At 37.5% G+C, this 57,671-nt stretch carries 40 protein-coding genes (2 of these 40 running past the window's edge); 29 read left to right on the forward strand and 11 right to left on the reverse strand.

Translation table 11 applies throughout. The annotated features are described in order from the left end of the window. From VBZ51_RS16795 to VBZ51_RS16830, 8 genes are all read left to right on the forward strand, one after another. Positions 1-1,723, forward strand: partial view of a glycoside hydrolase family 2 protein gene (locus VBZ51_RS16795; RefSeq protein ID WP_416577668.1) — the 3' portion only. It extends 1,199 nt beyond the left edge of the window; 1,723 of the gene's 2,922 nt are visible here — the last part of the coding sequence; the start codon falls outside the window, past its left edge; the stop codon is at positions 1,721-1,723. A 47-nt stretch (positions 1,724-1,770) separates the two neighbouring features. Next, the gene (locus VBZ51_RS16800; RefSeq protein WP_416577669.1) at positions 1,771-3,015 is read left to right on the forward strand and encodes a family 16 glycosylhydrolase; all 1,245 of its coding nucleotides are present in this window, start codon (positions 1,771-1,773) and stop codon (positions 3,013-3,015) included. A gap of 170 nt (positions 3,016-3,185) precedes the next feature. Beyond that, positions 3,186-4,751, forward strand: a complete 1,566-nt coding sequence (locus VBZ51_RS16805; protein WP_416577670.1) for an alpha-L-fucosidase — start codon at positions 3,186-3,188, stop codon at positions 4,749-4,751. Between the two features lie 8 nt (positions 4,752-4,759). Continuing rightward, complete coding sequence (locus VBZ51_RS16810) at positions 4,760-6,547, forward strand: arylsulfatase (RefSeq protein ID WP_416577671.1); 1,788 nt, start codon at positions 4,760-4,762, stop codon at positions 6,545-6,547. 239 nt (positions 6,548-6,786) lie between these two features. Beyond that, on the forward strand, positions 6,787-7,989 hold the full coding sequence (locus VBZ51_RS16815) for a glycoside hydrolase family 117 protein (RefSeq protein ID WP_416577672.1): 1,203 nt from the start codon (positions 6,787-6,789) through the stop codon (positions 7,987-7,989). A 16-nt stretch (positions 7,990-8,005) separates the two neighbouring features. Further along, positions 8,006-8,215: a hypothetical protein gene (locus VBZ51_RS16820; RefSeq protein ID WP_416577673.1), complete on the forward strand. Its 210-nt coding sequence runs from the start codon at positions 8,006-8,008 to the stop codon at positions 8,213-8,215. 77 nt (positions 8,216-8,292) lie between these two features. Next, positions 8,293-9,336, forward strand: a complete 1,044-nt coding sequence (locus tag VBZ51_RS16825) for an aldose epimerase family protein (RefSeq protein WP_416577674.1) — start codon at positions 8,293-8,295, stop codon at positions 9,334-9,336. Positions 9,337-9,369: 33 nt separating this feature from the next. Further along, the gene (locus VBZ51_RS16830) at positions 9,370-10,374 is read left to right on the forward strand and encodes an L-rhamnose/proton symporter RhaT (RefSeq protein WP_416577675.1); all 1,005 of its coding nucleotides are present in this window, start codon (positions 9,370-9,372) and stop codon (positions 10,372-10,374) included. Between the two features lie 107 nt (positions 10,375-10,481). On the opposite strand, the gene VBZ51_RS16835 is transcribed toward VBZ51_RS16830, so the two are convergent. The 6 genes from VBZ51_RS16835 to VBZ51_RS16860 all read right to left on the reverse strand — a co-directional run bounded on the left by VBZ51_RS16835 (position 10,482) and on the right by VBZ51_RS16860 (position 23,207). Then, on the reverse strand, positions 10,482-13,817 hold the full coding sequence (locus tag VBZ51_RS16835) for a VCBS repeat-containing protein (RefSeq protein WP_416577676.1): 3,336 nt from the start codon (positions 13,815-13,817) through the stop codon (positions 10,482-10,484). A gap of 83 nt (positions 13,818-13,900) precedes the next feature. Further along, the gene (locus VBZ51_RS16840) at positions 13,901-15,442 is read right to left on the reverse strand and encodes a RagB/SusD family nutrient uptake outer membrane protein (protein WP_099193301.1); all 1,542 of its coding nucleotides are present in this window, start codon (positions 15,440-15,442) and stop codon (positions 13,901-13,903) included. 23 nt (positions 15,443-15,465) lie between these two features. Continuing rightward, positions 15,466-18,687, reverse strand: coding sequence for a SusC/RagA family TonB-linked outer membrane protein (locus tag VBZ51_RS16845; RefSeq protein ID WP_305521355.1), 3,222 nt, complete (start codon positions 18,685-18,687; stop codon positions 15,466-15,468). Between the two features lie 382 nt (positions 18,688-19,069). Further along, the gene (locus VBZ51_RS16850) at positions 19,070-20,923 is read right to left on the reverse strand and encodes a DUF5060 domain-containing protein (RefSeq protein ID WP_416577677.1); all 1,854 of its coding nucleotides are present in this window, start codon (positions 20,921-20,923) and stop codon (positions 19,070-19,072) included. A 22-nt stretch (positions 20,924-20,945) separates the two neighbouring features. After that, positions 20,946-22,199, reverse strand: a complete 1,254-nt coding sequence (locus VBZ51_RS16855) for a glycoside hydrolase family 117 protein (protein ID WP_416577678.1) — start codon at positions 22,197-22,199, stop codon at positions 20,946-20,948. Positions 22,200-22,334: 135 nt separating this feature from the next. Next, entirely contained in the window at positions 22,335-23,207 is an 873-nt protein-coding gene (locus VBZ51_RS16860) for a helix-turn-helix domain-containing protein (protein WP_416577679.1), read from the reverse strand. A 92-nt stretch (positions 23,208-23,299) separates the two neighbouring features. Between VBZ51_RS16860 and VBZ51_RS16865 the strand changes: the two genes are divergently transcribed. The 5 genes from VBZ51_RS16865 (at position 23,300) to VBZ51_RS16885 (ending at position 32,053) form a co-directional block, all read left to right on the forward strand. Beyond that, positions 23,300-24,637: a Gfo/Idh/MocA family protein gene (locus VBZ51_RS16865; RefSeq protein WP_416577680.1), complete on the forward strand. Its 1,338-nt coding sequence runs from the start codon at positions 23,300-23,302 to the stop codon at positions 24,635-24,637. Positions 24,638-24,743: 106 nt separating this feature from the next. After that, positions 24,744-27,992 (forward strand): DUF1553 domain-containing protein, encoded by a 3,249-nt coding sequence (locus VBZ51_RS16870; protein ID WP_416577681.1) that lies wholly within the window; start codon positions 24,744-24,746, stop codon positions 27,990-27,992. An 11-nt stretch (positions 27,993-28,003) separates the two neighbouring features. Next, a complete protein-coding gene (locus VBZ51_RS16875) occupies positions 28,004-29,506 on the forward strand; it encodes a DUF1501 domain-containing protein (protein ID WP_348429330.1) in 1,503 nt (500 codons plus the stop codon). Between the two features lie 10 nt (positions 29,507-29,516). Then, positions 29,517-30,647, forward strand: a complete 1,131-nt coding sequence (locus tag VBZ51_RS16880) for a twin-arginine translocation signal domain-containing protein (RefSeq protein WP_416577682.1) — start codon at positions 29,517-29,519, stop codon at positions 30,645-30,647. 8 nt (positions 30,648-30,655) lie between these two features. Beyond that, complete coding sequence (locus VBZ51_RS16885) at positions 30,656-32,053, forward strand: c-type cytochrome domain-containing protein (RefSeq protein ID WP_416577683.1); 1,398 nt, start codon at positions 30,656-30,658, stop codon at positions 32,051-32,053. Positions 32,054-32,055: 2 nt separating this feature from the next. On the opposite strand, the gene VBZ51_RS16890 is transcribed toward VBZ51_RS16885, so the two are convergent. Beyond that, positions 32,056-32,901 carry an AraC family transcriptional regulator gene (locus VBZ51_RS16890; RefSeq protein WP_416577684.1) on the reverse strand — a complete coding sequence of 282 codons (846 nt, stop codon included), beginning with the start codon at positions 32,899-32,901 and terminating at the stop codon, positions 32,056-32,058. A gap of 198 nt (positions 32,902-33,099) precedes the next feature. Between VBZ51_RS16890 and VBZ51_RS16895 the strand changes: the two genes are divergently transcribed. From VBZ51_RS16895 to VBZ51_RS16915, 5 genes are read left to right on the forward strand one after another with little or no spacing between them, the layout of a single operon-like run. After that, complete coding sequence (locus VBZ51_RS16895) at positions 33,100-34,257, forward strand: cytochrome P450 (RefSeq protein WP_416577685.1); 1,158 nt, start codon at positions 33,100-33,102, stop codon at positions 34,255-34,257. 1 nt (position 34,258) lies between these two features. Further along, on the forward strand, positions 34,259-34,567 hold the full coding sequence (locus VBZ51_RS16900) for a 2Fe-2S iron-sulfur cluster-binding protein (RefSeq protein ID WP_416577686.1): 309 nt from the start codon (positions 34,259-34,261) through the stop codon (positions 34,565-34,567). 7 nt (positions 34,568-34,574) lie between these two features. After that, a complete protein-coding gene (locus VBZ51_RS16905; RefSeq protein WP_416577687.1) occupies positions 34,575-35,843 on the forward strand; it encodes an NAD(P)/FAD-dependent oxidoreductase in 1,269 nt (422 codons plus the stop codon). Next, positions 35,833-36,951: a Zn-dependent alcohol dehydrogenase gene (locus VBZ51_RS16910; protein WP_416577688.1), complete on the forward strand. Its 1,119-nt coding sequence runs from the start codon at positions 35,833-35,835 to the stop codon at positions 36,949-36,951. The genes VBZ51_RS16905 and VBZ51_RS16910 overlap by 11 nt, the downstream gene beginning before the upstream one ends. A gap of 3 nt (positions 36,952-36,954) precedes the next feature. After that, positions 36,955-37,764, forward strand: a complete 810-nt coding sequence (locus VBZ51_RS16915) for an alpha/beta hydrolase (RefSeq protein WP_416577689.1) — start codon at positions 36,955-36,957, stop codon at positions 37,762-37,764. Here the strand turns inward: VBZ51_RS16915 and VBZ51_RS16920 are convergent. Genes VBZ51_RS16920 through VBZ51_RS16930 form a run of 3 tightly spaced genes read right to left on the reverse strand, consistent with a single transcriptional unit; the run spans position 37,747 to position 40,471 of the window. Beyond that, positions 37,747-39,024, reverse strand: coding sequence for a TRAP transporter large permease (locus tag VBZ51_RS16920; protein ID WP_416577690.1), 1,278 nt, complete (start codon positions 39,022-39,024; stop codon positions 37,747-37,749). The genes VBZ51_RS16915 and VBZ51_RS16920 overlap by 18 nt on opposite strands. Then, positions 39,021-39,488 (reverse strand): TRAP transporter small permease, encoded by a 468-nt coding sequence (locus VBZ51_RS16925; RefSeq protein ID WP_215997874.1) that lies wholly within the window; start codon positions 39,486-39,488, stop codon positions 39,021-39,023. The genes VBZ51_RS16920 and VBZ51_RS16925 overlap by 4 nt, the downstream gene beginning before the upstream one ends. Then, positions 39,488-40,471 (reverse strand): TRAP transporter substrate-binding protein, encoded by a 984-nt coding sequence (locus VBZ51_RS16930; protein ID WP_416577691.1) that lies wholly within the window; start codon positions 40,469-40,471, stop codon positions 39,488-39,490. Before VBZ51_RS16930 ends, VBZ51_RS16925 begins: the two co-directional genes overlap by 1 nt. Positions 40,472-40,762: 291 nt before the next feature. Here VBZ51_RS16930 and VBZ51_RS16935 point away from each other — a divergent pair, with 291 nt between their 5' ends. The 8 genes from VBZ51_RS16935 to VBZ51_RS16970 all read left to right on the forward strand — a co-directional run bounded on the left by VBZ51_RS16935 (position 40,763) and on the right by VBZ51_RS16970 (position 51,871). Continuing rightward, a complete protein-coding gene (locus tag VBZ51_RS16935) occupies positions 40,763-41,809 on the forward strand; it encodes a family 16 glycosylhydrolase (RefSeq protein WP_416577692.1) in 1,047 nt (348 codons plus the stop codon). A 309-nt stretch (positions 41,810-42,118) separates the two neighbouring features. After that, positions 42,119-43,765 carry a hypothetical protein gene (locus VBZ51_RS16940; protein ID WP_348429342.1) on the forward strand — a complete coding sequence of 549 codons (1,647 nt, stop codon included), beginning with the start codon at positions 42,119-42,121 and terminating at the stop codon, positions 43,763-43,765. A gap of 938 nt (positions 43,766-44,703) precedes the next feature. Then, positions 44,704-45,849, forward strand: a complete 1,146-nt coding sequence (locus tag VBZ51_RS16945; protein ID WP_416577693.1) for a glycoside hydrolase family 117 protein — start codon at positions 44,704-44,706, stop codon at positions 45,847-45,849. Position 45,850: 1 nt separating this feature from the next. Beyond that, positions 45,851-46,867, forward strand: coding sequence for a zinc-dependent alcohol dehydrogenase (locus VBZ51_RS16950; RefSeq protein ID WP_416577694.1), 1,017 nt, complete (start codon positions 45,851-45,853; stop codon positions 46,865-46,867). A gap of 25 nt (positions 46,868-46,892) precedes the next feature. Continuing rightward, positions 46,893-47,663, forward strand: a complete 771-nt coding sequence (locus VBZ51_RS16955; protein WP_416577695.1) for an SDR family oxidoreductase — start codon at positions 46,893-46,895, stop codon at positions 47,661-47,663. A gap of 19 nt (positions 47,664-47,682) precedes the next feature. Next, positions 47,683-49,137: an aldehyde dehydrogenase gene (gene aldA, locus VBZ51_RS16960; protein ID WP_416577696.1), complete on the forward strand. Its 1,455-nt coding sequence runs from the start codon at positions 47,683-47,685 to the stop codon at positions 49,135-49,137. Next, complete coding sequence (locus VBZ51_RS16965; RefSeq protein WP_416577697.1) at positions 49,137-50,228, forward strand: mandelate racemase/muconate lactonizing enzyme family protein; 1,092 nt, start codon at positions 49,137-49,139, stop codon at positions 50,226-50,228. The genes aldA and VBZ51_RS16965 overlap by 1 nt, the downstream gene beginning before the upstream one ends. Positions 50,229-50,296: 68 nt before the next feature. Continuing rightward, positions 50,297-51,871 (forward strand): sugar porter family MFS transporter, encoded by a 1,575-nt coding sequence (locus VBZ51_RS16970; protein WP_416577786.1) that lies wholly within the window; start codon positions 50,297-50,299, stop codon positions 51,869-51,871. A 21-nt stretch (positions 51,872-51,892) separates the two neighbouring features. On the opposite strand, the gene VBZ51_RS16975 is transcribed toward VBZ51_RS16970, so the two are convergent. Further along, positions 51,893-52,369, reverse strand: a complete 477-nt coding sequence (locus tag VBZ51_RS16975; RefSeq protein WP_291961932.1) for a nucleoside deaminase — start codon at positions 52,367-52,369, stop codon at positions 51,893-51,895. Positions 52,370-52,695: 326 nt separating this feature from the next. Between VBZ51_RS16975 and VBZ51_RS16980 the strand changes: the two genes are divergently transcribed. The 3 genes in view from VBZ51_RS16980 to VBZ51_RS16990 are tightly spaced (at most 35 nt apart) and all read left to right on the forward strand, a layout consistent with a single transcriptional unit that may run on beyond the window. After that, entirely contained in the window at positions 52,696-53,361 is a 666-nt protein-coding gene (locus tag VBZ51_RS16980; RefSeq protein ID WP_416577698.1) for a Crp/Fnr family transcriptional regulator, read from the forward strand. A 35-nt stretch (positions 53,362-53,396) separates the two neighbouring features. Further along, positions 53,397-56,903: a metallophosphatase gene (locus tag VBZ51_RS16985; protein WP_416577699.1), complete on the forward strand. Its 3,507-nt coding sequence runs from the start codon at positions 53,397-53,399 to the stop codon at positions 56,901-56,903. 17 nt (positions 56,904-56,920) lie between these two features. Continuing rightward, positions 56,921-57,671, forward strand: the 5' end (the start) of a protein-coding gene (locus VBZ51_RS16990; protein ID WP_416577700.1) for a glutamate synthase-related protein. It continues 863 nt past the right edge of the window; the window shows 751 of its 1,614 coding nt (coding positions 1-751); its start codon is at positions 56,921-56,923; its stop codon lies off the right edge, out of view.

The raw sequence follows: 57,671 nt of genomic DNA on the forward strand, positions 1-57,671 counted from the left end.
AGAAGCGCCGTCGTGGATATCGATGAGCACGGATAAGGAGTGGTGGAACAATTTTGAACAATCGGAACGCGCTATGATCCGCAATCATAGAAATCACCCTTCCGTAATAATTTGGGGAGGAGGGATCAACCACAGAGGGTACGTGCCTGTAGCACACAATACCGCTAAACAAGAAGATCCAACAAGGCTTACCGCCTCACAGGGTTCACGGTGGACAGGATGGCAAACATCTGGTCTAGCGGAAATCAATGCAAATATGCTTTACGGACCATTTATCTGGGACCGTGCAGAACCTATGTTCGCTATGGAAGGGCATCATGGACCAGAAGCCTTGGCACCGTTTAGAAAAGATTCCCTAATGACAGGATTAATATCTTGGACGGCCCATGCCTATTATACCTTTCATCCAACACACGATAAAGCTTCCAACAAAATAGACAGAACAAGAAGTGGCGGAATGACCATTTTTAGAAATCCGAGACCAGAGTTATATTGGTATAAGGCAGAGCTTGGAAAAGAACCCTTTGTATATATGCTGGAAGACTGGAAAAAAGGGCAGGATTCCATCACGGTCTATAGCAATGCAGAAAACGTAGAATTAAGTGTAAACGGTAAAACGGTAGCTACCCAAACCTCCTCAAAAGATACTATTTATGATGGTTTACACCATGCGCCCTTTATATTTAAAAATTTAAAATATGCCGATGGTGAGGTTAAGGCCAAAGCCATTTTTAAAGATGGAAAAACCAAAGAAGTAATTCAGAAAACTCCGGGAAAACCCTATGCCATAGAATTAATGGTAGATACCGTAGGTAGAAAGTTTACTGCAGATGGTGCTGATATTCTTATGGTCTACGCTACTGTGGTAGATAAGAACGGCACCGCAATTAAAGAGTACAATGGTAAGGTAACTTTTTCTGTAAGTAAGAATGCCATGGTGGTAGGTGATAATACGAATATCAATGCCAACCCTATGTTCACGGAGTATGGTATTGCACCAGCATTGATTAGAGCAGGTACTACGGCAGGAGAGGTCAAAATTACGGCAAGTGCCAAAGGTTTAAAATCTGCCAATGCAAACGTGCAATTAACAGCCTATGACCCAAATGTTTTGGCAACGAATGCAAGAGCTATTTATGATTTTAAGAAAGTTAAAATAGACATGGGTGCCCATGACCAGTTGGTTCAATTCGGATGGGATTTTTGGCATGGCAAGGACGAGGAAAAAAGTAACTATAAGCTACCCCTTTTCAATAACGCCGAAGTAAATCTGGCAACAAACAGCACTGATGGTGTTTTGCGCTGGTTGGGTGAAATGAACGTTATAGGTAAATACGGATTTGTTTATGGCGATGGTGTCCTTGGTATAGATGAAAATGGGTTAAGCATTAACTTCAAGGGACTACCAAAGGGAAAATACAAGTTGACCACGTACCACCATGCACCACAAAGTAATTCTGATGAAATGGATCCCAATAAGGATAAGTTGAAAGAAATACGAATTTTGAATATTCCCTACGAACGCAAATTAACCATATCGGCAGGGGAGAATACCAAAGAAGTTAAAGTCACGGAAGGAAAAATGATGCAGTTTCAAGAACCAGGTAAAAGTACGATCCTATTTAATGTTCAAGATGATGGTACTGCAAAAGTTAATATTCAAGGAACAGCAGGAAAAGGAATTTGGTTAAACGGAATAGAATTGCAAGAATGGAACAAATAATCAGTAGAAAGTCGGGAAATAGTATACAATGTATTATCACGTGTTGCATGCTCTTTCTATTTATAGGTGAAGTGCATGGGCAACGTTATAGTCCAGAAAATGTAGATGTACGGGTTGGTCCGCCAAAACCGCCACTAGGAAAAAGATGGGTCATGAACCCGGATTTTTCAGATGAATTTAATGGTACAGCGTTAGATAATACAAAATGGATGGATCATCACCCTACTTGGATAGGAAGAGAACCAGGATTATTCATGAAATCTCAAGTATCCGTTGGTGATGGTTACTTACAGCTGAAAGGCGAAATGATGAAAAAGGACACCACAATTAATGCCTATGGTAGCAACAGAACATTTTCAATTGCCGGTGCTGCGGTAGTTTCCAAGAAGAAAACACAGTTCGGGTATTTTGAAACAAGGGCAAAAGCCGCGGCAACTACCATGTCTACTACATTTTGGTTTTCTACCGTAGGTAGTTTTAAAGGACCTAACGGTTGTGATACATATGGCCTAGAATGGGATATTCATGAATCGGTTGGTAGATCAGGCGATTACAATGGTAGCTATTTTGCAAGTGGAATGCACTCCAACAGTCACTTTTGGTATACTGATTGCGAAGGCGAGCGACATGATCGCAGGGCTGCTCAGGTAAGATTTGAAGATAACGAGGTAACCTCAGAAAATTTTCATGTATATGGTGGTTGGTGGCGTAATGAAAGTTCCGCTAGTTACTATTATGACCATAGAGAGCCAAAACATCAAAAATTCTATGATAAGGTAAATGAAAAACCATTTGATCAACCCATGTACATGCGTTTGGTATCTGAAACCTATCCTTTTCCTTGGATAGAACTTCCAAACGAAAGAGAGTTGTCCGATCCAAGTAAAAATGTAGTCTATTATGATTGGGTCCGCGCGTATAAATTAGAGGATATTTCAAAGAAGATATCTCATAGCTCTTTAGAAAAGGAATTACTATTGTATGATGAAAGTGTCATTTTTGATACTACTGAAATTACCTTAGCGAAGGTGTCTAACTTGGAAATTCCGATTTCCTATAAAGCAAACGAACTACGGCAATTGGTTTTGGAAATCTATAATACGGCCGATGAAAAAATAGCTACGGATAAAGTACAATTGCTTGCTGGTTATGGTCATTTTCGTCATAATCTACAATTGGATAGTACTTTGCATATGCGCGGTGAATATAGGCTTCTAGTGAAGTTACAGCCTATAAATGAAGAAGATAAAACCATTTTGGATCGCAACAACCTAATTTTAAAATTCAAGTAGGTCAATAATCTACTTTCAAAACCATTTATAACCCTTAATGGGTCATTTGTAGTGTAGTTTTCGAGCAAATCGTACTATTCTTGTTCAGTCCCTTAATGTTTAATATGGGTACTTAGGCTCCAAATAGTAAAGACTTGAAAACACGTTTGATAAGATTTAAAATAGTACAAATGAAAAAATACATTGGTAAAAAAATAGGTGTGCTGGCTGTAATTGTTGGTATAAGTATACAGTCAAACCTTCATGCACAGACTGAACAATATGAAGAAAGTTGGGAATCATTAGCCAAAGTTAATGCTACGCCAGATTGGTTTTTAGATGCCAAATTGGGTATTTATGCACATTGGGGTCCGGTATCAAGTGCTTTTGTTGGAACCGAACCAAGCAAGCATTATGCAGGTTGGCATGGTATGATGATGTATAATGATGGTAAAATAGTTGAAACCAAAAACGGTAAACCCAGTAACAATTACCTCCATCATAAAAAGAAATACGGTAAACCAGCAAAAAAAGGATATATAGAAATCATAGAAGATTTTTCTCCAACAGCTTTTGACGCCAAGGAGTGGGCAGATTTATTTGCAAAATCGGGGGCAAGGTTTGCCGGTCCTGTGGCAATGCACCATGATAATTTTGCGATGTGGGATAGTAAGGTAACCCGATGGAATGCTATGAATTATGGAGGTATTGATCCGTCTGCAGCACTAAAAAAGGAGATAAATGAAAAAGGCATGCGATTTATAGGATCTTTTCACCATGCATTTACCTGGAAATATTTTGGTCCTGCACACGCACACGGTAACATTGATCCTAAAGATTATGATTTGTATACCAACCCGCACAGTTTGGATAATGACACTCCTGATGAAGCTTTTAGGACAGCATGGTGGGCCGCCTTAAAGGAATATATTGATAATTACCAACCGGATATTATTTGGTTCGATTGGTGGTTAGAGAATCTACCGGAAGAAGACCGACTTAAGTTTTTGGCTTACTACTATAACAAAGGTAAGGAGTGGGGTAAGGAAGTAGCCGTTTGTTATAAAGAAGCAACCTTTAACGAAGATGTTGCTATCAAGGATTATGAACGCGGTAGGCCAAATCAACCCAAACAGAATGCATGGCTAACAGATACTTCACCGGGAGCGTGGTTCTATAGGCCCAATGCCAAATTTAAAACAGCCAATGAGCTCATAGATATACTTGCGGATATTGTGGCAAAAAACGGATTAATGTTGTTGAACGTACCACCAAACCCAGATGGTAGCATTCCACCGGAAATGCAAAAATTATTGACAGATATGGGAGCTTGGTTAGAAATTAACGGCGAGGCAATTTATGATACACGACCATGGACCGTTTTTGGTGAAGGGCCCACTAGACTGCCAGAAGGTGGGCATAAAGTAGAGGAAAAGCTAAAAATAGAATACAATGAGAACGATATAAGATATACCAAGAAAGGCGATAAAGAATTTTTTGCCATTGTATTAGACGAGCCTAAAGGCAATGTAATTATGAAAACGTTGTCCACTGATATTGGAGCATTAAATTCAGCTATTCTAGAGGTGCAACTAATTGGTAGTACGGAGAAATTAAAATGGGAACGGAATGAGAAAGGTTTGGTCATTCAAAAACCATCCTCTTTTCCTACGGAATATGCCCATGCTTTTAAAATTACTTTAGAAGGTTACAAAGAGAATAATATTGGTGGAGATGTAGAGGCGCATATAGATTAATTTTTTCGATGATGAAATATTCGGTCTTTACTATCAAAAAGATGCTAATAGGTCTATACTGTATAGGTCTTGGCTGTATATTTTCCTTGCAATCACAGTCAAGGCCAAATGTTATTTTGGTACTAACCGATGACCAAGGTATTGGCGATTTGGGTGCGCATGGCAATAAGTGGTTAAAAACACCCGAAATTGATGCTTTTTATAATGATGCCGTAAGAATGACCAATTTTCATGTGTCTCCGTTATGCACGCCCACTAGAGCCGCAATAATGACCGGTAAGTATCCAATAAGCAATGGGGCGTGGGCAACATACAAAGGTAGAGATGCCCTTTCCAATCCGGTGACCATGGCAGATGTATTTAAGAAAAATGGCTACAAAACCGCTTTGTTCGGAAAATGGCATTTAGGGGACAATTATCCTAACCGACCAACAGATTCTGGTTTTGACACGGCTATTCATCATTTGGCAGGTGGTATTGGTGAATTGTCCGATTATTGGGGAAACGATTATTTTGATGATGTATACTATGTAAACAATGATCCTAAACAATTTAAAGGGTACTGTACCGATGTTTGGTTCAATGAGACCATAAACTTTATCAAGAACAATAAGGACCAACCATTTTTTGTGTATTTGCCATTGAATGCGCCGCATGATCCGTTAAATGTAGATGAAAAATATGCTGCCCCGTACAAACATTTAGAAGGTAAGGAAATAGTTAGTGCTAATCTTTATGGAATGATAGCCAATATTGACCATAATTTTGGCAAGCTGACCAAGTTTTTAATAGCGGAAAAATTAGAAAAGAATACGATTGTCATTTTTATGTCAGATAACGGTACACGCTATGGGTATCAAGAAGCTGATAATTTAGGCTACAATAAAGGCTATAGCGGAACAAAAGGTAGCAAACAAGAAGGCGGACATAGAGTTCCTTTTTTTATTCGATATCCTGAAGCAAGAATTAATGGAGGTAAAGACAATAATACGTTGGCGGCTCACATAGACCTTATACCAACGCTGGCAAGTTTATGTAAACTAGATACGCCCGATACATTGGGTTTAGAGGGAGTTGATTTTTCTCCCGTATTAAAAAATACAGATGCAATTTTAAAAGATCGAACGCTATTCCTGCATAATCGGCAAGACTGGAGACCGCCCAGGCAAGAATCTGACGGACTTGTTTTACGTAACGAATGGCGATTAATACAGGGTAAAGAGCTTTACAATGTAGTTGCTGACCCCAAGCAAAAGAAGAACATAGCAAAAGAACATCCAAAATTGGTCAAAGATTTACAAAGTGAGAATGCAACCTTTTATACATCGGCTTTGGGTAATCATGTAATTAATGAAATACCGGTAGCCATTATAGGCACGGAACATCAAAAAGAAATAAAATTAACTATTCAGCACGCCATTGGTGACGATAACGGTATTTGGAAAACCGAACATGTGGCTGCGGGTGTAAAAAATAAAAATAATACACACGCTATAGAGGTTGCAAAAGAGGGCATGTATACTATTTCATGCATGCGCTGGTCCAAAGAAGTACCGGGACCTATTCTAGGGGTGCCAAGTAAATTTCCTAAATCAAATTTTGAGTATGTGTCCATTTCTCCGGATAAGGTAAGATTACGGATAGCCAATCAAATTTTTGAAAAGACTATTAACCCAAATGACCAGTCAATAGATTTTAAGGTGTTCTTGGAAAAAGGTAAAACGTTTTTGGTAGCGGACTTTGTGTCTGGCTCTGATACTTACGGAGTCTATTACATCTATATCAATAAAATTTGATATGCTTTTTAAAGTAAGATAGAAGAGATAATTATCATAAACGGGTAGTGAATTACAATACATTAAGGCTGGGTATTGTATTGTTTAACTATTTGTTGTTGAATGTGTTAGTTGTTTGTTCAGTTAATGTCTAGTAACCAAATAATGGGCTTTAAGAAAGGTATTTTAAATTTCAACTTTAAAGAATACATAAAAATTACCCTAAAAAAATTAATTAAACCTAAATTTTTATTTCATAAATGAGAATAATTAAAGCATTACTAGGTATTTATGTTGTATTGGTATTTATAAGTTGCCAAGAGAAAGCTATAAAGTCAACTGAAAGTAATACGGACGAAGAAGATAATTCGACTATAACCCAAGAGCAAATTGACCACTTGGGTATAACCGATGTTGAGCATTTAAGTGCGGCTTCAAAAAGAGCATTAGCTTGGCCAACCGATTTAGGAAACGAGTGGTTTTTAGAATTTAATCAATTAGAACCATTAAAAGGCGATTTGGCATATGAAGAAGGGGTGATTAGAAGAGACCCAAGTGCCATGATCAAAGAAGATGGTAAATACTACGTTTGGTATTCTAAAGGCGTTGGGCCTACACAAGGTTTTGATGGCGATATAGAAAACGAAAAAGTATTTCCTTGGGATCGTTGTGATATCTGGTATGCAACTTCTACAGATGGTATTACTTGGAAAGAAGAGGGAATTGCCGTTGCAAGAGGAGAAAAGGGCGCCTATGATGATCGATCTGTTTTTACAGTAGAGATTATGAAGCATGAAGATATGTACTATCTAACCTATCAAACTGTAAAATCACCGTACAATAAAAGAGTTAAGAACCAGATAGGTTTGGCTTGGTCAACATCTCCCAATGGTCCTTGGATCAAGAGCAAAGAACCAATTTTGAGTCCTGCAGACAATGGTATTTGGGAAGGTGATGATCCTAATGATCGCTTTTCAGTAAAGAAAAAGGGAGACTTTGATAGCCATAAAGTTCATGATCCCTGTATTCTTCCTTTTAAGGGTAAGTTCTACCTGTATTATAAAGGTGAGCAAATGGGCGAGGAAATTACTTTTGGTGGCCGTCAAATAAGACACGGCGTTGCCATTGCCGATAATCCAAAAGGACCATATGTGAAATCTCCATATAACCCAATTAGTAATAGCGGACATGAAATTTGTGTATGGCCGTACAACGGAGGAATTGCATCCCTGATCACAACGGACGGACCCGAGAAAAATACCATTCAATGGGCGGAAGACGGCGTAAACTTCAACATCATGGCGTCAATTCCAAGTCCGCCGCACGCTATAGGTTTAAACAGAGCGGTAGATAGTGAAAAAGAACCTACAGAGGTTTTAAAGTGGGGGTTAACACATGTATATAATAGTAGGGACTATCAAAGTATAATGCGTTTTACCTCTCGTAAAAAAGAGAAATATTAGAATCTATGTACTTCATATGGTAGTAAAAATAAGCAACAATTTTGATGAAGAATTAGCATTTCATGGATACAAGCTCATTCTTTTGGTTTTGTGGATGATAGTGTACCCAGGTTACATGAAAGTTTCTGGAGCAACAAGTGAAGATATAGGCTTGCCCTTGCATCAAAGAACCATTGAAGATAAGTTTAAGCAACAGGATTATACTACTGCCATTTTTAGTATGTAACACAAGAGTAAGTCCGCAGAAAGAATGGATGCGTACAGTGCTCCAAAAATAAGAATGAATAAAGACTAACACAGTACATGAAAACAAGCGTAGAGCATTTTGGGACCATTGAGGATAATGACATACAGTTGGTTACGTTGACAAATGACCATGGGGTAGAAATAAAAATATCAAACTATGGCGCCACCATAACCTCCATTAAAGTACCGGATAAAGAAGGGAATATAGATGAAATCGTGTGCGGATTTGATGATTTAGATAGTTACTTTTCGCCGGCATATACCGGTAACGCCCCATACTTTGGAGGTACCGTAGGGAGATATTGTTCTCAAATTAAAGATTCAAAATTTACATTGGAAGGTGTTGATTATCAATTAAATAAAATAGTAGGTAACAATAATCTTCACGGAGGCAAAAAAGGGTTCGATAAGAAAATTTGGACCGTGGATACCTATGATGAAAACAAGGCATTGGTTACCATGAAATTGGAAAGTGTACATTTAGAAGAAGGCTTTCCTGGCAATGTGGTTGTCTGGGTAACTTTTACCATATCCAATACCAATGAACTACAGATAGATTATATAGCTACTACGGATCAGAGTACACCGTTCACCATAACTAATCATTCTTACTTTAATCTATCAGGATTTAAAGATGATGTTTTGCAGCACACAGTTAAAATAACATCGGATAAAAAACAAGTTTGGGACGATACGGGAGCAGCAACGGGCAATAATATATCAGTGCTAGGCAAGCCGGACGATTTAAGAACACCTAAGAAAATAGGTGAAGTTCATGACGCTATGGGAGACGGTTTTGAGCATTATTACCTGTTTGATGAAAAGGGTTTTGAGCTAGGTAAGGTAGCTGAAATTAAAGAGGAAAACAGCGGTAGAAGTTTGGAAGTATATACGACCGAGCCTGGTATGCTTTTTTACACTGGTAAGTATACTTCAGACGATTTAAATAGGGAGACAGGCTTGCAATATGGAAAATTTAGGGGATTGTGCCTAGAGACACACAGATACTCGAACGGACCAAATATTGACAATGCCCCTAAATCTATTCTAGATAAAGACGAAACCTACCAAAGTACGACCATTTTCAAATTTGGCTGGTAACCATAAAATTAACTAAACCAAAAATTAACTAAGATGATAGAAGGAGTATCGTTGGCAATTTTTGCCGGATTAATGCTAGGTCTTTATGCCCTGCCAGAAAAGTTTACCAAAGACTTTAAATATGAGAACACTTGGAGTTTGTTTTTTCTGCTCACAATGTTCGTTGTACCAATAATAGCCTCGTTAACGCTCATAAATGGGTTCGGTGAAATATTCGGTAATATGCCTATGGATATATGGGTAAAGATGGGACTTACCAGTTTCTTATGGGGAATAGGGGTAATGATGTGGAGCAAGGCAATTAATCACATAGGGCTTTCATTAGGCTTTTCCATTTTTATAGGAACCATAATTCTAGTGGGTTCATTATTACCTTTCATAGAAGACGGTTTACCGACAACCAATGTACTTACCTTTATTTTAATTGGAATTTTTATTGTGTTGGTCGGCGTTATCTTAAATGGTAGGGCAGGTATTTTAAGGGAAAAGGATGAAGCCGGTACCAGTGATAAAAAAGGTTCTATGGTTACCGGTATTATGATTGCCGTAGTTGGTGGGTTATTGGCAACCGGTTTCAGTTATGCAAACGCAGCAGGTAGACCTTATTTACATGAAGCAAGTATAGCTCAAGGAAATGCAGATTGGATAACTGCCGTAGCGGTAATGTTCCCTATATTTTTAAGTGGAGGTATTGTGATGACCGCATATTTCTTGTGGCAATTAAGTAAGAACAATGCTTGGGGCAATTTTAAGACGCCGGCATTTGGTAAAAACGTAGTATTAATTTTGGTCATGGCAGTTTTCCATTATGCCGCATCGGCATTATTTGCGTACGCCGCATTTAAATTGGGTAGCTCTGGTAATACCGTAGGTTATGCTATTTTCAATACATCATCTGTGGCCACGGCAATTGTTAGTGGTCTAATTACCAAAGAATGGATCAATGCCTCTTCAAAAGCGAAAAGTTTTCTATATGCAGGATTAGCATTGATGATTACGGGTATTGTGGTAGTTGCATATTCTAACGGAATAAACTAGCGAAGATTTTTGTTTTGAATAGCTAAAGTGCAAATTGTTTAAAAAGCGGGAGGTTGTACGTCTTCCGCTTTTTTAATTTTTATTCTTTTAAAGTTCAATTGTTTAGATCAATTTTTAAATAGCTGTATCTCGTCATCATTATTGCCTACTAGCAGTCCAGTTTTGCCATTATTGAGATTTATGGACTTTAATGCCTTTACATTTTTTGGGGCGAAAAATCCGCTTGTTAATCTATTTTGGGGTGTAAAGTGTCCCTCTTTTGTGCCCAAGAGTATCAACCCGACCGAAGCATCAGCTCGTGTGGTCTCAATTTCAGATTCAAATTTGTTTCCAGCCAAAGCAATATCCATTACTCCGTCAGCATTGAAATCCCCTGTAACAAAGCCGTTAATACTAGAAAATTGTGCTGGGTAGGGTAAAGGAGTGAGCTTGGCATTACCATCATTGAACTTAATGATTACCGAAGCAAATTCATAAGCATTAAGCTGTAGGGCATTATCAATACCTTCACCGATAATTTGTCTTAGGTTGGACTTGGAAAATTGAGTAAAGGTTTGAAATTTTCTATCTAATCCGGGGAGCTGTTCTGAGCTACACTGTAACCCCCTGATCGGTACTTGTCTGCCTTTGTAGTCTTTCGCCAGAAAAATATCATTGGTTCCGTTTTGATCAAAATCGCTCGCAAAAACTTTAAAAGGTTTTTTATCACTTGCAGTAAACTTATAATTGAGGCCTAGATTACCCAATAAAAGCTCGTTAGTGCCATCTTTATCGAGGTCTGCGGCAGAAATACAGTTGTACCAGCCGTTAGTTTTGCCTAAACCATAAGATGTAGTTTCATTTTGTAGTTTGCCATTGTTGGCTTTAAATATGGTTATGGGCATCCATTCACCAACAATAATCAGTTCTTTTGTATTGTCGCCATCAATATCTGCATATGTAGCATCGGTAACCATACCAATGTGTTCAAGTTCTGGAGCCATTTCTTTTGTAACATCGTTAAAGTTTCCATTATCGTTCAATAAAATTAGACTTTTGGGTGCTTTGGGATATTGACCGGGGACTAATCTGCCCCCTATAAAAAGGTCTAGGTCACCGTCATTGTCAATGTCAAAAGGTAGAACGCAACCACCACTTTCAGCACTGATCATCATTTCTCTTTTTTCGGTAAAAAGCCCCTTACCATTATTGAGGTAGAGTCGGTCTTTGAGTAGGGGAGAATTCTGGGAAAATTCATTTCCGCCGCTGACCACATAAAGATCCAGGTCTTGGTCATTATCTGCATCAAAAAATACGGCATCGACATCTTCATATTTGGCATCGTTCAACAAAATAGGATAGTCTTTTTTAACAAATGATCCACTAGCTGTTTGTTGGTAAAGAGCTCCTGGACTACCAGATGCACCGCCTACGTAAAAGTCCTCTAAACCATCGTTATTAATGTCGCCCACGGCAATGCCAGGACCTTCGGTAGATAGTTTATGTGGTAATAATACCTGAATTCTAAAATCGTCAAACTCGTTTTCTCGATGTTCGTAGACGGAAGAGAAAGAAGTGTTGGTTACATCTTTAAACAATGTTTGTTTTGTTATGGACTTATCAACAGGCTGTTTTGCTTCTTTATAATCGATAATGAGATTGCTACTAGAAGCAACATTTTGAATTAGATGTTCTTTACCGTCTGGCCAGACTATAGAGACGGAGTCTATTTTAGATATTTTTCCAAGCCCAAAATGTACTATTGGTTCTACTGAAGATAGATAGCCGCGCACCGTTTTAAATTCATGGAATTGTATGCTGTCATTAGTTTTTAAAGTGATTTTTGTACCTAAGCCATCTTTATTGGTCGCAGGGCCCTTTAATTTAATTTTTAGGAATTTGTTTTCAGTAGTATTGCTCAAATTTTCATAGAGAAATGCGGGGTCATCCACATTGTTGACGATCAAATCTAAATCACCATCATTGTCCAAATCTGCGGTAGCGGCACCGTTAGAAAAGCTTTGTTGGTCTAAGCCCCATGCCTTGCTCATGTTGGTAAATTTTAAATCGCCATTGTTCTTATAGAGGTAGTTAGAAATTTTGTTCTGTTTAAAAAGTGAAATTATATGCTGGGCATTCTCTTCCTTTGTTCGTTGTGATGCTTCTCTACTTTGCATGTATTGCCTAAATTTTATAGTAGCATCTTTATCCCATATATCTCTTTTAAATCCGTTTGTAATGAAAATATCTCGTAGTCCGTCATTATCAAAATCACTTGCCAGGCATGCCCAGCTCCAATCTGTTTTGGCAATACCGGAGTATTGAGAAACATCGCTAAAGAAACCGTCTCCACGGTTTTTTTGTAGCATGTTATGCATATACTGATAATGAAAACCATTGTTTTTCATACTATTGAATAGTTGAGTATTCATGTCTGCCATAGTAGTTTTGGAGCGTTCGTAATCTTCTGGCATCATTTCTAACTGTACAATATCTTCCCAGCCATCATTATCCAGATCCGCTATATCTACACCCATGGCGTAAAAGGGTATGTGGTTGAACCTAGACTTTAATTGCTCGCTAAAATTTCCTTTGCCTTGGTTCATATATAGGTAATCTCGTTCTAGATAATCATTGGCAACAAAGAGATCCACTTGTCCGTCTTTATCTACATCAGAAGTAACTAGTCCTAGTCCATAACCAAAATTGCCGTTAATACCCTTTTGCTGGCCTACTTCATCAAATTTCCCATTGTTGTTGATATAGAGTTTGTCTCTGTACAAATCATCTTCATTGGCCTTACCGGCTAAAACCTGCTGGTAATTGAGAAAAAAGTGTTCAGGTCTGTTGGTTAGATATAGATCTAAATCATTATCGTTATCCATATCAAAAAAGGAAGCCATTACAGAAAATCCTTCATCTGCCAATCCGTATTCAACTGCAGACTCATTAAAAGTGTTATCGCCTTGGTTGATATAAAGAAGGTTACTTCTTTCTTGCGGAGTATCTTGCCAGCCACCTCTACAGATGTAAATATCTGTATGTCCGTCAGCATTGACATCTGCCATGACTACGCCGTTATGCCAACCGTCTTGTTTGGTAAGATTTGCTTTTTCTGTAATATCTTCAAAAGTGAAATTTCCTTTGTTAAGGTATATTTTATCTGGAGCTTCATTGGCAGTGAAGTAAATGTCCGATAAACCGTCATTGTTAATATCCGCTACGGCAACACCTGCACCGTTGTATACATAGTTGAAAATGGCAAAAAAATTATCATAATTTTCGGCAATCGTATTTTTAAATTTGATTCCTGAATCTTCGGGCTGTACTAATTTAAACAGTGGTGTTTCTTTGGTATCCTTCATTTTTTGAGCCACTTCGTTATCTTCACAACTATGAAATAGAAAGCTGGTCGACAATACAATTATTACGGTTTTAGGGGCTAGAAAACGGTGAAGAAACATATACTGTGTTTTAGCATAAAAGCCTATTCAGAAATGGTGAATAGGCTTTTTGATTATTTGTTTAAGATATTAAAAATATATTACTAGTAACCAGGGTTTTGCACCAGATTAGGGTTGATATCCAACTCTGATTGAGGTATTGGCCAGCGTATTTCAAAATCTTGAAATTCAGGTCCTGGATCGCCGGCATTTGGTCCACCTTGTGTAATACCGGATATTGCTTCATGGTAAACACCAAAACGTATAAGGTCGTTTCGTCTCCATCCTTCAAAGCATAACTCTTTTCTACGCTCTTCTAAAAGTTCTGTTGCATTATCGTCTTGTGAACCTACAACCATATCTGGAACGGCATCTGCAGTCATTCTAGCTCTTGCCCTCAATCTGTTTACGGTAATGTCCAAATCTGCCTGAGTTAGTTTACCTTGCCCGTTTAAAGCCTCGGCGTACATTAATAGAACATCTGCGTACCTAATGTACGGGTTGTCAAATGGTGTATCGTTAGGATAGCTATTTGGTTTTTCGGCATGCCATTTCCATCCTCTCCAATTATTCATTGGTACCGTATGCGTTTCAGGATCAGAGAATCCTTCTTCTGGAGTAAAATCATTTGCATTGTGCTTTGCTATATTATTAAATAATCTTACATCTTCTCTGTCAAAAGAGGCTTCAAAGCTATGGTTGATAAAACAAGTACCCCAGCCTCCACCGTTGTTTACGTTACCGTTTGGACCATAAAAAGTACTTAATAGTCCACCTTCTCCACGTGCAGGACCATCCATGCCAATAGAATACACCATTTCTACACTTTGCTCGTTGCTAAGATTGAAAACCTCTCTGTAATTAGGTAAAAGATCATAAACACCGCTATCCATTACTTCTTTTAAAACAGTTTCGGCACTAGCCAATTTATCTGTTTGATTAAGGGGAAAGCCACTCATTTGTAAATAAACTTTACCTAATAAAGATTTAGCAGCGCCCTGAGTGGCACGACCGCCACCTTGTTCTTCCGGAAGTACACTTGCGGCTTGTTGCAAGTCTTGTATGATGAAGTTATAGGTTTCTTCCGGTGTAACTTGACTAACTTCTACAGACTCCAAATCTGTAGTTTCACTTGTTAATAACGGAATGTTTTCATACGTGGATACTAAAGAAAATAATACCATGGATCTTAAGAACTTAGCTTCGGCAACGAATTTAGTTTTAGATTCATTATCGATTTCATCTTCGTTCATTGCTTCAATTCGGTCAATTGTACTGTTGATTCTGTTCAATGCAACGTATAAATTCTCCCAAATAGATCGCACTACACCATTAGAAGGTGTTAATTGATGCTGATAGATAAATTTTCTATCACCGCCCCATGGCGGAACAACAACTTCGTCAGCAGCTATAGAGCCCCAATGAATGCCCCAGCCATCTTTACCATTTGCGCCAGATGAAACTATTGGTTGTACGGCATCGTACGCACCAATAAGATAGGTTTCCGCACCTTTGGCGTCTACCAAGAGAGCATCAGGAGTCAAGAAGTTACTGGGTGATTCAATTAAAATATCATCATCACAAGATGACACAAGCAGCAGTCCCGCCGCTAGAGTTAATATTCCGTAAAATTTAGTTTTTTTCATCTTTTAATTTTTTTGTTCTTTAATTAGAATCCTACGCTTAAACCTAATCTTATAGTTCTTGATCTTGGGTAAGAGTCTGCATCTAGACCTGGAGTAAGTTGATTGTTGCCAACACTTACGTCTGGATCGTATCCTGAGTATTTTGTGAAAACATGAAGGTTATCTACGGCGGCATATACCCTACAGCTTTTAAGGCCAATGTTTTTCTTTACTCTGGTAGGTAATTCATAACCTAAAGTAACATTGCTAATTCTGAAATACGATCCATCTTCAATAAATGACGAATAAGCAGTTCCATTAATACCGGCATCGCCATCTCCCCAAATAGAAGGGATATCTGTATCAGGGGTTTCTGGTGTCCAACGATTAGCAACTCTGCCATATTTATTTAAAAATGGAATAGCTTGGGCCGTACCTTTACTAAGGCTTTTTAAATAAACATCATTACCATAAGACCATTGGGTAATTACTGAAAGATCTAAGTTCTTGTATCTAAAGTTATTGGTAAAACCACCAAAGTGTTTTGGTAATGCATTACCAATGATTTTTCGGTCATCAGAATTTACAATGCCGTCTGCAGCGTCTGGTACACCGTCACCATCAGTATCAACGGTAAGTTGATCTACGAATTTTGGCATACCCGGTCTGTATTTCGTGTTATCTGGCTGACCTGAGGAAAGCACGGTACCATCTTTTAGCTCGTAAACCACATCATACCAAACAACACCTTGATCTGCAGCGTCTTGTCTAACTTTTGCGGCAGCTTCTTCATTTGATAATCCGTCAAAAGCGGCAAAATCACTATAGTTGTAAATACCATCGACTTCTAAACCATACATGGAACCTAAAGATTCTCCTACTTTTACAATGTAATCATCTTGTATTTGATTGTCACCAATAGAGTTTACCAAAAATTGATCAGCATCACCAAGGTCTAGGACCTGGTTGTCATTGAAACTGATGTTGAAGTTAGTTGTCCACCCAAAGTTTTCATTGTCAAAGTTTACTGTGTTCAGGGCAAATTCAAGACCCTTATTTTCTACTTTTCCTAAGTTTTTAAATACTGTTTTAAATCCGGTAGTTGATGGTAATGGAACTTCTAATAAAAGATCAGAAGTTTCTTTACGGTAATAATCTGCCTCTAAAGAAATTCTATCATTGAACATTCCAATAGAAAGTCCGGCATCAAACTGTTGTGTAGTTTCCCAAGTTAATTCTTCATTTGCCAGTTGTTGAATTGCGGCACCGGTAACCAATTGGTTTCCGTTCAAAATGGTACTTGCTACACCAGCTTGAGCAAAAGATCGGTATGAACCAATGGCGGTATTACCGGTTTCTCCAAAACTTGCCTTAATTCTAAAACGATTTAAGGTGTTGTTTTCTTTAAGAAAGTTTTCATTTGCAACGTTCCAGGCAGCACCTACCGAAGGAAAGAAACCATACTTTTTACCCTCTGCAAATCTAGATGAACCATCATATCTGGCACTGGCATTTAATGTGTATTTACCTTTGTAATCATATTGAACCCTAGCAAGATACGATTGTAGAGCTGTTTTGGTAAATCCAGATGAATTAGGTAAGGTCTCCGTGGCAGAACCCAAATTGTTTAGGTTTACGCCAGGGAGGTCAAAACCTGTTGCTGCTGAATTGTTGAATTCAAATGTATTCTGCTGCTCTTCATAAACCGCCGTAGCATTCAAAGAGTGGTCTCCATAAACCTTGCTGAAGTTTAAATTTTGCTCGGTTATTATACCAGTTCCCATGTTGTTGTTTACGAATGCTCTACCATTTGCTGTTCTACCCCAACTGATTTTCTCTGAAAAGTATGCGGTACCTTTAGTAGAGGATATATTACCTCTAACGGATGACTTAAAAGTAAGTCCATCTGCCAAGGTATATTGAATATACACACTACCGAAAGATTGAAAAGCGGTTCTATTATTACTGTTGAATTCTAGGGTAGCCAAAGGATTGGTAATATCACCATCTCTTACCGAGATTATTCTGCCGTTCTCATCATATTCGGCATCATCATATCTATTGATACCTTGTACTGGTGTAAATAAAATAGCACTAGTAATAATACCGTTTCTACCATTTCCATTTTCATTGGCTGCGTTAACTATTCCGCTATTTTTATTGATACCCAAATTAAGGTTCATACCGGCCTTAAGTTTATCGCTTATATTTTGATTAATGTTTAGGTTACCATTATACCTTTCAAAATCAGATGTTTTTACGATACCCTCTTGATTTAAGTAAGAGAACGAGGCTGAATATGTGTTCTTGTCACCACCTCCGCTCATAGATACTTTATAGCTCTTGGTAATCGCTGGTCTGGTAATTTCTTTTTGCCAATCTGTAACCAATACACGAGAATCGCTTAAATCCAATGGTGTACCATCATCATATCTAAAAGCTCTGGTGTAAGTATCTTCAGCATCTGGGTTCCATGGGAAATAATCGTTCCAGAAATCTACATATTCTTGACCGGTCATTAAATCCAATGGTCTAGCTAAGGTAGATACACCGGTAAACGTTTCAAAGTTTAAAGAAGCCCTGCCTTTTTTACCTTGTTTTGTCGTAATAATGATCACACCATTAGCACCTCTAGAACCGTAAATAGCTGTCGCTGAAGCATCTTTCAATACCTCAATAGATTCAATTGAGCTAGGGTCTATTGTTGATAGCGGACTTGTAGAGGAATTTCCGATACCTACAGCAGTACTGGCGGTGTTACCTTGTAAAGCAAAACCGTCTATCACATAAAGTGGGTCGTTACTGGCCGTAATAGAACTACCACCTCTAATTCTAATATTAAAACCAGATCCTGGTTCACCACCAGATTGTACCACCTGTACACCTGAAGCCCTTGCAGCAAGACCTCCTTCAAAGGAAACAGGTTTTACTTTATCAAGTTCATCCGCTTTTACAGAAACAATAGAACCGGTAAGGTCTTTTCGTTTAGAGCTACCATAACCAATGATAACAACCTCGTCCAAGGCAGATACATCGGTCGTCATAACAACATTTAAATTGGTTTTGCCATTAACGGCAACTTCTTTAGCCTTGTAACCTATATAGGTAAAGACTAGTACATCGTTTGATTGAGCTTTAATGGTATAGTTACCATCAAAATCAGTGGCAACCCCAGAAGTGGTTCCTTTGACAATAACGGACACACCAGGCAACGGACCCGATTCATCACTTACATTACCTTTAACATTCAAGTCTTGGGCATGCATAAATTGGACACTTATTATTGAGTATAATAATAAGAACCAAAATGTTTTTGAGTTAAGTTGTGTTACTCGCATAGTTTGTTAATTTTCAGTTACTGCAATATTTAAAAAAATGTTAAATTTTTACGATACATATGATTTAGAGAGCAGTACATATGGTTTTTGAAATAATAAATGGTAGTATTTTGGCGAATTGATAAAATTTGTGGTAAGCCATTAACCATCTGTGTTATCTGTGGTTGAATTGATTATGTGATATTTTAGGCCTATGCTAAGACTTTGAACAGCCTATTATGATCATTGGATGTAATTGTATGCTGTAGTGGAATGATTAACGAAATATGACAAGCAAGAATGCATAGGCACTTACTACAGCGCCTTAGTTCTAGGTTCGGGTTAACAGTATTACCCAATCTCCTTGACTTTTCTTTGGTGCACTGCCCAAATCTACCTTTTGACCGCCTTGCACTTTTTTTATTTTTGAAGAAATTAATTTTCCCCCAATTTTTGGGTTGTACCACATTACTTTATACGGGTAATTAGATTCACTTAAGTCAAGGATCGCCGTAATTGCGCTGTTGAGGTATACCACATAAGTATGGTTTTGTTTTGCCAAGCAGTATATGGTATTGTCGTTGTCCTTGTTGCCAACCAGTTCATTATGGTTGGTCATGTTCCAGTATTCAATATTGTTATTGGCAAAGAATTGTAAAGCATTATGGGCTTGATCCCAGAATAAATCACGTGAACGGTAATCTTCGCAGGTCAGGTCAGAATGTTCATGCTTGTATCCAAAATACCATTCGTTTCCCCAGCCCCCTGCCATAAGGGTTCCCCATAGTCCGTTTCTTCTGGCTAGATCATGATTTGGGTTTTCGGTATCAGGTAACAGGGCATGTTGAGCGTCCCCTGGCTCATCTACGGCAACTGCCCATTGCTTGCCCGCATTTTTTGAAGCGGACAGCCAATGCAGTACTTCTTTATGGATACTTGCAAAATCCGCTCTATGTGTTTGCACGGAAGGTCCGGTGATACCAGAGTCAAGTCCCAATAAATCGTCGAATTTTATGCCGTTATGTATTACCAAATGATGATTGTACGGATCGTGGTTTTTAAAGTAATGGGCCATTGCCAGGCGCTGCATAGTATCTTGTGGTGGGGTTGTAGGGTTTTTAACCCATTCACCATTTTCTTCGCATAGATTCCAGTTGAGGGCCAGGTGATGTCCAAAACGCGCAATTAATTCTCTGTAATATAATTTACTGTTGGCACCAACACCACCATTATCCAACAAGCCTTGGTTTTCTACTTCTAAGGTTTTAAAGTGTAAAAACAATCCCATTTTTTGGGCATGGCTAAATACTATTTCCCATTGGTCCAGTTTAGAAACATCCATACGGTCCCAAGTATTGTAATCAACGTACGGAAACACATTTTTGTCATCACCCTTAATATTGTTCGTTAAGAAAGAAAATGCATTAAGGCCTTTATTAGATAAATAATTAATTGCGCCAATTATTCCTTTGCCCTTATCATCTTTCCAAACAGGGTCATTGGTTTTCCAATCTTGAATATGTGGTGACCATGTTTTTATAAAGTTATCTCCATGGCCGTCATTATGAAAAGTACCGTCAAAATCTGTATATGCCAGAAAGTTCTCAGGTGCATCTGCACCTTGTTTTAAGAAGTATTCATTGGTTTCCGCAAATTTTAAATAACGTTCACCAACATATTGTAATCTACCCTTTGCCCTAAAGTCTTTTCCTTCTTTATCGGTTTTTGAGATGGTAAAACTGCCTTCATGACCATCCATAAATTCTGCGCTTACACCGGTATCTATTTTATCGCTTACAGCGCTCCAGTTTCCTTTTCTAAAATCAACTTTATAATTCCATTCTCCTATTTCATCTGGGGCAAAATGAACTTTCCATTTATTACCGGCTGTTGCAGAGGTCTCACCTGCATTTCCATCCGCAGCAAAATATCCTGGTACCAGATATGTTTTATTGGTGGTATTATGCGTAAAAAGAACGTTGAGCCTGTAATTTGTAAAAGGGTTGAAATCTGCATCTTCAGAAGACTGTGGTCCATCAAAAATTATAGTGACTTTATGCCATTTTTTAAGCTCTCCTTGTAGCTGGTAATCCATATTCTTAGGGCTTTCTTGAGCGTACAATTGGTTTGCAAAAAAGTAGCTTAAAAATAGGAGTACAGTAATAATGATATTAGAGCGTATCATGGCAACAGTATTGGTTTAAACTTTATTTTTCTTTAAGGGCTTTGTTTTGGGCCTCAATACGTTCTTGTTGCTTTTTGCTTAATCCGTATTCATAATAATCGCTTGGTTTGTAATGCCAAATATTTGAATGTGTTTTCATTTCTTGATCATCCACATCTAGGCTAAGGTCACAATCAAATCGCATTAAAATAGAATGTTGTTTGCCTTTTGCACCTGCGGTTATGGCATGCGATATTCCCCAAGTGATACCCTTGCCATAATCTGTATTGGTAAATGCATCAGGTACATACGGTCCGCCGGCAATTGGCATTAATGAATTGGTAATAGCGGCTATGGAGAAATTTACACCGTCAGGAGCATATTGTACGGTAAAATGTTCGTTACCGTCTTTGATGACTAAAGCGGCAATACCTTCTTTAAAAGGAAATAAAGTGGTTTCGTGACCTGAATTCAAAACCGGATTCAATGGGTTTTTTGTAAAAGGACCAAGTGGATTATCGGCTGTGGCTAACCCCTGCATACGTACTAATCTAGGGTCTCCATCAAAATCAGACTTATAATACAGATATATTTTATCGTTGTAAACAAGTGGGTATGGATCGTGAATGGAAAATTGGTCCCATTCTCCTTTACCACCATTGGGTATTACGATTTTGTTGTGGGCTGTCCAAGGTCCGTTAGGTGAATCGGCATATGACACGGCAACAGGGCAATCATCACCTCTTTTGCCACTGGCTTCCATAAAACCTTGATAATACAAATAGTACTTTCCTTTATAAACTAAAATATCTGTAGTTGAAACAGATCGCCATCCTACGTTAGGTTTTTCCGGTCTTTCTATGGCTACACCTTGTTCTTTCCAAGTTATGCCATCTTCGCTTGTGGCATACCAAATTTCGGCAAGGTCCCAATCGCTAGAAGGTATGGTGTCATTACTTTTGGCCGCACCTTGTGGAGGTGTACTGGTATGTCTATAAGTATACCAAACATAATATTTACCGTTATGAAATATAACTTTTGATGGATCTCTTCTTGATATTGTGCCATCGCCATTGCTATAATCCAACCCTTTTAATTCGGTGTATTTAAATTGGGAATATAGCTCGTTATCTTCTGGGCGTGGAGCTAAATATTGATCATAGTTACGTTGCATTGCCAAGCTTAGCGGTTGGTCAGGTTTCTCCTTAGGTAGATGAAACGGAAAAGCTTTTTGGGCATTCAAAGAACAACCTAAAAAGCCAGAACAAAGTAGTAAAGTAACGCGCTTAAAAGCCATAATTAAATAGTGTGTTTGATTATGTTTTCAAGATAATGCAAATACAACCCGTTTAAATGAAGCATAGAAGGCATTAGTGCAACAAGTGTTCAAAACACTACCACAAATGATTATTGAATGTTTAAAACAACATTGTTAGGGAGTTATAGCTTGGTTTTTTCGATATTTCCCTGGGGTAGTGCCGGTAATTTTTTTAAAGGTTCTGGAGAAGTAAGAGAAGTTTTCCATGCCTATTTTATGGGCTATTTCTTCTAAGGAATGGTTGGTGGTCCATAACAGTAATTGAGCACGTTCAATTCTTTTGGTCTGGATGTATTTTAAGGGTCTCATATTAAACTGTTGTAAAAACAACCTTGAAAAATGATCTGTACTCATATGGTACTTTTTTGCCAAATCCTGTACTTCTAGGCTTTGGTTTAAATGTTCGGCAATATAAACAAGGACATCATTTAATCTACCACTGGAAACATTGGCATTGGTTGCAGGTTCATTTTCAATAAAACGAGAAAGTAAAATGGTCAGTATACCTTGGGTCTCTAAATAACGTTGGGTGTTCATTTGGGCATTGTCCTTGTTAAATTGCAAAAGTTTTTGCGGTTTATGTGAGTAAGCTTTTGGGTCACTGTTTACAATTTTTCTTTTTGGGTACATCTGTGTTAGGCGTTCAAAGAATAAATGATCCCCTTCTTTTAGGGGAACTTCATATCTAAAAGACCGTAAATTGTATATAGAAAGTCCCGGTCTTATTTCTTCAAAGAAACTGATGTAAAACTGCTCATGATAATTTTCGCATTTGTACGTGTTGTATACATAGCTGGGTATAAGGTACATATGACCTTCTTTTAAAGTGTAGGTTCTGTTGTTGTGATAAATGGTTGCAGACCCCTTGGTAACATAGCATAATCGTGTAAACGGACTTATTACATTATCAAAGTTCCATGCCGTGTCAAGTTTGGCATAGCCGGTATGCAGTAAGCTTATTTTAAGGGATTGTAGTAGTTGAAGCATAAATAAAACATTTGTTGCACTTAAAAGAATATATGTACAGGTGTCATCAGAACAAGTGAATTAACTTTAGTCACAACTAATTCAACGTACTGATGAAAAAAGATAATAAACACTCTAAGGTGGTAAAAAAGTCGGAATTGAACAAAAATACTTTTCAAGTTTCAAGAAGAAGTTTTATTACAAAAACAGCTTTGGCCGCTGGGGCGGTTACAATTGTACCAAGACATGTGTTGGGAAAAGGATTTACTGCTCCCAGTGATAAAATTAACCTTGGTTTTATAGGATTGGGAAAACAATCTAGGGGGCTGGCAAAGAACTTTATAAAGCACAATGCCGAAATTATAGCTTGTTCAGATGTTTGGACTTCCAAAAACGATTGGTTTAAAAATCACGTAGCTCAAAATCAGTTGGAGATAAACAATTCTACCAGAAAAAATACCCTGACCTCTTATATCGACTATGTTGAATTACTTGAAAATTCAGCAATTGATTCCGTAGTCATTGCCTCGCCAGACCATTGGCATGCTAAACATGTAATGGATAGTTTAAAGGCGGATAAGGATGTCTATTGTGAAAAACCGCTCTCTCATAATATAAAGGAAGGAAGGGAAATGGTGAAAGCCGTAGAACAATCTGGTCGGGTGTTGCAAGTGGGCAGCATGCAGCGTTCCTGGGATAATTTTAGAAAAGCCTGTGAATTGGTTAGAAATGGTCATTTAGGTGAAATTAAGCGAGTTGAGGTAAATGTAGGAGACCCCGCAAAGGCTTATGATTTAATGGAGGAAGCTATGCCAAATGAAATAGATTGGAACCATTGGTGCGGTCCTGCACCTCTGTTGAAATACAATCATAGGTTGGCACCATCTAGTAATGGTGTTGATTTTTGGCCAGACTGGCGTTTGTTCCAAGAAACAGGTGGAGGTATACTTTCGGATTGGGGCGCGCATATGTTCGATATTGTTCAGTGGGCTTTGGGGATGGATGAATCTGGACCTGTAGAATTTGTACCGCCTACGGATCCTACTGCGGTAAGAGGTTTAAAAATGTATTATGCAAATGGCGTTGAGGTGGAGCACAAAGATTTTGGCAGGGGTTGGGGTGTTCGCTTCTTTGGTAGTGAAGGTCAAATGGATATTAGTAGAGGGTATTTTGAAACCACGCCAGCAAATTTGGTAGATACGGATTATGCTGCAATGAACATACAGTTAATTCATTCTGATAATCATTACGCCAATTGGTTAACTGCTATCAAAAATGGAGGAACACCAATTTGCAATGTAGAAACGGGACATAGAAGTGCCAGTATTTGTCACTTATCCAACATTGCTTATAAATTAAATAGACCGTTAGTGTGGAATCCTGAAAAAGAAAAATTTCACAAAGATTCCGAAGCGAATAAATTAAGGTCAAGAAAAGAACGAAAATTCTAAGATGAATTCTTACATGTCGGAAATGTACAATTATTAGCCTTTTTTGGGCATGGTGCAAAAGTAACTGTTCTTATAGATTTGACTTAACGGAAAACAACATATGTAAATGCGAATGTTAAAACGATTTTTTCTCATACCAATAGTGGGGTTGGTAGTCTCTTGTGGCGGACCAGAGTTGCCAGAGGAAGTAGCGCTTGAATATGAGGCACTACCGAAAACATTAGATTTTAATCAGCATGTAAAACCTATTCTTTCAGATAAATGTTACCTATGTCACGGACCGGATGCCGGTAATATAAAAGGTGGATTACAATTGCATTCCGCTGAGGCAGCATATTCGGAATTGTCTGAGAATCCCGGAAATTTTGCCATTGTACCCGGTAAGTTGGAAAAGAGTGAAATGTTTCATAGAATTATCACTACTGATCCCAATCTGATCATGCCTTCTCCAGATTCCCACTTATCCCTTACCAACAAGGAAAAAGCGATGTTGGTAAAATGGATAGAAGATGGTGCCGAGTATAAAGATCATTGGGCATTTATAAAACCGGAAAAGCATAAGGTGCCTAAAATTATAAATGAAGATTTGGTAGCCAATCCTATAGATAATTTTGTTTTGGCCCAACTAGAGCCTTTAGATTTAAAATTATCGGAAAAGGCGGATAAGGAAACCTTGCTAAGACGTGCATCTATAGATTTAACGGGTTTACAGCCAACTTTAGAGCAAATAGAAGAATTTGTAAATGATGAGTCGCCCAACGCCTTTGAAAAACAGGTAGACCGTATGTTGGCTTCAGAAAAATATGGAGAGCAACGCACGTTAGATTGGATGGATCTGGCACGATATGCAGATACACATGGGTATAGTGTAGATAGGTATAGGGATACGTCGCCTTGGCGAGATTGGGTAATCAAGTCATTCAATGAAAATATGCCATATGATCAGTTTATACTATGGCAGTTAGCAGGCGATATGTTGCCAAACGCAACACGTGAACAGAAACTGGCAACCACCTTTAATCGTTTACATCCGCAAAACATGGAGGGTGGTATCATTGATGAAGAATTTAGGGTTGAGTATGTTGCCGATCGCTCACATGTTGCCAGTCAGGGTTTTTTGGGTTTGACCATGGAATGTGCCAAATGTCATGACCATAAATACGATCCTATCTCTCAAAAGAACTATTTTGAAATGTTCAGCTTCTTTAACAATGTTGATGAAACAGGCCTCATTTCTTGGGATAATGCTACGCCCGTTCCTGCTATGATGATTCCTACGGAAGATCAAGAAAAGGTGCTGGCATATTTAGAGACTTTGGTTAATGAAAAAGAAGAAAAAGTGGTTAAAACTGTTCAGACCGAAGCAGAAAAAGCAGAAGAATGGCTAAAACAGGAAAAATATAAGAACATTTCAAATACGGAAAAACCTGGTGATTTAGTAGTCGCAATGGATTTTGATCAAGGAAAATTATTGAATACAATTGGTGGTAATGGTAAGAACAACATTCGTATGCGCCAAGAATTTGTAGATAATGAAAAACCGGTTTTCAAAGAAGGTAGTAGGGGCAAGGGGTTGCTAATGGATGGTGATACTTGGTTGGATTTAGATAAAATAGGTATTTACCAAAGAGCGGAGTCCTTTTCTATTGGAATAGAAGTGTTTGTGCCCAAAGACCTAGAAACCGGTGTTATTTTCCACAAAATGAATAGTCCAGAACTGCATAGTTTTAGAGGATATCACCTGAAGATAAAGGATAATAAGTTAGAAGCTTTATTGGCACATGTTTGGCCGGATAATGCATTGGTTGTAGAATCTGTAGAAGAAATTCCGAAGGTAAAATGGGTACAATTGACCCTTACTTATAATGGAACGAGTAAAGCAGATGGAGTTTCCATTTATATGGACGGAAAAAAACTGCAAACCAAAACCTTGTATGATAACCTATACAAAGACATCATCTTTCATGGATTGCAATTATATGAAAACAGCCCTATCATTGAACCGGGCTTGCGTATAGGTGCAGTGTGGCGAGGAAAAGGCATAGGTGGTGCCGTTGTAGATAACCTTATGGTTTTTGAAAAAGAATTGACACCTGTAGAAGTTTTGCAGATTTCCAATAAAGAGCAATTATCGACTTTAAAAGAGAAGTCTTATGCCAATTTAACGGCAGATGAAAAATCTAAATTAAAGGAATATTACATCTCGGTAAATTCTAGGTCATATAAGAAAGCTATAGAAGCTTTAGAAAAGGACCGTTTGGTACTTGCCGATAGTATGGATAATGTAAAACAGATAATGGTAATGAAAGAGAGCAAACAAAAAAGGCAGGCGTACCTTTTGGCTCGTGGGCAGTATGACCAACCTACCGATTCTGTTTTTCCAAATACACCAGAAGCGATATTTCCATTTTCTGATAAGTTCGAAAAAAATAGAATTGGTTTGGCCAAATGGATTACCGATAAAGATAATCCATTGACGGCCAGGGTTACGGTAAACCGGTATTGGCAGCATCTTTTTGGAACCGGAATTGTAAAAACTGCCGAAGATTTTGGAAATCAGGGTGAATTGCCATCGCATCCTAAATTATTGGATTGGCTGGCCATTGAGTTCATGGAATCTGGATGGGACGTAAAGGCCTTGCATAAACTTATGGTAATGTCCAACACGTACCAACAAAACAGTATTGCCTCTAGCGAGTTACTGGAGCTAGATGGTGAAAACAGATTGTTGGCCAGAGGACCTTCCAAAAGATTATCGGGAGAAATGCTCAGGGACAATGCACTTTACGCTTCTGGTTTATTGAACGAAAAAATTGGCGGTGAGAGCGTGTACCCATATCAACCACCCGGATTATGGCGTGTCACCGGAGATGAATATGCACAGGGACAAGGAGAAGAACTTTATAGAAGAAGTATATACACCATTTGGAAACGGGCGGTACCACACCCTACGATTTCAACTTTTGATGTCCCATCTCGTGATCTATGCACCACAAGAAGACAAGAAACCAATACCCCATTACAAGCGTTGGTGTTGCTGAACGACCCTACGTTTGTTGAGGCGGCCAGAGTACTCGGTAAAAAGATGATGGAATATGACAGCATTACACAGGGCATAGCCAAAACGTATAAAAAACTTACAGGAAGAACCATTAAGAAAGAAGAGTTGACCATATTAACGGAATTACAGCATACAGAATTTGAAAAGTTTAAGAACAACAAGGCAAAAGCACAAGGTTGGATAAGCATTGGTGAATATGCTATAGCGCCTACGGATGATATAGCTCTGGTAGCGGCCAATGCCGTTGTGGCATCAACGATTATGAATTCTGATGCATTTATTACTAAACGATAAAAAAGAATATTATGTGCGACCATCATGATACATTACGTTCAAATAATAGGGATTTTCAAGAGATTGAAAAACAATTGGACCGTAGGCATTTTTTAAAGAAAACTTCTTTAGGTATCGGTGCTATGGCATTGGGCAGTTTGCTCAGTGCAGATAAGGCATGGGGGGCAATTGGCAATCAAGGAGAAGCATTAAACAATTTCACGCAGAACAAGCTTGGTCTGCCCCATCATTTGCCCAAAGCAAAACGAATTATATACTTGTTTCAAAGTGGTGGTCCATCGCAATTAGATTTGTTCGATTATAAACCTGGGCTTGTAGATATGTTCGGTAAAGATTTGCCAGAATCCGTTATCGGCGGTCAACGACTTACAGGTATGAGTGGTAGCCAATCTACCTTACCCGTGGCACCGTCTATATTCAATTTTAAACAATATGGCGAATCACGTGCTTGGGTTAGTGAACTAATGCCACATACTGCTGAAATAGTCGACGATCTATGTTTTGTGAAATCTATGCAAACAGACCAAATAAATCATACCCCGGCCGTAACTTTTATGCAAACGGGTCATCAATTGCCAGGTAGGCCTTCAATAGGTTCGTGGTTGAGTTATGGTTTGGGATCTGATAATGAAAATTTACCGACCTTCATTACATTAATAAGTAAAAATGGTACAGGACAACCTTTAAAAGCCGGTTTGTGGGGCAATGGTTTCTTGCCCACAGAGCATCAAGGGGTGCAATTTCGTTCTGGTAAAGACCCGGTATTATACTTGAATAATCCTGATAATTATGACGGCAACGATCGCAAAAAAATGTTGGATTATCTAGGGAAATTAAACGCGATTCAACATGATGCTTATGGCGATAAAGAAATACAATCTCGTATGGCTCAATACGAAATGGCTTTTCGTATGCAAACTTCTATTCCCGAAGTTACCGATACAAAAGATGAGCCAGAGCATATTTTTGAAATGTACGGTAAGGACAGTAAAGATCCGGGCACATATGCGGCCAACTGCCTAATGGCGCGTAAGCTATTGGAGAAAGGGGTGAAATTTGTGCAATTGTACCACCAAGGTTGGGATCAACATATTGGTTGTCCAGGTGGGGTTAAGTTCAAGGCAAAACAAACCGATCAGGCCACAGCGGCTTTGATCAAAGATTTAAAGCAACGGGGCATGTTAGAAGATACCTTGGTGGTTTGGGGCGGCGAATTTGGTAGAACGGTGTACTCCCAAGGGCAATTGACCAAAGAGAATTACGGTAGAGACCACCATCCAAAAGCATTTACCATGTGGATGGCGGGAGCAGGCGTAAAACCGGGAATAACTTACGGGCAGACCGATGATTTTAGTTACAACGTAACCGAAAATCCGGTACATGTGCACGATTTTCACGCTACCTTATTGCACTTGTTCGGTGTTGATCATGAACGCTTGACCTTTAAACATCAAGGTAGACGATTTAGATTAACGGATGTACATGGCCATGTGGTCAAAGATATTTTAACCTAACAAACCAATTATGTCCACAAGACGAAATTTTATTAAAACTACTGGGTTGGCTAGCACAGCCATGGCAACTACATCTATGGCATTTGGCGCTACGGTTATTAGTTCTAAAAAGAATTCAGATCGTTTATTAAATGAAACGGAAACCATTTTGGGCCATGGTGATTACAAGTATAAACTCACTAAAAATTGGGCACAGATTAGCGCTACCAGAATTCCTTTGTTGAACTGCCATGAAATGGTGATGGATAGCAAAGGAAGGTTAATTATGGTAGGAGACCATCCTCAGAACAACATCTTGATTTTTGACAAATCAGGTAAATTACTGGATTATTGGGGCACCGCCTACCAAGGAGGTCATGGGTTGACCTTACATGACGAAGGAGGGGAAGATATGCTTTACATTACCGATTCTGGTTGGGCTTTAGGCAAAGGCAACCAAATGGTAAAACACAATGGTCGTGTAGCTAAAACTACCGTAGATGGTAGAGTGTTGTTTGATATTGGTCACCCTATGACTATTGGCGTGTATAAACCTTACGAGTCTTTTTGCCCAACGGAAACCGCCATAGGACCTAACGGTGATATTTATGTAGCCGATGGTTATGGGGAAAGTAGAATTATTCAATACGATAGTAATGGAAGATATATTCGCCATTGGGGCGGAATGGACAATCCGGATCCCAATTACAAACTGGTAAGTGCCCACGGGGTAGCTATAGACTATAGGGACAAAGACAACCCTATGGTAGTAGTAACTTCAAGGTCACAAGAGTGTTTTAAATATTACACCTTAGATGGTGTATATGTGAAAACTATAGAAATGCCCAATATGCAGGTATGCAGGGCGGTTTTTGATGACGATAATTTGTATGCGGGTGTTTGTTGGTCGCAACCCAAAGTAGGCAAGACCAACTGGAAAGACCATACCGGATTTGTGACCATAATGGAAGGAGATAAGGTAGTATCCAATCCTGGTGGTACTGAACCGGAATATAAAAAAGGGGTGTTGCAAAAAAGCTATCAATTGGAAGAAAGACCCATTTTACACGGTCATGATGTCTGTGTTGATGAAGATAAGAATTTATACATCTGTCAATGGAACGCCAATCATTCCGCTCCCTATAAATTAGAGCGAGTTTAATATCGATAATGAGTATGCAAGAAGTTTCAGATTTTGTTTTGTTTTTAGGAAGGTTTCATCCATTAGTGGTGCATTTACCTATCGGGTTTTTAATGTTTGCCTTGGTATTGGAACTTGCGGATAATTATACCAAAATGAAGCACCTAAACGCCGCTGTACCATTGGCACTTTTATTTGGGGCTATTTCTGGTGCCGTAGCCTGTATTTTGGGGTATATGTTATCCCAAAGTGGCGGTTATGATGAAGATATGCTGAACGGACATTTTTGGTTCGGTATCGGTACTACGGTAATTGCATTTTTTGCCTGGGCGGTAAAGTCGGGTAAGCTTAAAATTGCATTTTTACAAAAGGCAAAACCGAATCTGGCCTTATTAACAGTAATGGTTATATTATTAAGTTTAACAGGGCACTATGGCGGAAATTTAACCCATGGGGAAGATTATTTGGTGAAATATGCGCCATTCAGAGAAAAAGAGGAGCCTTTGCCCCAATTGGCAAAGTTTGAAGATGCAACTGTTTATCCTTATTTGGTCAAACCTATATTTGAAGCCAAATGCGTAAGCTGTCATAATGAATCCAAGAAAAAAGGAGGTCTTGCAATGCATTCTTTTGAAGCTTTAATGGTAGGTGGTGATGACGGATCAATTTTTACCCCTGGCGATGCTGAAGGGTCAGAATTGATACGAAGAATAAACCTGCCAGTAAACCATGAGGATGTTATGCCGCCAGAAGGTAAAACGCCATTAACGGATCAGGAAAGTGCCTTACTTAAATTTTGGATAGAACATGGGCAAGCCAATGAGTTGACCACGTTAGGTGAAACCGAGGTGCCAGAAGATGTTTTAGCTTATGCAGCATCTACCTTAGGATTTGCAGCTGCAGGCATGGCACATGGCTCAACTGATGTTTTACCAACAGCAAACCCTTTGAATATGGAAGTTGTACATTCCATTACCGAACAAGGTTTTAAGGTGAAAGAGCTTATAGATGGTTCCGGTTTGGTAGAGGTCACTCTAGAGGACGGACAGATCAATGCGGAGAATATCAACAAGTGGGAAGAAAATTTTAAATTGTTAGCTCCTCTGAAAGACCAAATACTGTGGGCAGATTTTGGCGGGAATGAACTTTCTGATGCCATTCTTGTTCAGATTACAAGTTTTACCAATCTTAGAAAATTAGTGTTAGACAATACGACAATTACAGATACATCCTTACAACCGCTTACAACTTTAAAAAACCTTGAATCGTTAAATATATATAAGACTAATGTGACCAACAATTTGTTACCTATGCTAGGTGAAATGGCGAACCTAAAAAAGGTTTACATCTGGCAAACACAGGTAAGTGCAGATGAAATTGAGCAATTTTCCAAGAATTCTAATTTAGAGGTTGTTTCTGGCGTATAATTTTAAGGTGCTTTGGTTGCATGCTGCTTTCTGTAAAGGTTAGGGGTGGTGTTATATTGAGTTTTGAATTTCTTAAAGAAGAAAGGCAGGGTTTCAAAACCACATTTATAGGCAATATCTGCAACGGTCATGTCAGTGTCAATCAGCATTTTGGCGGCTAAATTTATTCTATATTCATTAAGGTAAACAAAGAATGAACGCCCCATCATTTTTTTGAAAAATCGGGAAAATGCTTGTTGAGATAGGTTGACCATATTTGAAACTTGGTGTAAACTAATAGGGTCGTGATAGTTTGTAGCAACAAAATCGTGAATGATGGCCATTCTATTATTATGTTCCCAAGGAAGTTCTTTGGTAAATTTTGCATTGGATAGCAAAAAGAATTCTGCCTTGGAGAGTTTAAGTAAAATGGATAATAAGACCAAATATTGTTCTGCACTTTTTAGTTGAGGAAGAGACTTAAGGTCTGATAATATAGTTGCGGTCGTTGCTGCTTGGAATAGAATACCTCTACTTGCTTGTTGCATCATATTATGTAATTCTGCTAATTCGGGTATTGAGGTAAATATCTCTTTGTTCCATTGAATTACGATAGAAATACTTTCTTCATCCGCATTATTCTCGTTTTTCCAACAATGTGGTAGGTTGGAATTTAAAAGTACTAATTCTCCCGGTTCATAGCCACTTACGTAATCCCCAATAAATTTAGTGCCCTTGCTTTTTTCAATAAAGGTTAATTCGCACTGAGGGTGCACATGCCAGGGAGCATCAAAATGGCTATCCACAAATCGGTAAGCCAAAATGTTACTGTTCTCTGAAAATGGTATGGCCTCTAATTGTGGTTTCATATTTAAATTTATGTACTATTCAATCAGTATGTTTTAATTATTTTAAGATAATACGACAATATAGATTAATTAATTGCAAATATAGATTATAAATGAAATTTAAATAATGATGATTTTTGTAGTAAGACCAGTTTAAATGTATAGAGTCAATACTTTTTGGTCTTTGTGATCTACAAATAATCAAAACTAGAGATGTAAATGAGCGCAAGCATTTTTTCTGATGCCTTTAAAGACACTAGAGCGTCTAAAGGAACCTGCCCTTTTAATGATCAAGATGATCCTGTAACTATGTTACTTCGTTTTAAGGATGTGAGGAAAACGGCGCATAATGCAAAAGATTTTAGTTCAGCGGCAAAGCCCGGTAGAATAGTGGTTCCGTCAGAGGTAAATATTAGGGATACTAGACAAATTCCCTTTGAAGTAGATCCGCCTGAGCATACAGAATATCGCGCCTTGTTAGAAGATTGGTTCAAACGCCCATTAGATACCGATTATGAATTTAAACTAACAAGGATTGTTGAGGCAGAGATTGATCGTGTATTGCAAAAAGGAGCTATAGAAGTCATCTCAGAATTGTCTTTACCCATACAATCAAAAGCATTGACCTTGTTGTTGAATATTTCTTTAAGTGAAGCTGAAACTTGGATTTCTTGGGGAACGCATGTGTTTAGAAGTGAAGATTCTGATTTAGATGCGGATAAGGCTTCTATTTTATACGATTATATAGATGCCGAAATAGACAAAGCTATAGCAGCTCCAGATGATAGTTTGTATTCCGTTTTACTGAACTCGGAATATCAAGGTCGTAAAATGTCCAAAGAGGAGGTAAAAGGGGTGCTTATTTTAACTTTTGCAGGAGGTAGGGATACCGTTATTAATTATTTGACCAATACCATATGTTATTTAGCCGAACACCCAGAAGCAATTGAGAAATTAAACGATAACCCTGCGTTAGTAAATACGGCAATAGAGGAATTTGTGCGCTACTTTTCACCATTGACCCACATGGGTAGGGTGGTAAAAGAGGAGCAGGAAATTAGCGGGCATATTGCAAAAGAAGATACCCGGGTATCCTTATGTTGGGCATCTGCCAATAGAGATGAAAGTGTATTTGAAAATCCAAACGAGATTGTTTTAGATCGCAAAATGAATCCGCATGTAGCTTTCGGTTTTGGTGCCCATAAATGTTTAGGGGCAACACATGCAAGACAATTAATGAAGGTGTTTTTACGAATATTGACTGAAAAGGTAAGTACTATTGAAATTATTGATGCTGTAGAAAATATTGAAGATTGGGGAGATCATAAACGAAAAGTGGGTTTTGATAAATTAACTATAAGATTAAACGCAAAATAACATGGCAAAAATAACTTACATCACTAAAGCAGGAGAAGAAATACAACTAGAAGCCAATAGTGGTAGTTTAATGGAGTTGGCGGTTAAGCAAAAGGTAGCTGGTATAGATGGGGCCTGCGGTGGAGTCTGTTCTTGTGCCACCTGCCATGTGCATGTTGCACCAGAATTCTATCAAAAATTAGATGCACCAACAGAGATAGAATCAGATATGTTGGAGTTTAATGATCATGTAACGGTGTATAGTAGACTATGTTGTCAAATTCCTATTTCCGCAGCCGTTGATGGTATTACAGTAAGCGTGGCAAATTAAATCAATTGTGGATACTACAAATTTAAATTGCGTAATTATTGGGGCAAGCCATGCGGGTGCTAATTGCGCTATGGAACTTAGAAAGCAAGGTTGGCAAGGCAATATTTATTTAATAGATGCCGATGCACATTTGCCCTACCATAGACCGCCTTTATCAAAAGAATATCTATCAAAAGAAGAGGAAGGGGCAACGAAATTTAAACCGCTGTTTGCACTAGAGCGATACCAAGAAGAAGAAATCACTTTACAGTTAGGTCTTAAGGTAACCAAGGTAATTAAAAAACTGAAGTCCGTTATTTTGAGCAATGGTGAAATTATAAGATATGATAAGCTTGTAATCGCTACAGGGGCTTCTGCGATCGTACCACCCATTGAAGGTATAGAGGCCTGTAGAAAAGTAAGTGTGTTGCGCAGTTCGAAAGATGCCATACAGATACAGCAAGATTTTAAAACAAGTACCAATAAAGAAGTGGTAATCATTGGAGGTGGTTATATTGGGTTGGAAACAGCTGCATCATTAAGGAAATTGGGCGGAAAGATTACCGTTCTAGAACGTGAAGAACGTATTTTGGCACGTGTAGCCCCCATAGCATTAGCCGATTATTTTCAAGAATTACATACGGCAAACGGGGTGAAAATTCACACAGGTACCTCTGCTATTAAAATAAAAGAAACAGATACTGCTATAGAAATACAATGTAATAACGGTAATGTTTTTACTGCCGATGTTTTGATTGTTGGTACTGGTGTAAAGCCAAATACATTTGTGGCGGAAGAAATTGGGGCAGAAATTAATAATGGTATTAAGGTAGATGAGAATTTGCAATCTACAGTGGAAGATGTATATGCCATTGGTGATGTAGCACAATTTTATCATCCTACCTATAAGGAATGGATGCGATTGGAAAGTGTGCAAAATGCCGTAGATCAAGCTAAAATTGTAGCTTGTAATATTGTAGGCAATACACAAAACTATAATGCTATACCGTGGTTTTGGTCAGATCAATATCATGTTAAATTGCAAATGGTTGGCTTATCAAAAGGATTTACATATATGGTAATACGTACCGAAGCAGATAAGAAAGATTGCTTTTCAATTTGGTATTTTAAAAATGATGCGCTTATTGCGGTAGATGCCGTAAATAATGGGAAAGCTTTTGTTCTTGGGGGTAAATTTATCCAGAACAAGATACATGTGGATCAATTGAAAATTGCAGATAATACAATTCCGTTTAAGCCGAATAATTTTATAAAAACCGAAACAAATGCCCATTAAAGTACAAGCAGCTGTTGCCACTGGTGATGGAAAGTTTATAATAGATACCATTACAATTGATGAGCCTAAGATCGATGAGGTTTTGGTAAAAATGAAGGCTGCCGGACTATGTCATACGGACTACGATTCCCTTACTTGGGGCAAACCCATAGTTATGGGGCATGAAGGCGCGGGTATAGTTGAAAAAGTGGGAAATGGTAATTTAGAATTTGAAGTGGGGGACCAAGTCATTTTAAATTGGGCAACACCGTGTATGCACTGTATTCAATGCCAAGAAGGCAATCAGCATATTTGTGATAATAACTCTCCTGTAGTAGCAGGTGATAACGGTCATACGCCTGGGCATGCAACGTTAGAAAGTACAAAATGGCGGGGCAGGGCAATAGAACGTTCCTTTAATTTAGGCTCTTTGAGCGAATATGTATTGGTGAAAGCGTCAGCTTTGGTGAAGGTAAAAGAGGCATTATTGAATTTCTCAGCTGCCGCCATAGTTAGTTGTGGGGTTATGACGGGTTACGGCTCTGTAGTAAACGCCGCAAAATTAAATGCAGGTAGCACAGCTGTAATTTTGGGTTGTGGAGGTGTTGGCTTAAGTGTAATCAACGCCTGTAAAATTTCAGGAGCCAATAGGATTATTGCGATAGACATTAACCCCACTAAATTGGAAATGGCCAAAACGTTTGGGGCAACGGATGTTATTTTAACTCAAAAAAAGGATGTGGGTTTATTGAATGCGGCATCCCAAGTAAAAAACCTTCTAGGAAATAAAATGGCGGACTATGCTTTTGAATGTACCGCCATACCTGCATTAGGTGCAGCTCCTTTGGCTATGGTGCGTAATGCGGGAACGGCTATTCAGGTTAGTGGAATTGAAGAAGAAATAACCATAGATATGCGCTTGTTCGAATGGGACAAAATTTATATAAATCCGCTTTATGGAAAATGTAGGCCACAAATAGATTTTCCAAAAATAATGGGTTTGTATAAAAAAGGAGATTTACTGTTAGATGAGATGATAACCAAAGAATATGAATTGTACCAACTTGACGAAGCTTTTAATGATATGTTAAGCGGGAAAAATGCAAAAGGTGTCATCGTTTTTAAATAAGCTATGCAAGGATCATTTAGAACCATAGAACTTTCAGATACTAAATTAGAATTTGACGGACTCCGATTTTTAACCGTCAAAACCCCAAATTTAAAGGGTAGGGGAGATATTTGCGTATTTGTACCTAAGACAAAAAAACCGCTAACCAATTTACCCATTTATATTTTGTTACATGGCGTATACGGTAGTGCTTGGGTTTGGGCGTTAAAAGGTGGTGCACATATTTCAGCACAAGAAATGATGAACAATGGAGAAATAGAACCGGCCATTATTGCAATGCCATCCGATGGATTGTGGGGAGATGGTTCTGCTTATTTTCCACATCATAACAAGGACTTTGCGAAATGGATTGTTGAAGATGTGCCTTTGGCCATCCAAGAAAATATTCCGGAAGCAGGTAAAAAAAGTAAACTTTGCATTGGCGGCTTATCTATGGGGGGTTATGGAGCATTACGGTTGGGAGCCATGTATCCTGATAAGTTTAGTGCAGTTTCAGCACACAGTGCCATTACCAAATTAGAGGAAATGGAACTTTTTGTAGAAGAACCTTTAAGTAATTATCTCGAAAATGCAAGTCAACCCAATGTGCTAGATGTGATTGCCGATAACAAAACTTCATTGCCACCGTTACGGTTTGATTGTGGCAAATCAGACCAATTAATCGCTGGTAATAGAGATTTACATGCACAATTAACCGAATTGCGAATACCGCATGAATATTTTGAATTTAGGGGCGGTCATCAATGGGAATACTGGCAAGAACATATACGTAAAACCTATTTGTTCTTCAATGCCTCAATCGCCCATAAATAAGTCCGGTAAAAACAGTGTTATTTGTGGAAATAGGGTAATCAAAATCAGTAATAAAAAGCTGATTCCCAAATACGGTAAATTTGCTTTACTTACCTTTTCTAAAGGCACCTTTCCAATACCAGATGCTACAAATAAACACACCCCCAATGGTGGTGTAGTTAAACCAATGATCAAGTTCAGTAATGCGATAATTGCAAAGTGAATAGGGTCAATATCTACACTTAACGCTACCTTTAATAAAATAGGAAACAGAATTAAAAGTGCCGCTATAGTTTCCATAAACGTACCAACTAATATTAAGAGCAAATTTATAAGTAATAGTACCACATATTTGTTGTCTGAAAAGCCAAGAATCATATTTGAAATCTCATGAGGAACTTTTTCAGAAACCAATATGTAACCAAATAGATTGGCGAAACCGATAAGCACCATTAAACTGGCTGAAGTTTTCATGGCATCTATTAAAATTGCCATGGTCTTTTTAAAGTTGAGTCGCTTATAAACGAAAGTGCCCACCAAAAAAGCGTAGAGTACCGCAATTATGGATGCTTCTGTAGGTGTAAATACCCCACCAATGATTCCAAAAAGGATAATGAACGTCATTAGCAAAGACCAGAATGTATCTATAAAACCTGTAAATATCTGTTTAAAGGAACTTCGCTTGTATTTTGGATATTTTCTTTTTTTGGCAATGTAGTAGGTGAGCGCTAACATCGCTACACCCAATAATAACCCGGGCAAGGCTCCGGCTAAAAATAATTTACCTACAGAAAGACCACTTAGGGTAGCCGCAATGATCATAGGAACGCTTGGCGGAATTATTGGTCCTACGGTAGAAGAAGAAGCGGTTACGGCACAGGCAAAATCGGCATCATAACCTTCTTTTTTCATAGCAGGTATCATAACGGAACCTATACTAGCAGTATCTGAAATAGCAGTACCAGAAATACCGGCAAATAACATTGAAGAACCAATATTTGCCAAGGCTAGACCACCGGGTACATGCCCAATAAGATGATTACAGAACTTAATGATTTTAGAGGTAAGTCCACCTTGGTTCATGAGGTTTCCTGCAATAATGAATCCTGGTATGCTTAACAATACAAAAACATCTATGCCAGAATACATTTTCATGGGCATGATAATAAGGTCGGTACCATTGAAAATAAGAAATGCCATGCACGAAATTCCTAATGAAAAAGCTATGGGAAACCGTAATAATAAACATATGACGAAGACGACAAGAAGTATAACGATCATGGTTTAGGCATTTTAGTGTTTTTTGGTTTTTCCTTTAAAAGATGAACAAGAATAGAAATACCCATAATTGCAATTCCTGAAAACGATATGGCCATTGGATATTTTAAGCTTGGAGATTTTTCTACGGTCCCCATCATTATGAATTCAAAAGCGTGGTAGGTAAAAACTAGAATGAAAAGAGAAGTGATGATCCAGATAAAATATTGAATAAGGTCTTGATTTTTTTGACTGAATTTTTCGACCAAGAATCCAAAATTAACGTAGTAAGCACCCCTAACTGCCAAACCTGCTGCAAAGGCAATAGCATAGATAAATGCAACTCTGGCGGCTTCTTCAGTCCAAGAAGGTGCCTTGGTCATAAAAAATCGACCGTAAATTTGAACAAGTGTAATGCCAACAAAAAGTAAGGTACTTATGATAGTACCCCATTTCATTGCTTTTCTGAAAAATTTAAATAAAGACATTAAGGTAAATCTTGTTTTACAGTGTTATATATTTCTTGCATTTCTGGAGATAGGGTATCGTAGATTGTTGTGCCACATTTTTCTATAAAAGCGGCGTTGTCCACATTGACGAAAACCATACCCTTTGCTTCAAGTTCTTCTCTGATTTTCTTTTCATTTTCAAGAAATAATTGCTGGTGGTAGGTAATCATTTCTTCCGATGCTTCTAAGAATATAGCTTTAAGGTCTTCTGGTAATTTCTGAAACGATTTTTCACCGATAACGGGGTATGACCAGCTAACTACATGGTTGGTAAGGTTCACGTACTTTTGAACCTCATAAAATCCGGAAACCTTAATAAGTGCCAAAGGATTTTCTAGCGCATCAATGGTTCCTTGTTGTAGAGAGGTAAAAACTTCAGAAAATGCCATAGGTGTAGTTTTTGCACCTAAAGCATCCCAAGCAGATACAAAAGAAGGTACATTGGGTACGCGCAAGATTAGACCTTGCAGGTCATCTGGGTGGTTAATTGGCTTGTTGGAAGTTAGTTGTCTTACACCAGCTTGAAAATAGCCCAAAGGTTTTAAGCTTGTTTTCTCTAACATTTCCTTGGATATACGTTTTCCCAAAGGTCCTTGCATCAAAATTTCAACATCATCAGGAGTTTTTAAAAGAAAAGGTAACTCGCAAAAGGTCATTATTTCTGTCCAATTACTAAGAAGGGAACTAGTGGTGGTCATATCTAATACACCGGCCTGTATCATACGTATTGCCTCAACTTCCTTGGCAAGTTGCTCAGAAGGAAAAGTTTCCAATACTAATCGTCCATTGGATTTTTCCTTTAATCGTTCACCAAAAAAAATAAAAGCTTTGTGCCAAGAGTGGTCTTCATTAACCAATAGGCTTGCTTTTAGTACATAGGGTTCTTGATCGTTATAATTACAGCTCGTTAAGCTGATTATCATGAACGACAGAAATAGGCGTACTATTCTTTTTAAGAACATTTTATGGTCGATTTAGTTGGAGCAATTCACCTTTAAAATACATTTTTTTGATGGTTTTTGCAGTGTGGATTTTTACATTCATTTTATTGGTCTAGATATTTTTCCTTCAGGATTGCGCTGTTTTTAAGGGGTAAGTCCTGTAATTAGGTCTGTGTACATCTAATTCAATAATATAGGTATCAGTAAATGTTCAGGACTATGTCAGTTTTTGTCTAGTTATTTAATTGAGGTTTTTATTCATATAACTGTACCTTGAAATCGGTTTTCAACCAAGCTTAAATCAACTCACTTATGAAATTTAAATTTTTAATACTGTCTTCATTATTTCTTTTTTTGCTAACGGCATCTAATTGTAATTCTAGTTCGGATGTTAATGAAACTCCTGATGTAGAAGTGGACAATACGGATCCAAAAGAAGGCGAGGAGAAAGAGGAAGAGACAGAAGAAGATTACAGTACAATGGCGGTTCCTGCGGATCCCGGTTCAGGATTGGAATGGAAATTTCAAGATTTTTCGGATGATTTTGAATATGAGGCACCAGCAGGAAATAAAGGCGATGCTTTTTTTAATAAATGGGATGACTTTTACCATAATAATTGGTCTGGACCGGGCTTGACCGAATGGAGTAGGGATATCCCATTTGTATCCGATGGTTTGTTGCAAATACTGGCGAAAAGAAAAGCAGGTACAGATAAAATAAGCACAGGTTGCATTACGAATAAAACGAGGGTTCAATATCCTGTTTATGTAGAGGCGAGAGCTAAAATCATGAACTCCGTTTTAGCCAACGGTATTTGGATGTTAAGTCCAGATGATACACAAGAAATAGATATAATGGAAGCTTATGGAGCGGCATATTCAGAAAGTGCCCAAGCGAGCCATTCATGGTATGAAGTTAGAATGCATATTAGTCACCATGTATTTATAAGGGACCCATTTCAAGATTATCAGCCTAAAGATGCAGGATCATGGTTTATGAAAGATAATATTAAATGGAGAGAGGATTACCATACTTATGGTGTATACTGGAGAGACCCATGGCATTTGGAGTACTATATAGACGGGGAGTTGATTAGGACCGTATCTGGTAAAGATCAAATTGATCCTTTGTTTTACACAAATGCAACGAACCCAGGCGATAACAGTGCTGATACACGTACAGGATTAAGTAAAGAAATGGATATTATTATAGATGTGGAAGATCAGGACTGGAGATCTAGTCCAGCATCTGGAAATCAATCGGATACATATACACCAACGGATAATGAGCTTTCAGATACTGAAGGCCATACGCTGAAGGTAGACTGGATAAGAATATACAAACCAGTGGAAAAATAGTTGTTAGTTTATTTAATTGAGTTAAGGGCATGGGGTTGTTACCATGCTCTTTTTTTGGTTTTTCTTTATTGTTGCAACTGAAGTCTAGTATATGATATTGTCCAATTAGGTAGTAAATGTATAGCTTATCATATTCCGTGAATTAATATGTTGAAAATCAAAATATTATGAAAAACAAGTATCTCCGTTATTTACTTTTTATATGGTTTATTTTAAAAAATATTCTGTTTGTCTAGCATTTTTTATAAAAAATATAATCAATAAGTTATTGTATATTTAAAGGTATAATAACTTCCTATTTGTACAGTTTTGAAACACCTTTTTTCTAGTTTATATTCAAATATTATTTCTTTTGTAATTGGAACATTCTGGTTATTTAGTAGTGTCGTACTTGCCCAAGGAGCCAACGATATTAATGAAAGCGGTAAGAATTTCTTTTTAGATTCAAAAGGGAAAAAATATGAGAATTCTGGAGAGTTAATTAAAGAACTTCGAAAAAGACATGAAACCTTGCTTCAAAAGGGAGATACTTTACAGGGGATTGATGTTTTAATGCAGTTGGCAGATGTTTACGGCCATAGAGCAGAGTATGCAAATTCCTATGATGTGTTCTGGCAATCCCTTTTTTTAGCGGATCGTGTAAAGAATGATTCTTTAGACGCCTTGATCGCATGGCGTTTAGGTAGGTTTTATAGCTTTTATAAAAGAGAAAAGGAATCTCTAAAGTATTTGAACAAGGCATTGAACATCAAAAAAAATATGGTTAAGGAAGGCAATGCAGACCCCGCTTATTTGGTCCTCAATTACTTTGCTTTTGTAAGTACCTATCGCGAGTTTGATATGCCAAAACTTGCAAGTAAATATTTAGACAGTTGTTTAATTTATTATAAAGATGTAAAGAATCAATTGCCTATGCCTCAATTGAACTTTGAAAAGGCATTTATCTTATCTAAAACAGGGCATAATGAAGAAGCACTGGAGTTGTTTAAAAATTTGGAACCATATTTTCTAGAAAATAGACCATCATATATGGTTTTGGTCTATACTTATTGGGGTGATGTTTTACAGAATATAGGTGATTTAAATAACAGTGTAAAATATTATGAAAAAGCTATTAATGCATCAGAAACGTATAAGCGGCATATTGATTTTACACCACTTATTTACGAACGCTTAACGGAACATTATGTAAAGCAAGGTAATTATCAAAAAGCATATGAGAATTTAAAAATAGCAAAGAATTTAGATGCACTATTTTTTGATGGTCGAAGTTCTAAGAATAAATCCATGTTAGAAATTCGGGATGAATTTAGAATTGAAAAACAACGGCAATTAGATTTAATACAACAACAGCGATTTGAAAAGCTAAAACAAGAAGAGAAAATTTCAATGTTGCAGCGTGTAATTTTGTTGGGCACTATAGTCTTTATTTTAATATTGGCATTTTTCTTTTTTAGGCACCTTCGTAATAAGCATAAGTTAGAAAAACAGCTGATTAGACGAAACAAAGAATTGGAAATACAAAAAGCTAACGAACTTTTAGAATTGAAGAATAAAGAACTAGCCGCTTCTGTGTTACAGCTTGTTGAGAAAGACGAGTTTTTAAAAGACTTAAAAGAAAAATTAAAATCCAATAAAGACAATCTACAGCAATCTGAGATAAATAAATTGTTACGGACCATATCTGTAAACAATAATAATAATTGGGAGGAGTTTAGACTCAGATTTACTGCTGTTAATGAGAAGTTCTATAAAAAATTGACCAAAAAATACCCTAATCTTACTCAAAGTGACCATAAGGTTTGTGCTCTTATTAAATTGAATTTTTCCAGTAAAGATATGGCCAGGCTGTTAGGTATTTCAGTAGAATCTGTGCATACTACCCGTTATAGATTGCGTAAAAAATTGAAACTGGAAAGAAAGGAAAATCTTGAAGATTTTATAGCACAGTTATAAATGAATTTAAAGATAATTTCAACATTTTAATTGTTGATGTTTTCGGTAGTCTATAATCATAGACCTTTAAGCGTTTTAAGGGGTTATTATATTTGTTTATCAAATTAGCCGACTTTGGTTGGGAATAAGTTCTCTCAAAATTATCTCATGGCATTAATTCAAATTATTGTCAGACTTTTTCTTATTGAAACTAATTATTAGTCTTGCTGTTAAGCATTACTTCAATGTAGTTTTGGTTGATCTTCTATTCTTATATAATTATAGTAGAACATTTTTTCAGGATCTTCAACTTGGTCATATTTAATATCCAATAATGTTGGCAATTCATATTATGCTTGATTTTTGATAAAATGAATTAAAAGTCTCTGGGTAAATAGCGTCAATTAGGCTGTCATTGTCTAAACCATTTTGTCTCTGGAATATGGATATAAATCACATTAAAAAAACTCACCTGAACAAAAACTGGACTGTATGTTCTATCTAGTGGATATATTTAATAATTATGGATTGTATTGGTAGGAAAAAAAATGAGTTGCTGATAGTTATATACCTTAAATATTAATTGAACAGATTTTTTAATAGGATTGATCATTTGTAGTATCTCTTAGCTGATATGGTGCTTAAAAAGGTGTGTGAAAGAGGTAGTTTACCGCTACGGAGTTAAAACGTAGAAGAATCGTTTTGTTGAATTAATTGTATGTCCAGTTTTTGTTGAGTGTCTATTTTAAAGTAGATGAACGGTTATTTCTAAATTGCTTCTCATTATCGAAATGATAATTGTCTATGGAAAAAAATATGAATATGAAATTGTTGCGAAGTAAAATGTACACAATTGATAAGTATAATAATTTTTCTTTCTGACAAAGACATAATTCATTTTCTATTTAAAATGATGATTGCAATAGACAATATAGTAATAATCAATATGGAAAAAATCCATGCAAACCATAAATAAACCAACCATTAAAGAAGGTCAAATCCCAAAAATTAAGCTAGACAAATTGGGGATTACCAATGCACAATATTTAAGTGCGGCATCTAAACGGGCATTACAATGGCCCGAGGTTGGTAATGAATGGTTTGTTGAGTTTGAAGAACTTAAACCTTTATTGGGAGATTTGGCATATGAAGAAGGTGTCTGTAGAAGAGACCCAAGTGCTATAATTAAAGAGAATGGCAAATACTACGTATGGTATAGCAAAAGTTTAGGTGCTACGCAGGGTTTTGCAGGCAATATTGAGAAGGATAAGGTTTTTCCATGGGACCGTTGCGATATTTGGTATGCAACTTCTAAAGATGGCTGGACATGGAAGGAAGAAGGTATCGCCGTAAAAAGAGGAGATTCTGGCTCTTTTGATGACCGTTCTGTTTTTACGGTAGAGGTAATGAAGCATAATGATAAATTCTACCTGAGCTATCAAACGGTTAAAAGTCCATATACGGTTCGGGTGAAAAATCAAGTTGGTTTGGCTTGGTCAGATAGCCCTAATGGTCCTTGGCAAAAATTACCGGAGCCAATTCTTTCACCTGCTGATAACGGAATTTGGTTGGGTGAAGAGGATAATAGGTTTAAGGTCGAAAAAAAAGGGGACTTTGATAGTCATAAAGTACATGATCCATGCATTTTACCGTATAAAGGCAAATTTTATTTGTATTACAAAGGCGAACAAATGGGTGAGGAAATAAACTTCGGCGGACGTCAAATTAGACATGGGGTTGCTATTGCGGATAATCCGTTAGGACCTTATGAAAAGTCGGTATATAATCCCATCAGCAATAGCGGTCATGAAATCTGTGTATGGCCCTATGATGATGGAATAGCATCTTTGATCACTACGGACGGACCGGAGAAAAATACCATACAATGGTCTCCAGATGGTATCAATTTTGAAATTGTGGCGAGTATTCAAAATCCGCCACATGCCATAGGTTTAAATAGGACTGCGGATACCGGGGGTAATCCAACAGAAATATTAAGATGGGGTTTGACCCATATATACAATAACGACGATTATCAAAGTATACAGCGGTTTTCGTCATATAATAAAACATCACATACAGCAATAGGAGAAAAAGCAATTTAAAATGATAGCAACACAGTACAAAGGCGATAAAACATTTTCTGTAATAGAAAAAGAAATAGAAGCTCCAGCAAAAGGAGAAGTTAGAATTAAAGTGGCATACGTAGGCGTTTGTGGTACAGATGTACATATTTATCATGGTATGATGGATAAACGTGTAAACATACCTGAGACCATTGGTCATGAAATGTCCGGAACCATAGACGCTATAGGTGAAGGTGTAAACGGATTCAAAGTAGGCGATAAAATAGTGGTTAGACCGTTGGATGATAGAAAGGTGAAATCATCTGACAAGGGGTTCAACCATATTTGTGAAGAGCTTAAGTTTATTGGTATTGATAGTCCGGGTGCCATGCAACAGTACTGGAACGTACCTGCATTTACACTTCATAAATTAAAAGAAGAAACAGACTTAAAATTGGCGGCATTGATAGAACCTTTATCAGTAGCAGTGCATGATGTAAGAATGGGTGAATTAAAGGCAGGTGAGACCGCCGTGGTTTTGGGCGGTGGCCCAATAGGTCTTTTAGTTGCTTTGGTAGCCAAGGAAAAAGGGGCACAGGTAATTGTATCTGAAGTAAATGAAACAAGAATATCCAAGGCAAAAGAATTAGGACTTGATGCTGTAAACCCTATAAAAACGGACTTAGTAGATTATGTAAAAAGCAAGACCGATGATAAAAGGGCAGATGTTGTATTCGAGGTTGCAGGAGTTCAACCTGCATTGGATATTATGACAGAGGTTGCCGGTATTAGAGGTAGAATTGTAATGGTAGCTATACATGGGCAAAAGAAAGAAGTAGACTTATTTAAATTCTTTTGGAAAGAACTTAAATTAATAGGGGCAAGAGTGTATGAAAAAGAGGATTATGAACAGGCTATACGTTTAATTACGGCGAATGAATTGCCATTCAATGAAATGATTACGGACGTGCAACCGCTAAAGAACATACAAACCGTATTTGAAAATATAGATAAAAACCCTGACGGACTAAAAGTCTTGATGGATTGTCAATCATAACTAAGAACTAAAACTTTATAAGAAAATGGGAGTACTGGATAAATTCAGTTTAAAAGGAAAAACGGCATTGGTTACGGGTTGTAAGCGAGGCATAGGTAAAGCCATGGCGATAGGTCTTGCGGAGGCTGGTGCAAATATCATAGGTGTAAGTGCTACTTTAGAGTCAAGCGGTAGCGATGTTGAAAAGGAAATAAAGGCACTGGGCAGAGATTTTAAAGCCTATGCGTGTGATTTTAGTGATAGAAAAGCACTATATGGTTTTATTGCAGCCGTTAAAGGCGATTTTCCTGTAATAGATATTTTGATAAACAATGCCGGAACCATATTAAGGGCCCCAGCCGTTGAACATTCAGACGAGTTATGGGATAAAGTGATAGAGGTAAACCAAAATGCACAATTCATTTTAACCAGGGAAATAGGAAAAGAAATGGTTGACCGTGGTGCAGGAAAAGTAATATTTACGGCATCGTTGTTAACCTACCAAGGCGGAATAACTGTGCCGGGCTATGCAGCCAGTAAAGGAGCGATCGGTCAGTTGACCATGGCCTTTGCCAACGAATGGGCCGGTAGCGGAGTAAATGTCAACGCCATTGCACCCGGGTATATAAGTACGGACAATACAGAGGCATTACGTAATAACGAAGAACGGGCAAATTCTATTTTGGCTAGAATTCCGGCAGGAAGATGGGGAGAGCCAGAAGATTTTGCAGGTCCCGTAGTCTTTTTGGCTTCGGACGCGGCTGCATATATGAATGGAAGCATCACTCTGGTAGACGGAGGTTGGATGGGTAGATAATCACACTAAAAACAGAAAAATGGCATCAATAAAAGAATACGAAATGTTTATAGATGGATCTTGGGTTACTTCAACCTCTGGTGAAACCATCGATATTATAAATCCATCAACTGAGGAGGTTTACGCAAAGGTTCAAAATGGAACGGTTGCGGAAGCTGTACAAGCATTGGAAGCAGCCGATAGGGCACAGAAAGAGTGGAAAAAAGTCCCTGCCAGAAAGAGAGCGGAACTTCTGTATAAATTTGCCGATGAAATAAAGGCGAATGCCGATAAATTGGCAGAGCTTTTAGTAAAGGAACAGGGTAAGTTGCTTAAAGTAGCTAAAATGGAAGTTGCGGTAACCGCTTCTTTTATAGAATATGCTTGTGAGGGAGCACGAAGAATTGAAGGTGATATCATTCCTTCAGACAACCCAAATGAACAAATTTGGATTCAAAAAATACCACGTGGAGTAGTAGTTGCTATAACGGCATGGAATTTTCCTTTGGCTTTGGCCGGAAGAAAAATTGGTCCGGCATTGGTAGCAGGAAATGCTATCGTGGTAAAACCGACTTCAGAAACTCCGCTAGCAACATTAGAGTTAGGGCACTTAGCTAAAAAAGTTGGTTTGCCAGATGGTTTGTTGAATATTATTACAGGACCGGGAAGAGCTATGGGTACTGCCTTGGTAGAAAATCCTATAACCAAAATGGTGACCATGACAGGATCTACTCCTGTAGGTCAACAAATTGCAAAAATGGCAGCACAGAACCTAACGCACGTACAATTGGAATTGGGTGGAAAGGCTCCGTTTATAGTGTTTGAAGATGCTGATATTGATGCGGCCGTAGATGCGGCCCTACATTCTAGATTTGACAATTGTGGCCAAGTATGTACTTGTAATGAGCGTATGTATGTTCATGAAGATATTTACTATGAATTCATGAATAAATTTATTCAAAAGACCAAAGCGTTAAAAGTGGGTGATCCAATGCTAGAGGATACAGATATGGGACCAAAGGTAAACAAAAGCGAATTGGAGCATATGGAGCATTTGGTCAAAGTGAGTTTAGATGAGGGTGCAACAATTGCCACTGGTGGTAAACGTTTGTCCGGAGGTGAATTTGATAAAGGATATTGGTTTGAACCAACGGTTTTGACCGATGTAACCCAAAATATGACCATTGTTCATGAAGAGTCATTTGGACCTATTTTACCTGTGTTGAAATTTAAGGATTTTGATGAGGTTGTAGGCTTTGCAAATGACTGTGAATATGGTTTGGCGGCAATGGTATTTACCAATGACATGAATAAGATCATGCGTTGCAACGATGAACTTGAATATGGTGAAATCTATGTGAATCGTGGTCATGGAGAACAGCACCAAGGTTTTCATAACGGATATAAGTTAAGTGGCTCTGGTGGTGAAGACGGTAAATACGGATTTGAGCAGTATATGGAAAAGAAAACGTTTTACGTAAGACATAAGGCATAATGAGTACAAGAATAGCAAATGTAGATTGTCAATTATTTAAGGTTCCTTTACCAGAAGTAATGAACGATGCCAAGCACGGCGACCATACGCATTTTGAGCTGGTGACAACTACAATTACCTTGGAGGACGGTACTGAAGGCACTGGTTACACGTATACCGGCGGTAAAGGCGGGCACGCTACCAAAGCTATGGTAGAGCATGATTTCACCTCTTTTTTAATAGGTAAGGATGGTTCTAAAATTGAAGAACTATATGAAGAAATGGAATGGCATATTCACTATGTAGGTAGAGGAGGTATAGCTTCTTTTGCCATTTCTACCATAGATATTGCCCTTTGGGATATTCGCTGTAAAAAAGCCGATAAACCTTTATATAAAATGGCCGGCGGTGCAGACAATACCTGTAAGGCATATTGTGGTGGTATAGATCTTCAATTTCCTATTCCTAAGCTTTTGGATAATATGAGAACCTATTTGGATAGCGGGTTCAATGCCGTTAAGATTAAAATAGGAAGGGAAAACTTAGAAGAAGATTTAGAACGCATAAAAGCGGTACGTGCGTTTGTTGGTCCGGATGTTACTTTTATGGTCGATGCCAACTATTCTATGACCGTAGAAAAAGCGATAAAAGCTATTGAAGGCTTTAAACAATATGATATTACCTGGTTTGAAGAACCGATTATACCTGATGATTATTTAGGATTTGGCGAAATTGTTGATCGTACCGGTTTTCCTTTGGCCATGGGTGAAAATTTACATACCATTCATGAATTTGAATATGCCTTTGCACAATCCAAACTATCCTTTATTCAACCGGATGCTTCTAATTGCGGTGGTGTAACAGGTTGGTTAAAAGTGGCAAAAATGGCGCAGGAACATCATATCCCGGTATGTAGTCATGGTATGCAAGAACTTCATGTAAGTCTTGTTTCTTCTCAACCCAATGCAGGTTGGTTAGAGGTACATAGTTTTCCCATCGATCAATATACCTTAAGACCTTTGGTTGTTGAAAATCATAGGGCGGTAGCTCCTGAAACTCCGGGTACCGGGGTCATTTTCGATTGGGAAAAATTAGCCCCTCACAAGAGCTAGGATTAACTGCGTTTAAGTGAGAGTATTACTTGTTTTAACAATGCTTTTATAAGCATGAACTATTACAAATACTTAACATGGAAGTAAATAAAAATTATATAATAAGAATAGCCGCCATTGTTGCACTGGGCGGCTTTATTCTTGGTTTTGATGCTTCCGTTATTTCTGGAACTTTAAAGTTTGTAGAACATGAATTCTCCCTTAACGACATTCAATTAGGCTGGCTGGTCAGTTCTATAACCCTGACTGCTGCGCTAGGCACTTTTATTGCGGGACCTTTAAGTGATAAAATAGGCAGAAGAAGCGTACTCAAATATGCAGCTTTATTATTTGCGGTCTCAGCGCTCTTTTCAGCATTTTCCACTACGTTCACCATGTTGATCATAGGCAGGTTAATAGGTGGTTTTTCTGTAGGTGCAGCTTTGATCATTGCTCCTATGTATATTGCAGAGGTAAGTCCGCCGGAGAAGAGAGGGCAAATGGTATCTTTTAATCAATTGAATATTGTCATTGGTATTTCGGCCGCATTTTTTACAAACTATCTAATCTTAAGATTGGGCGATAGCGATTATGGTTGGGTAAACACCATTAATCTAAAAAAATGGAATTGGCGTTGGATGCTTGGTTTAGAAGTGTTTCCCGCATTATTATATTATATAGGATTGTTTATTGTGCCGCAAAGCCCTAGATGGCTCTCCATGAAAGGTTCTTTAATAGAGGCAAGGCAAACGTTACAGAGGTTCGTGGGAGCAAATGAAGCAGCAAAACAAATGAAATCTATTGAAGAGAGTATTCTTCAAGAAGGTAAAAAAGAAAAGGTTCACTTCGGGGAGCTTTTTAAAAAGAACATACGCCTTGTAATACTGGTAGGCATTATTGTTGCCATATTTCAACAGCTGGTAGGTATAAATTCTGTGATGTTCTATGCACCCTTAATTTTTGAACAAACGGGCATTGGTACAGATGCATCGTTTTTACAAGCTATTTTAGTAGGATTGGTAAATTTGATATTTACTATCGTAGCCATGAAGATTATAGACAAATTAGGTAGGAAACCTATGTTGATTTACGGTATGATAGGTATGGCAACAGCAATGTTGATTCTAGCTTATGGTTTTAAAACGGCTACTTATATATTAGATGACAGCGCATTAAATGGGTTGCCTAATGAAGTGCCAATTGAAAAATTAAGGGCTTTGGAGGATCAAACCTTTACTTCAGATTTAGATTTTAAAGAGGCGCTTTCCAATGCCTTAGGTGATGATAAAGCCAAACAGTATGAAGCTATTTTGGTAACTGCCGCGGCAAAGATAAATTCGGTTCTTATTTTATGCGGTATACTTTTATTTGTCTCTTTTTATGCAGTTTCCATAGGTCCTGTAATGTGGGTGCTTTTTTCAGAACTGTTCCCAAATCGAATTCGCGGGTTGGCAATTTCATTTGTAGGTTTGGTAAACCTTACATTTGCCTTTTTGGTGCAACTTGTTTTTCCTTGGCAATTATCTAATCTTGGTAATTCGTTGACCTTTTTGTTATACGCAATTTTTGCAATAATAGGTTTGTTGTTTATTGCCGCCAAGGTACCGGAAACAAAAGGGAAATCACTAGAAGAATTGGAAAAACTACTAGTGAAATCCACATGACATTTTTAAACGGTATCTATATTAATACTTTGTCTTGTCTTGTTTAGAAGCCCAATTATTAAAGACTTCAACGGCTTCTTCTTGAAGCATTTGCTTAAAATGAATTTGTCTGTCCTGCATTTCAACTTCTAGCTCATCATATATAAACTGGTCATCAAAATCTATAGCCTTTGCATCTGCTTTATCACAACCATAATATACTGCCTTTGGTCTGGCCCAATAAATAGCACCAAAGCACATTGGGCAGGGTTCGCAAGAAGTATAAATAATACAATCTGTTAATTGAAACGTATTCAGTTTTTTACAGGCATCTCTAATAACCACCATTTCTGCATGTGCAGTAGGGTCGTTCGTTGAAGTTACCTTATTATGGCCTTCGGCTATAATTTCTCCATCTTTTACAACTACGGCACCAAATGGGCCGCCTGCGTTTGAGTTCATTCCTTTTGCTGCCATTTCTATGGCTCTTCTCATAAAAAACTCGTGATCTTTCGTCATATTTATAAAATTCTAATGGTATATATTTATTATTTGGGGATGCAAATTACGCCTTTTAGATGCAATTCTAAGCATAGGTTTTTTTTGAAAGAGAATGTTCTTTTTTGGCAATTGTTAAAAAAATTATGAAAGATTTTGATTTTTATCCGACTTAGTTTAAAACCAACCAATTAGAAAAATGATTAAGATGAATTATTTAAAGAGGTAAATTTCTCAATTGTACCTCTTAAAATCTACTCAACTGTCGTGTAAAGTAACTCTGTTGAATTTATAGTTTCTGTATACTGTTGATAATCAGTAATATTGGTTTTTGTTAAAATTAGATATTGAAAGCAATTACAAAATATTGGTTCTTAGAAGGATTTAGCCTTTTTAAAAAATTGGGGATGCCTTCTATGATGAAACTCTGCAATCTATTGGAGATGGAACATGTTGATAAAGGCAATATTATCGACATGGGAGATAGGGATAAAAATTGCATTTTCTTCTTAAAAAATGGATCTGTTAAAATTATCGACTCTGAAAATAACATTGTTAAGTATGTTGTGAAAAAGGGAAATATTTTTGGAGAACTCTCTATCTATGATAAGGATAACTCGTCTAAAGAAGTTGCCATAGCTCTAGAAGACGTAGTCATTTGTTATATAGAATCTGATATGATGGAAGGCTTAATGGAAGAGTATAAGTCTTTGAAAAACGGTCTGTTAAAAATATACGGTCTTCGTATTAGAAAATTGGAAACAAGACTGCAAGACCTATTATATAAGGATAGCAAAACTAGAATATCTGAATTTATTAAAGTTTTTATAGAAGAGTTTGGTGAAGTGGAAAAGGACCGGATAGTGGCAAAAAACTTACTCTCTCATAAAGACATTGCCAACTTGACCAATACCTCTAGGCAGACGGTAAATAACGTATTGAGCATAATGCGTAAAGAAAACATCATTGATTATGATTCAAAATTTATATCGTATTCAAAGAAAACTATATAACCATTTAAACATACATGTAAAATAAACCAACTATAATGAAAAAGTTCTCCCATTTTCCCCTAACATTCTCTTTACTATTATTTGCTAGCACTATATTTTCACAAGAAATAGAACAGTCTATTTATATTACCGGTAATACATGGGATATTTCAGATACTGAAGTGCTTTCTGAGATTTCAAAAAAATCGCAATTGGTAAATAAACCTACCGTATTAATATTAGGAAACGCTGCACCTAAAACTGAAATTGAAAAATCATTGGATATACAATTGTCTATACTATCAAATCTAGGCAAAGATGTCATTTTTATACCTGGTGATAAAGAATGGGTAAATGGCTACAAGGGTGTTTTTGATATAGAAAAATACATTCAGAAAAATAGCAAAGCCAAATTTTCTCCTGATGATGCAGAACCTATTAAGCATCAAGATTTGGGAGAAAACGTAGAATTGATTACGGTAGATTCTCAATGGTACTTAGAAAATTGGGACGATCATATTTATATTAATGAAGAATCTGAAATTCAGAATAGAACATTATTCTTTTTAGAATTTGAAAATCGCATAAAAAAAGCACAAGGTAAAATTGTTTTTGTAGCGCTACATCACCCAACAAAAACGAATAGTAAACAAGGTTTTCTTAGTAATATCGGAGGATTCTCTACACAAGAGTTTCAGAATAAGCAATACCGTACGCTTAGAAACAGGTTAAAAACTATAGCTAAAGGTGCGGATAACGTTATTTTCTTGTCCGGTAAAAGTGGAAACTTACAATATATAAAAGGTAATGTACCACAAATTATAAGCGGAGCGGCTGGTAAGCTTAAAGCTGTAAATAATGGAGGACAAGATGATTTTTCTATTGCTAAAAAAGGTTATGTACGTCTAGATATTACTACTAACGGTAGTGTATTGGCAAAGTATTTTACCTTAAAAAACGGAACTTTTAATGAGATTTTTAAGACGACTGTTCTAAAGAGTGAAACTGAAGATTTGGAAATTTACAACTTCGATAAAAATTTAGGAGCCAAAAAATTAGCGGCTATTTATACCAAAGAGGCTACTACAAAAAGTGGATTCTATAAAGCACTTTGGGGTGAACATTACAGAGAATTTTATGGTAAGGAAGTTGATGCTCCAGTTGTTTTTTTAGATACATTAATGGGAGGTTTAACGCCGTTAAAGCGAGGAGGCGGGCAGCAATCAAAATCACTTAGGTTAGAAGATAAAGAAGGTAAGCAGTATGTTATGCGTGCTCTAAAAAAGAGTACTATAAAATTTTTACAGGCAAATGCTTTTCAAGAGACTTATATTGGCGATGTTCTAGATGGTACAACAGTTGATAAATTTTTGGCCGATTTTTATACGACTTCAAACCCATATACTCCATTTGTTATAGGTGGGTTGTCTGATGCGGTTGGTGTCAATCATACCAATCCTATTTTATATTACATTCCTAAACAAGAAAGGTTAGGTGTTTATAATGATGAGTTTGGTGATGAGTTATACATGATTGAAGAGCATGTTGGCGATACACAAGTAGAGGCAGAGGGTTTTGGGAAACCGTTAAAAATATTAAGTACTGCTGATGTTTTACAAGAGATAAACAGATCGGGTAAATCGGTAGTAGATGAGCCTTCTTATATCCGTGCAAGAATATTCGATATGCTTTTGGGAGATTGGGACCGTCATGAAGACCAATGGCGCTGGGCACTTTATAAGAATGAAGACGGAACGGAATATTGCAGTCCAATACCCAGAGATCGAGACCAGGCATTTTCAAAGTACGACGGTAGTTTAATTAGTTTTTTGACAAGGGTAATTCCCGGGTTACGTAAAATGCAAACTTATGATGAAGAACTTAGAAGTGTAAAATGGTTTGCATCATCTCCCTATCATTTGGATTTAACTTTTATTCATGCTTCTGGATGGGATGAATGGGAAAGACAAACTGATCATATTCAAAATGAACTATCAGATGCTGATATTGAAAATGCCTTTGAGGCAATTCCTGAAGAAATAAAAGGACCGGTTATCAATGATATAAAGCGTAAATTAAAAGGCAGACGAGATAACCTTAAAAAGATTTCAAAAGCGTATTACCTTCATTTGAATAAATTTCAAGTAGTTACTGGAACACAGAAAGCAGATGATTTTACCATAACTAGGTTAGCTGATGGTAAGACTAATGTAAAAATAGATCGTAAAGATTTAGGCCTGTTAGATCATACATTTTCTAAAGATATCACTAAAGAAATTTGGCTGTTTGGATTAGATGGGAAAGATACGTTCACTGTGGAAGGGGAAGGTGACCAGCCTATAAAAATTAAAATAGTAGGAGGAAAGAAAAACGATACCTATGACTTTAAGAATACGCGTAAAGTAAAGTTATATGATTATAAGGATAAGGAGAATACTATTATAAATAAAAGATCTAAAAAATGGTTGGTAAATGATTATGAATTAAATAATTACAATCACAAAAAAGTAAAGTATAATTTTAATCAGTTATTGCCTATCATAGCATTTAATCCGGATGACGGAGTGAAATTAGGAGTGATTAGCAATCATACATCATATAGTTTACAACGTAATCCGTTTACGTATAAGCATAGTATCAATGCAGCATATTATACCAGTACATCAGGTTTCGATTTGTCGTATAAAGGTGAATTCTCAAATATATTTCATAACTGGAATTTTGGTTTAGAAGGTTTATATACAAGTCCTAGTTTTTCAGAGAATTTCTTCGGTTTTGGTAATGAAACGCTTTATGACGCTGATGAGGTGGATTTAGATTTTAATAGAATTAGAATTAGTAAATTTAAAGCAGCAGTGTCATTGCAATGGGAAGGTATTAACGGAGGTTCTTTCTATTTTAAACCTTTAATAGAATCTTTTGAGGTTGATAATACAGAGGATCGTTTTGTAGCACAACTACCACAGACTAATACAATTTTTGATAGGCAAACCTATGCAGGTGTAGAAACTGCTTATAATTTCAAAAATAAAAATAGTGCCGCTTTTCCTACCTTGGGGCTAGATGCAGGGCTGACCATAGGTTATAAAACGAATATAGATAATACCGAAGCAGATAATAGTTTTGCATACATACAACCACAATTGATCATAGATCACAAATTAACTAAAAGCGGAAGTATCGTTTTTGCAACCAAGATTGCAGGTGAAGCATTGATAGGTGATAATTTTGAATTTTACCATGCAGCAACTATTGGCGGTATCAATAGCTTAAGAGGATTTAGAAATGAAAGATTTACAGGAAAACAATCTTTTTATCAGAATACAGATTTAAGATTTCCTTTAGGGGGGTTAAGAACTAGCCTTGTTCCGTTTAGGTTTGGACTTACCGGTAGTTTCGATTACGGTAGGGTTTGGGTTGAAGATGATACCTCTAATAAATGGCATAATTCGGTAGGTGCGTCAGCTTGGCTTATAGGGGCTGAAGCATTTACGCTGAATCTGGGATATTTTAATAGTGTAGATGGGGGGCGTGTAGTCTTCGCACTAGGCTTTTCTTTTTAATTAAAAAATTACAACCAATGAAAAAACCAATTGCAATTGCTCAAGTAAGCACTTTAGAAAACAAGAAACCAGAACACGCATTAGTCAATGGTTTGGATTTAGTTATTGTAAAATTTGATGATGATATTTCTGTATTGTACGGTAGATGTTTGCATAGAGGGGCATTAATGTCAGACGGGCATGTAGATGGTCATAACCTTATTTGTGGTGTTCACGGCTGGGATTATAGAGTAGATACCGGAGTTTCTGAATACAATAATGCAGAGGTGTTACAAAAGTTTACTATTAAAATAGAAGGGGATAGTCTTTTTGTAGATGAAGAAGAGATAGATGCTTATTTAGTAGACAGTCCGCAGCCATTTAATAGAGATGCTTATTTAGGTGCTTACGCAGATACCCACCCTGAAGAAACAGAACCGTATACAGGGTATATAAAAGAATTAGCCACAAATGGATTAAAAAACTTGGGTCATCACGGATTCTCGGCTTCTATGGGAGTGGATAGAAATACGTTGCCAAAATGGAGCGATATTCAATTTTTGCCTGCCCAATTGGCAAGCAGACCTTTGTTAGATGAAGATGAAGTGGCAACAAAGGTGGTTATTGGTCCTAAAGCCAAGAAGCCTTTACATTTAGATATTCCCCTTTTTGTGAGTGATATGAGTTTTGGCGCATTATCTAGAGAAGCTAAAATAGCTTTGTCTAAAGGAGCGCAGTTAGCAGGTACAGGTATTTGCTCAGGAGAAGGCGGAATGTTACCTCATGAGC

It is taken from the genome of Maribacter sp. HS, from assembly GCF_048059195.1.
GTDB classification, from domain to species: Bacteria; Bacteroidota; Bacteroidia; order Flavobacteriales; family Flavobacteriaceae; genus Maribacter; species Maribacter dokdonensis.

Excerpts from the sequence above, each read along its gene's own strand:
- VBZ51_RS16800 (WP_416577669.1), top strand. The coding sequence starts at position 1,771 with ATGCTCTTTCTATTTATAGGTGAAGTGCATGGGCAACGTTATAGTCCA.
- VBZ51_RS16805 (WP_416577670.1), top strand. The coding sequence starts at position 3,186 with ATGAAAAAATACATTGGTAAAAAAATAGGTGTGCTGGCTGTAATTGTT.
- VBZ51_RS16810 (WP_416577671.1), top strand. The coding sequence starts at position 4,760 with ATGATGAAATATTCGGTCTTTACTATCAAAAAGATGCTAATAGGTCTA.
- VBZ51_RS16815 (WP_416577672.1), top strand. The coding sequence starts at position 6,787 with ATGAGAATAATTAAAGCATTACTAGGTATTTATGTTGTATTGGTATTT.
- VBZ51_RS16820 (WP_416577673.1), top strand. The coding sequence starts at position 8,006 with ATGGTAGTAAAAATAAGCAACAATTTTGATGAAGAATTAGCATTTCAT.
- VBZ51_RS16825 (WP_416577674.1), top strand. The coding sequence starts at position 8,293 with ATGAAAACAAGCGTAGAGCATTTTGGGACCATTGAGGATAATGACATA.
- VBZ51_RS16830 (WP_416577675.1), top strand. The coding sequence starts at position 9,370 with ATGATAGAAGGAGTATCGTTGGCAATTTTTGCCGGATTAATGCTAGGT.
- VBZ51_RS16835 (WP_416577676.1), bottom strand. The coding sequence starts at position 13,817 with ATGTTTCTTCACCGTTTTCTAGCCCCTAAAACCGTAATAATTGTATTG.
- VBZ51_RS16840 (WP_099193301.1), bottom strand. The coding sequence starts at position 15,442 with ATGAAAAAAACTAAATTTTACGGAATATTAACTCTAGCGGCGGGACTG.
- VBZ51_RS16845 (WP_305521355.1), bottom strand. The coding sequence starts at position 18,687 with ATGCATGCCCAAGACTTGAATGTTAAAGGTAATGTAAGTGATGAATCG.
- VBZ51_RS16850 (WP_416577677.1), bottom strand. The coding sequence starts at position 20,923 with ATGATACGCTCTAATATCATTATTACTGTACTCCTATTTTTAAGCTAC.
- VBZ51_RS16855 (WP_416577678.1), bottom strand. The coding sequence starts at position 22,199 with ATGGCTTTTAAGCGCGTTACTTTACTACTTTGTTCTGGCTTTTTAGGT.
- VBZ51_RS16860 (WP_416577679.1), bottom strand. The coding sequence starts at position 23,207 with ATGCTTCAACTACTACAATCCCTTAAAATAAGCTTACTGCATACCGGC.
- VBZ51_RS16865 (WP_416577680.1), top strand. The coding sequence starts at position 23,300 with ATGAAAAAAGATAATAAACACTCTAAGGTGGTAAAAAAGTCGGAATTG.
- VBZ51_RS16870 (WP_416577681.1), top strand. The coding sequence starts at position 24,744 with ATGCGAATGTTAAAACGATTTTTTCTCATACCAATAGTGGGGTTGGTA.
- VBZ51_RS16875 (WP_348429330.1), top strand. The coding sequence starts at position 28,004 with ATGTGCGACCATCATGATACATTACGTTCAAATAATAGGGATTTTCAA.
- VBZ51_RS16880 (WP_416577682.1), top strand. The coding sequence starts at position 29,517 with ATGTCCACAAGACGAAATTTTATTAAAACTACTGGGTTGGCTAGCACA.
- VBZ51_RS16885 (WP_416577683.1), top strand. The coding sequence starts at position 30,656 with ATGAGTATGCAAGAAGTTTCAGATTTTGTTTTGTTTTTAGGAAGGTTT.
- VBZ51_RS16890 (WP_416577684.1), bottom strand. The coding sequence starts at position 32,901 with ATGAAACCACAATTAGAGGCCATACCATTTTCAGAGAACAGTAACATT.
- VBZ51_RS16895 (WP_416577685.1), top strand. The coding sequence starts at position 33,100 with ATGAGCGCAAGCATTTTTTCTGATGCCTTTAAAGACACTAGAGCGTCT.
- VBZ51_RS16900 (WP_416577686.1), top strand. The coding sequence starts at position 34,259 with ATGGCAAAAATAACTTACATCACTAAAGCAGGAGAAGAAATACAACTA.
- VBZ51_RS16910 (WP_416577688.1), top strand. The coding sequence starts at position 35,833 with ATGCCCATTAAAGTACAAGCAGCTGTTGCCACTGGTGATGGAAAGTTT.
- VBZ51_RS16915 (WP_416577689.1), top strand. The coding sequence starts at position 36,955 with ATGCAAGGATCATTTAGAACCATAGAACTTTCAGATACTAAATTAGAA.
- VBZ51_RS16920 (WP_416577690.1), bottom strand. The coding sequence starts at position 39,024 with ATGATCGTTATACTTCTTGTCGTCTTCGTCATATGTTTATTATTACGG.
- VBZ51_RS16925 (WP_215997874.1), bottom strand. The coding sequence starts at position 39,488 with ATGTCTTTATTTAAATTTTTCAGAAAAGCAATGAAATGGGGTACTATC.
- VBZ51_RS16930 (WP_416577691.1), bottom strand. The coding sequence starts at position 40,471 with ATGTTCTTAAAAAGAATAGTACGCCTATTTCTGTCGTTCATGATAATC.
- VBZ51_RS16935 (WP_416577692.1), top strand. The coding sequence starts at position 40,763 with ATGAAATTTAAATTTTTAATACTGTCTTCATTATTTCTTTTTTTGCTA.
- VBZ51_RS16945 (WP_416577693.1), top strand. The coding sequence starts at position 44,704 with ATGCAAACCATAAATAAACCAACCATTAAAGAAGGTCAAATCCCAAAA.
- VBZ51_RS16950 (WP_416577694.1), top strand. The coding sequence starts at position 45,851 with ATGATAGCAACACAGTACAAAGGCGATAAAACATTTTCTGTAATAGAA.
- VBZ51_RS16955 (WP_416577695.1), top strand. The coding sequence starts at position 46,893 with ATGGGAGTACTGGATAAATTCAGTTTAAAAGGAAAAACGGCATTGGTT.
- aldA (WP_416577696.1), top strand. The coding sequence starts at position 47,683 with ATGGCATCAATAAAAGAATACGAAATGTTTATAGATGGATCTTGGGTT.
- VBZ51_RS16965 (WP_416577697.1), top strand. The coding sequence starts at position 49,137 with ATGAGTACAAGAATAGCAAATGTAGATTGTCAATTATTTAAGGTTCCT.
- VBZ51_RS16975 (WP_291961932.1), bottom strand. The coding sequence starts at position 52,369 with ATGACGAAAGATCACGAGTTTTTTATGAGAAGAGCCATAGAAATGGCA.
- VBZ51_RS16985 (WP_416577699.1), top strand. The coding sequence starts at position 53,397 with ATGAAAAAGTTCTCCCATTTTCCCCTAACATTCTCTTTACTATTATTT.